Genomic DNA, 57,209 nt, shown 5'->3' on the forward strand with positions numbered 1-57,209 from the left:
GCCAACGATCAGGTATCGCTCTATTCAGACGGCGGTTTGATACTTCTTGAAGGTAAGGCGTCCGAGTTCACCTTTTCCACGACCGGTGAGACGAAACCCCACATGACGGTTGCAAATGGTCTCCTGTCCGGATTGGCTATGAACGGCAACCCGGTACGCACCAGCGGGGACACTGCGCAAATCCGTGGCGGCGCGTTGATGGCCCAGTTTTCAATTCGCGATGAATTGGCGGTTGAGGCGCAGCTGCAGCTTGATACCGTTGCCCGCGATCTTATCGAACGATTTGAAACGCCGGGCTTGGATCCCACGGCACTTGCGACAGATCCCGGTCTGTTCACAGACAACGGAAATCGGTTCGACCCGACAACCTTTGTCGGGCTGTCATCGCGCATTTCGATGAATTCGGTTGCGGACCCCGACAACGGCGGGAACAGCTGGAAGCTCCGCGCCGGGCTGGGTGCCGCAACGCCGGGCGATCCCGGACAAGCGTCGCAACTGCGTGCTTTCGGTGCCATTCTGAATGATGCGCGCACCGTACCTGGCGGGCTGTTTGGCACTGGAAACATGCGCGCCGCCGAGTTGACCGAGGCGCTTATGTCGAAAGCCGGGGCGCAATCCCACGCTGCAGAGCAGCGGAAGGTTTTTGCCAGCAACAGCCAACAACAAATGTCACAGATTGAGGCCGAACAAGGCGTCGATACGGATCAGGAATTACAGCGCCTCATGCAGATCGAACAGACATACGCAGCAAACGCGCGTGTCATTTCGGTCGTCGATGAGCTTATGGAAACGCTTCTGAGGTTATGAGCATGAACTTGACTGCTATCGGCGATCTGGCGCGCGGTATGACCCTTCGCACCCGCGCCACTGAAATCAAAACACAGATTGAAACTCTCTCTTACGAGATGTCCACCGGCAAAGTGCAGGACATATCCGGCCGACTTGGCGGAGATTACTCTCAGATCCTGGACCTGGACCGTTCGCTTGCCAGACTCGACGCCTTTGGCATCGCCACAGCCGAAGCGGCCCTGTTCACGGATGCCATGCAGTTGAGCCTGAAGACATTTGGAGATTCGGTTGGCGAAATAACCGCGTCTCTGTTGGCCTACGGAACGGCCAATCAGCCGGTAAATCATGCGCAGGCGTCAGATCATGCCAGGAATGAGCTCGACACGATGGTATCGGCGCTCAACACGCGAGTTGGTGGGCGCAGTCTGTTTTCGGGTACAGCCACGGATGTCTCTCCACTGCCCTCGACTGACACGCTGTTGGCTGCGTTGAAGACACAACTGACGGGGGCTGTGACCGTCGCCGACATACGCTTGGCTGCCGACACATGGTTCAATAGCCCTGCCGGGTTTGACGCCATGATTTATCAGGGTGCGAGCACCACACTCTCTCCTATGCAGATCTCGGAAAATGAAAGCGTTACGCTGCCACTCACGGCAACCGACCCGGCATTCAAGGCGGCCCTAAGGGATGTTGCAACAGCGGCATTAGCCACCGACAATACGTTGGCTCTTTCTTCCGACCAGCGCACCGCCCTGTTCACCCAGCTGGGCGTCGATCTGGCCAACGCACAGGATGCCACAGTAAACTTGCGGGCCCAGGTCGGCAGCGCCGAGGGCCGCATCGAACAGGCCGCCACGCGAAATTCGATGGCCCGAACCAGTCTGGAATTCAGCCGGAACGAGCTGATCGCAGCAGATCCCTATGAAACAGCGGCGAAATTGCAAACGGTGCAGTTTCAGCTGGAAAGCCTCTATTCGGTGACCGTTCGCAATGCGAACCTTTCACTGGTGAATTTCCTGAGATGAGGGCGCTGATACTTCTCCTGATCCTTCTTCCCGGTATGGCCTGGGCGGGGGCAATCCGCCTCAAGGACCTCGTGGATTTCGATGGTGTCCGAGGTAATGATCTTGTGGGTTATGGCCTGGTTGTCGGTTTGGACGGAACCGGTGACGGATTGCGCAACTCCCCTTTCACCGAAGAGATCATGTCCAACATCTTGGAGCGTTTGGGTGTCAACGTAACGGGCGAGGATTTCCGGCCTAAGAATGTGGCAGCCGTCTTGGTGACAGCCAGTCTGCCGCCTTTTGCCAGAGTCGGCGGCCAAATCGATGTAACGGTTTCGGCGATAGGCGATTCAAACAGCCTATTGGGTGGGACGCTGGTTATGACCCCACTTAACGCAGCAGACGGGCAAATCTATGCGGTTGCACAAGGCACAATCCTTGCGGGTGGCGTTTCCGCTGAAGGAGAGGCCGCGTCGGTCGTGCGCGGGGTGCCAACCTCGGGTGTGATCCCGTCCGGCGCGCGTGTTGAGCGTGAAATTGAGTTCGACTTGTCAACTCTGACCCAAATGCGCCTGGCATTGAGAGAACCCGATTTCACCACGGCCGCGCGTATCGAATTCGCCATAAATACCGAGTTCAACAGAGCTGTGGCAATCATGCGCGATTCAGGCACGGTTGAGCTCAACATTGCTGCAACGCAGGCAGTATCAACGGCCCATGCCATCGGGCGTATCGAGAATATTCTGGTCGAGCCGGAAGCAAAAGCGCGTGTGGTGGTCGATCAGCGGTCCGGCACTATCGTTATGGGGCAGGAAGTCCGGATATCGCGTGTGGCTGTCTCTCAGGGTAATCTGACCCTGACAGTTCAGGAAGCGCCGATTGCCGTGCAACCCAACCCGTTTGCCAAGGGCGAAACAGTAATCGTGCCGCGCACTATTGCGGGGATCGAAGAGGAAGAAGGAACTGGCCTTGCCGAAATCCCCGAAGCTACGACCCTGTCGGAGGTTGTCGCAGGCCTGAACGCGCTGGGGGTGTCGCCCCAGGATATGATCGACATCTTGAAAACCATCAAGGCGGCGGGTGCCTTGCACGCAGAATTTGTCGTCAGGTAGCCGGCATCTCTGGCCCAACGGGCGTGCTGAGAACATGCCCGCGACGTTAAGGCCTATTTCGACTTCCAGCTGTCCAGCCAGCGCTGAAATCTGTTTCGGCGTTCTTCAATCGCGTCGCCGGCAGCATAAAAGCCGTCTTCCACATTCTCAATCATCGGATCAATTCGGGCCTTCCGGAACCTGCGCCAGCGCACCCAAACCGCCCAGACCAGCGCGGCAAAAATTGTCAAGAAAATGATGTTGAACCAGGGAATGACCTGCGCATCCGGCCCTTCCACATGTTTGATGAAAATGGCGTTGGGAAAGATCGACATGAACTCATTGCGCCACCCGTAATGGGTCACGACCACCCATTTCGGGTTTTCCTTGGTCGATTTCGCATCATTAGCTTCGGTGTAAAGGTTCGCCGTGTCGAACTTGAAGTAGGGTGGCCACCCCCACCCGGTGTCTTCGTTTCGGTACACGATCGGCTTGCCATTTTCGCGCACGGCCTGAATGAATTGCACATCCCGGTTAGACAGGCTGGTCGATTGGTCTTCGGGTTCGGACCAGAATATCCGTGTCCAGTCGTTCAGATCCTGCCGCTCTTCGTAGGTGTTTACGATACGCACAACGTCGTGTTGCGGCAGCGAGTATTGCAGGACCGCAGCGATCGTTCCCCAGAAGATGATGATGAACGCCCATTTCACGTAGGCCATGCCTAAACCCTCACATGTAATTCACGATGTAGATCAGCGCGCCAATCGCCACCCATGGCACAATATAGACACCCAGGATCAGTTGGCGCCGGAACGAATTGTCATACACATGCAACCCGCGTTCGACAAAGGCGTCCTTATTGCCCGACTTGCCCTTCTCGTCCCACCAGCTTTCCAGTTTACGACGGCGTATCCCGCGCGAGTAGAAAGACAGCGCGACATAGGCGATCGTTTGGATCACCAACAAGATCAGCAAAAGGCGCAATAACCCGAACATCTCAGCCTTTCCTTACCGAACCCCACGGACCGACCCGCGCGATTATGTCATCGCTGACCCGGTCTTCGCCGCTCATGTCCGGCTCATGGCCGAACAGCGCGGCACGGGCCCCTTGCTTGTCCACCTGATACTCGCGCGCGAGGAAGTCGGCAACATAGGCTTTCTTGCTCTCGGGCCATCTGGAATAGGTGTTATAGAACAGCTCTTTGTGGCAGATGAACATCTGGCGTGGATCCAGCGGGGCCAATTCGGCCAACAGCATATTCACCAGATCACGGTTCGGCGTGTCAGCGGCGCGCAAAGTGTAGAAATAAGCCGGATGATCCGACGTGATACGCGGCCACGGCCCCCCATCGCTTGCCCAGCGCAGCAGTTGCGCAAGGCCGTGATAGGCTTCGGGCAAGCGATCCGAGTGATTGCGCGCCAACCGCCGCATATCGCTTCGGTCCAGCCCGGTCAGGTCGACATCCGCATCCGCCGCCGCGTCGACAGTCAGAAAATCCATCTTCTGCTGCAGGATTGCGGCGGCATCTACGCCGCGCGCTTTGACGATAGGTTCAACCAGATCATTGTAATCCAGAAACTTTGCAATCTGGTTCCGCTGCGACGGGTCAAAAACGTATTTGATCGGCAAATCGTCAGGCTTTTCGCCCATGCAGATCGCCGCCGGGTGGTCCAGATCCGGGAACAGGTACAGCCCGCCGAAATGCGCCGTCCAGAAATTGCGTTGCTCAAAATCCGTGTGGCGCAGATGGACGGGGTTGCGCGTGACGTCGCCGGTTTCCTTGGCCGTTTCTATCATCTTCGCGATCAGCACATCGTCGAACCAGGCGTCCTCGGCGGTTTTGAATTGTTCGACCATGCCCGCCAGCTGCTGCGCCTTGCGCAAGGTGCCGCCTGCGGTGTCGGCCTCAATCTCGATCTTGCGCAGATTAAACAGATCGCGGGGACTGCTAAGTTTGAAGACCGAGTTCACCAGCTCTCCGGCCACCGCGTCGGTGGCGGTCAGGGCAAACAGTTGCGCCTCATTCATCTCGATGAATTCCCGCAGGATATCGCGCGAGGTCGAGAATTTGACGTTCAGCAACGGTGCGCGTTTCTGCTCGGTCGTCAGCAGGATAAACTGCCGGTTGACCCCGTTGGGGTTAAGGTAGAGCTCGTCCTCCAGCTCAATCCCCACCTCCGGCGAATAACCCGAGATATCGACATGGAAATCCGAAAGCTGTGTGGTCTTGCCCGCCAGATGCTGCAGCGCGCGGTTATACCGCTCGACTAAGGCCGGGCTGGAGATGTGGACGAGGTTGCCAAACATCAGGCCTTTTTCGATGAGGCGGATCATGCTCTTTTCTCTCTAAGGAAAATCGGCGCAAATGACTTATTCAAGTCACCGACCACATCACCTTCCGGCCAGTACATCTGATTTCGCTTTATTCGACTTGTCGCACTGTCAGGCAAAACCAAAAACACGAACTCTGCACAGATGTTTTTTAGCCACTTTACGGCAGACAGCGTCCAGTCCATCCAAGTCTCAAAGGGATTGGTGTCATCATTTTCGCCTTTTGGTAGCGTTCCTACGCGGAATCGTTCATCAAAAACCACCCGTTCACCCGCGAGGGCGAAGGAGTTACCTTCCGTCTTATGAATAAAGAACGTGAGATCTAGGTCATCTTCCAAGCTAGAAACACTTTTTCGCGCAGCGGTCAGCGAGTAGTGGTTAGTGCATTCGCTCCGTAGGGTACGAGCGATGCGATAGCCATCATCGCTTTGCAGTTTTTGGAACTGGTCAAGACTATTGGTCGAAAAGTTCTTAATGATTAGATCATCGGTCTTATTCCACTTTTGCTTTCCCTTCAAAAGCTCAACAACTTCAAAGAGTTTCGCGGAAAGAGTCCTAGCTAAAAACATCTTTGTGCTGAGTGAAACCAGATAAGCAGGTTTTGGGTCGGAGATTTCGCGGGCATTCAATGAATACAATCTGAGAAGCGTGTTCACCTCATTGTAAGCGCAAAGAAGAAGAGACATGAATGCTGCCTGATCAGCAGGCACACCTTTAAGGTGCCGCCCCTCGATCAGCATTTCATCGAAACGGAGAAACCCTTTTACTTCCGTCACCCCTTCCCCTCCAGAAACCGCCGCTTGGCCTCTTCCATCCGGCCCATCTCACGCACCGCGTTTTCGATGGCGACCTCGTCGCTCTTGTCGGCATAGCGGAATTCGCTGTCGGCGTAGCGGTTGATCTCCTGCATCACCATTTCCACCGTGATCGGCTGGCGCAGGTCCTCGATCATCGCCTTCTTGGTATCGTAGTCGCGGAACAGGAACAGGTCGGGGTTCTCCATCCATTCGTCGGGCAGTTCGAAATCCATCGCGCGGACCTTGACCGCGTCGGTGATGTTCTTGATCGCGCGGCCGGTGAACCGCTCATCCGCTTGCTGGATCGCCTTGAGGTAGGTGCCCAGCTTGGCGATCGTGTCCATCTGACCGATCTCGCCCGAGACCCGGTCGTAGACCTGCAACAAAGCATCCTCATGCGGGCGGGAATGGCTTTCGAAACTGGCGGCGACGGCTTTCTTGATTTCCTGCGCGGCATAGGCCTCGTGTTCGCCCAGTGGAATGTCGTGATTGCGGCCCATCAACAGGTGCAGGATGTCGATGTAATCCTCGCGCGTTTGCGGCCCGTCCACCAGAAACCGCGCGCCCGCCCGCTGGCGCAGGGCGTCGTCCACATTCTCGGGGTAGTTCGAAAACATACCAAAGGTGCAGTTGCCGCGCACGACGGTGTTGGCACCGGCAAAGCTCTCCATCAGAACGGCGGTGATCTCCAACTGCCCGGCTGACGACTGCCGGTCACCGCGCTTACCCGCCAGCTGGTCGATATCGTCGATGGTGCCAAAGCCGATGACCAAGGGGTCGATGATCGTGTTGATAAACGCCTTGGCGTTCTGGCCGGATTTGCCCTGATAGCTGTCGATATTGTCGGTGCTCAGGTTCTGATAGCGGAACGGATAGCCTGCGTTCTGGCAATACTCGTTGATCAGCCCGGCCATCATCTGGATCAGCGTGGTCTTACCGGTGCCCGGCTTTCCGTCACCCATGAAGGTAAAGATGAACCCGCCAAGTTCCGCAAACGGGTTCAGGCGGCGGTCGAAATCATAGGCCATCACCATCTTGGCAAGCTTCATCGCCTGATATTTGGCGATATGGTTGCCGACCACTTCGTTCGGCTTCTTGAACGTCATGGTCAAGGTGGTGGATTTGGCCTTGGAGGCCGGCTCGAACCCCCGGATCGTCAGATCGTCGGCTTCTACATGCCAGGCTGCGTTCTGGAACGGGGCCAGGTAACCTGCGGACCCTGCGCGCAGGGCTGACTTCTCCATCAGTTGCTCGGCATAGGCACTGGTGGCGGCGATCAGGTGGGCATCGTCCGAGGCGTATTTGGCCAGCGTCTGGTCCAGTTCCCACAACGCGCCGTGCAGGGCAAGTTGGCCGTTGTCTGTCAGGACCTCTTCGATCTCACCAATATCAACCGTGGTCTCACCCAGATGCGAGGACAACAGATAGGCCAGCGCATTGCCGAACGTGTGCATCGTGATCAGCGCTTCGGCTGTCAGAACCTCTGAAAACTCGGTCTTCCGCGCGGTAGGCAGATCCCCGGCAAGGTTCGCGCGTTTCAGATCGGCAAGCGGGGTCTGTTCCGCATAAGTGTCGGCCACGGCCAAAGCGATTGCGATGGCGCGGCGGATCGCCTGTTGTGCAGTTGCCTGCGGCGGCGAAACCAAGGCGTCACCATCGTCCGAGGCTTCGATCCTCTCAACCAGATGCACCCCGTCTGCGCGCACGGTGCGGCGTGTCACCAACCCCGGTGTCGTCGAGCGAAACCGCCGACCGGTTGACACGCCTGGCGAGCGTTCAACAGTGGTTTCCACGGCTTTGGCGATCCGCGGCGCATGTTCGAACCCATTCAGCAAAGCGGTCGCTGCCGGGTAGTGCTTGCGAATATCGTCTTCGCGCAATTCCATCTGATCTGACGTCAAACTCATCTAAAAAACCGCCCTTGCTTCATCTTTTCAAAAATACTCTCGCCGAAGGCGAAAATTAGTACCTCAAAACCTGCCCTGCATTGCTGACGACGAACTTGCGCACATCTGCGAATCCCGGCGGGTTGCGTTCGGCCAGCACCTGAAACGGGCGCTGTGGCAGGATGATTGACCGTTGGGTGCGGGTGGCTCCCGTCTCGGCCCCCTGCCCGCCGAAAGGATCCAGCGCAAAAACCTCGCGCTCGACAGTTGAAAACCAGCCAGCGCGTTCCTCGATGACCTCTTCGCTGTGCAACTCTTCGGTAGTCCAGGCCAGCGCCCAATCCTGACCTTGCGGAGATTGCGCATCCTCCAGCACCTGCCGCAAGGGGCCGGATTGTTCGGTAAAGGCCGAAGAATACATCGGACCCACATGAATGCGGCGCAGGTGTTTGGGGTGCAGGTCGTTGAAATCCTGATCAAAGCCCTTGGCGATCGTCACCAGTTTCAGCCCGCCCAAGGATTGCGCCATCAGATGCGCCTGCACTTCGGGCCAGCGGCGTTGATCCTTGGGCAGGGCGGTTTTGCCTTTGTCCTCCAGCTGCATCAGATAGATGACGGGCAGGTTGATCTGGCTGTCATAGACCGCCCAGTGGATCATGAACTTGCGCCGTTCGCCTACATTCCCGATCCAGTGGCACTCAGGATCGTTCCGGGCCCAGAACAGCTGACCCTTCAGCAACTCTTCGTAATAGAGCCTTTGCGACAGCGCAAATTGCAGCTTGGTTGGAATTTCCCGGTCGCCAATGATCGTGCGGACCATGTCGGTTTTCAGGTCATCTTCCGAGGGCATATTCGCCAGATGCACCTGCGCCTGCTGCGCGTCATTGGCCATGGTCAAAAGCTCGGCCGCCACCGGAAACCCGCTGTCGCGCTTGTCCATCGCGAGGCTGCCAAAGAACCGCCCCGTATCGCGCCCGACCAACAGGTATTTCATGGATAGCGCGCGAAAGGTGTAGAGCAGCCCCGAGAGGTAGCGCGATACGATCCGCACCTCTTGCTTGCTGATTGCGCCCTCCGCCTCCATCGTCGCGGCCACACGCAGAAGATGGACAGTGATCACCTCAAATTTGCGGAAATAGCGACGCGAGGCGAAGGTGTCAGTCAAGCCGACATGGTCTTGGCTGGGGTTAGTCATTTGCGCATACGCGAGCGGAAATTTTTGCCCTGCAGTCTTCAAGTTGAGCCACAAAAATGAAGAGGTAGAGCCCAACAACGCCGCTCACCGGCAACCCCCACCGCAAAAACAGTGGAGCTCCTAGGAACATACCTGCAAAAGGCAATGCCCACTCCTTTCCATACTTTCGCCAGAGAGCTTTTGAGAAGATTGCTTTTCCAAATGTAAACTCGCCCCCCCAACCCTCAGCAGCGTCTGATGAGGATTTCACAAAGTAAGCAATCAGAAGCTGACTGGGTAGCATGGTCCAAATCGCAACCACACTTAAAGTTGGGATATTTGCAATCAGCCCGACGCCAAACGCAATCGTTAGGGCCACCGTTATAACTGCCAATACGGCTAGAGAGATTTCTCGCGCAGAATAACGCACGCACTCATCCCCCATACAAATTCTTGTCATGCTTCTCGACAATCGAGGCAAATCGGCGCGCGAACCGCTCATCCGCTTTGGCCTTTTTCTCCAGCACGTCGCGGGCAAAGACCATGTGGTCCTCATGCGCCTCAAGCATGTCGGCCATTTTCTGGTTGGTCGCGGTACCAATAGCAGCCATTGCCGTCTGAGCCTCCTGGTCGGTTTGCACACCGATCTCGTTAATGCGGTGGGCCACGTCCTGCTGCTGCGCGGTTTTCAGCGATTTGGTCAGGGCGTCATACAGCACCACGCGCTGCTGCGTGTCTGTTTGCAGCTTGTTGATCAGCACCATCTGCGTCGCCGCCTGGTTCTGGAGCGAATCGACCCAGGTCTTACCCTTTTCGATATAACGCTCCAGTGTCTGAGACTTGGCCAACTTGACCTGCTCTTCCTGAACCTTGGCGTTGTATTGCTTGTTCAGATCGGCCAGCTGCGTTTCCAGCTGGGTCCGCGCGGCGGCGTCCTGTTCGACACTGATCTTGTTCTCCAGCGTGATAATCGCCGGGTCCATGTCCTGAATCTCGGCCCGCAGTGCTTCCAGCTCGGCCACGGTTGCCTCGCGATCGTCCAGCGTGCCTGTCAGGTTGTCCTCGACCTTTACACGTTGCTCTTCCAGCACGGTCAGCTGCCCTTGCAGCAGCTTCACGATCACATCGGATTTGGCGATCAGGTCCTGCAATTTGTCGTCGATATTGGCCGTGCGCATCCGCTCTTGCCGCAGCGACTCGGATTTACCCTTGGAAAAGATGCCAACAAACGATTCCCACCCGGTTTTCGAGCGCATCTCGTCGAAATCCTTGGAAAACGCGTTGGTAACATCGTCCAGACCCATGATCAGCTCGGCGATGTTGGCGTTCATCACCTCAGTGTGGGCGTGAACATCCTCGAGCGTGGCATTTTCGATGTCGATATCGGCCTCGGCCGTTCCAATCTTGGCCCGCGCCGCTTCGATGCGCGAGGTCAGCCCCTCAATCTGCGACTGGCTTTCGCGCACTTTCGTTTGCGTTTCTTTGATGAGCGCTTCGAATTGCTGGTTCGACATCTCTGCTGTCCTTTTTTTCTTTAATTACCCAATAAGATAGGAAATGTTACGATCATTTACATCCCCTTGAGTCCAAAAATCACGCAAACTCTGGCAAACTTGGGGTGGAAAGAAAAGCCGCGTGATCGCAACCTGACGTAGAACTCAACGCTGCGACTATGCTGCAACGATTGGGTCCAAAAATAATTTGATCAAAACTGGGCTGATCGGCACGCATCGGTGGACATAGACAAAGTCTTCAACACCTGATTGGGTGCGCCAACTCAATTTCTGCGCGGAGAATGACATGCTGGACGCAACGACTGATCTGAAATCAATTCTGAAGAACCCTGACTTGCTTGTAACCAAAGCCTATATCGGTGGTCAGTGGGTGGATGGTGACAACGGAACGTTCGACGTGACCAACCCGGCCCGGGGCGATGTGGTGGCCAAAGTGGCCGATGTCAGCCGGGCGCAGGTTGCCGGAGCAATTGCACAGGCCGAGGCCGCGCAAAAGGAATGGGCCAAGCTGACCGGCAAGGAACGTGCGGCGATCCTGCGGCGCTGGTTCGACCTGATGATGGAGAACGCCGAAGATCTGGGCAAGATCCTGACCGCAGAACAGGGTAAACCGCTGGCTGAGGCCATCGGCGAAATCGGCTATGGCGCGTCCTTCATCGAGTTTTTCGGTGAAGAAGCCAAGCGAGTGTATGGCGAGACCATCCCGGGACATCAGCGCGACAAGCGGATCATGGTGCTGAAACAGCCCATTGGTGTGGCGGCTTCGATCACACCCTGGAACTTTCCAAACGCCATGATCACGCGCAAGGCAGGGCCAGCGCTGGCGGCGGGGTGTGCCTTTGTTGCCCGCCCGGCGGCAGAAACACCACTGTCCGCGCTGGTTCTGGCGCTTCTTGCGGAACAAGCCGGCGTGCCAGCTGGTGTGTTCAACGTGGTGCCTTCATCCCAGGCCAGCGAGATCGGCAAGGAGTTCTGCGAAAACCCCGGTGTGCGCAAGTTGACCTTTACCGGCTCGACCGAGGTGGGGCGTATCCTGCTGCGGCAAGCTGCTGATCAGGTCATGAAATGCTCGATGGAACTGGGCGGCAATGCACCCTTTATCGTGTTTGATGACGCCGATCTGGATGCAGCCGTCGAAGGCGCGATGCTGTGCAAATTCCGCAATAACGGCCAGACCTGTGTCTGCGCCAACCGCATCTATGTACAGGCCGGTGTTTACGACGCGTTCGCTGCCAAACTGAAAGCGGCAGTTGAAGCCCTGAAAATCGGCGACGGTCTGACCGAGGGCACCACAACCGGCCCGCTGATCAATGCCGATGCGGTCGCCAAGGTGGAAGAGCATATCAAGGATGTCACGGACAAGGGCGGCGCCGTTCTGACCGGCGGATTGCCTCACGATCTGGGCGGTACGTTCTTTCAGCCGACCATTGTGACCGGCGTGACTCAGGACATGATGGTGGCGCAGGATGAAACCTTTGGCCCGCTGGCACCGCTGTTCAAGTTCGAGAATGAAGATGACGTGATCGCCATGGCGAATGACACGATCTTTGGACTGGCCTCGTATTTCTATGCAAAGGACCTGAGCCGCGTCTACAAAGTGGCCGAGGCGCTGGAATATGGCATTGTCGGCGTGAACACCGGCATCATCTCGACTGAGCTGGGCCCGTTCGGCGGCGTCAAGCAATCCGGTCTGGGCCGAGAAGGCAGCCATCACGGCATGGAAGACTATCTTGAGATGAAATACGTCTGCATGTCGGTCTGATCTGGCGGGCCATCGCCTTGGGGCGGTGGCCATTCTGCCCGCAGGCGAGGCGTTGTTCGGGTCAAACGAACCGGTGGCGGCTAGGAAATAAACTTATTTCACCAAGCATGAATTCCCCACGCGCAAGCATCGCAGGAACTTTTCGTATGGGGCTCGATACGATCCCAAACTTACGTCTTTTCGTTTTTCGCTATCACGGTCGTTACGGTGCGCGTCACCCGACTTCTGGTTATTGCAATCGCCCCTAAGACCAAAGCACAGGCTATGGCTTGCGCAGTTGTGATCGCTTCTCCAAACGCAAAGAACCCGACTGCAAACATCGTGGGCAATTCAATGCTTCCGACAACCGCAGTTTGAGAAGCGCCGATCAGCGGCGAACAGATCGTGTAGACAAGCTGCGGCACAAGCGCCGTGACCAATCCAATTCCAATGATCAGAACCCAATCGGACTGACCTTCAGGAAGCAGCGTGGAAACGTCTGCATTCAGCATCAAAGGCAAAAGCCCAAGTACCGATCCCAGAGATACCGAGGCGATACGTGCAAGTGGCGCAATTCGGGACAACCTGTGGACCAGAACAGAAATCCCGAAGCCAAAACCAAATGGCGCCGCCAGCGAGATTAAAAGCGTAGGAATGTGCTCGACGGGAACGGATGCTGGCGAGCCTGCTATGATGGCAGCCAGAATTATGAGACCAGAAGCAAGAATCGCACGCCTTGTGGGAGTATCGGCGAACAAAGCCCACGCAATGATCAACGTGAAAACCGGATATGTCATATAGAGCACGCCCACAGTCGATGCGGGCAATGTCTTTAGGGCTGTGACATATCCGATCCAGCCAAGCCCCATCACCACTCCGACCGCAAGACCCCAACAAATCTCGCGCCAGGCTGTTCGATGTACGACGAGAACTGGCAGTAACAAAACCGCCGGAACGATGTAGCGGTAGAATGCGACCGCGAAAGGTGCGACGCCCTGCTCGGTCAGCCCCCTGCTGAAATAGGGAACAAGCCCGAAACAAATTGAAGCGAAAAGAACGCCAACAACCGCAAGCGGTTGAGGAATAGCCGGTCTAGTCTGCGTGGATGTCGTCGACATCTGCAAGTTCTAGCACAGGTTCGCGATTAGTGTAGCGGAGTTTACCGGGCCCACGCTTTGATATGCAAAGGCGTTTTCATCAAAAAAACAACGCCCCGCGTCTGGAGGAACGCGGGGCGCGGGTGTTGCGGCAGTCCGGGAGGAGGAGACTGCCGCTAGGCTTTCAAAGCCTCAGTTCACGGCCTTGGCGTCAACCACATCTTTTTCGATGGCTTTAGCCGAGGTAATTTCGATCCGGCGCGGTTTCAGTGCCTCGGGCACTTCGCGCTTCAGGTCGATGTTCAGCATTCCGTTCTCATGGCTTGCACCGGTGACACGGACGTGATCGGCCAGCGCAAAGCGACGCTCGAACGCGCGGGTTGCGATGCCGCGATGCAGATAGCTGCGGCTCTTGTCCTCGGATGCCTTCTTACCTGCAACAACCAGCGCGTTTTCTTTCACTTCAACGGACAGGTCGCTTTCTGAAAAACCGGCGACGGCCACCGAGATACGGTAAGTGTCGACATCGGTTTTTTCGATGTTGTAGGGTGGATAGCTTGGCTGTGCCACATCATTGGTCAGAACACGATCCATTATGTCGGCGATCTGGTCAAAGCCAATGGTGGCGCGGTGCAGCGGTGCAAAATCAAATGTACGCATGTGTCATATCCTCATTTTTGAGCGATTCACGATCTGGCCCTCCGGCTGGACGGACCAATGTTGATGACGGACCCCGTTGTGGCGATCCGATATCAGTGACATGGGAAGCGATTTGACCGAGTTCAACCCCCGCCGGAGCTGATGAATTTCGCGCCAGACCCGGACGCGCCGGACCCAGCCTGTAACCGGCGGATCGTAGCTGTTGGTTTTGGCGCATCGCGCCGCATGATGGACTTGAGCTCGGCCACTATTCCGTCAAGCTCCATGCCGAACCCCACCTTTCTTCGACCGTTGGTGCCTACCGCTGAAACCACGGACAAAACCTGCCAGCGCGAACCGTTTTTTACCAGAATGGCGGATCCGGAAGACCCGAAGGTGACGTCGCAATCAAATGTGATCAGGCCCTGCCTGCGATCCAATACGCGGCACGACCTTTCGCGCGTGATCGCCTCGGATCGTCCGCGCCCATACGAGGCTATGCTGATCTCGTTTCCCGAAACTCGCCCGCTGTGCAACACGAAAGGATCGGCAATCGAATACGGAATGGGCTCATTCAGCCGCATCAGGGCGACATCCATCCGAACACCTTCGTGCGAAAGCGGGTTATTTGAAGCGTAGCCGGGCAGAACCGCAATCTGCGTGACCTGACGTTCGGCCAACGCGTTGCCGTTGCTCAGACCCGCACGAAACGTGATGTCTTTGGGCGCGTATGTTTCCCCGGTACGGCGGTCCACAGCACAATGGGCAGCGGTCAGCACCATGTCCTGCGCGATCAGCGTACCTGTGCAATAGGACTCTTCGCGCACATCCAGCCGCCCGATTGCTTCCCAACCATAAAGGTCATCCCGGTCTGTCAGCTTGCGTTTGTTGGCTTGCGCATGGGATGCGGTCGCCAGAACACTCAGGCCCAAAAGCAAAATTAATAAGACCTTGGTCATGGCCTGACAAACCTTGCACCGACGTTCTTGCCGGTACTTGAACCGGAGGTCGACAATCCAAATCCATGCCCGGCAGACAGCTCGTCGCGCAGCAGTTGCAGCGAATGTTCAACCGCAGTGCCGATCGCAACGCTCTGGCCATCCATGCTGGCCTTTGCCGCCACAACCGACACGATTTGAGGGCGCGCGCCTGTAAAGGAAAAAACCGGTGCCCCTGAAGATCCGAAATCGACGTCGCAGGACATGATCATAACGCCTGCCTGCCGGTTCATGACCGAACAAACCTGTTGCAACGAAGGTGCTTCCGACCGGTCATGCGCATATGACACCACACCCACCTCCGCACCCCGGCGGGGCTGATCTCCTGATTCAAACGGAATGACCGATGTGTTGCGGATCGGCTGCCAAAGCTCGATCAGGGCGACATCCGCGCCGACACGGTCCGTCGACGACTCGGCACTGAATTGATAATCCGGGTGAATTACAGCTTGTCTTGCCGTTCGATAAGCCAGAGCGCGGCCCAGCCGCCACCCGGCCAGAAATTCGATATCGGACGGGTTCACCCGCTGCCCGGAAACCTTGTCAAACAGGCAGTGCGCAGCTGTCAGCACAAGGGTCGGCGACACAAGCGTTCCGGTGCAAAACCCTTTTCCGGCAATATCCAGACGCCCGACAGCCATCCATTCGCGCCCGGAATCCGAGGTCTCCAGGCTTTCCAGCCTGGTGTCCTGTGCTGTAGCCGCCATCGGCAAAGCACAAAGCACAATCGCCTTAATCCAGTTGCGCACTCGGGTCTCCGGAGACTCACTCTGAAGCTTTTGTCGTACGTGCCCCGTTGGGCGAAAATAGGGCGATCGGTGTACAGGGGAATTTCCTGAGGAAATGATGTGGGTCGGCATCAGGGCGGCTCATCGCAATATGGGAACAGCGCCCTCTGCCCGTTGCAAGGCGGGTGGCTTTGGCCCCCCTGTCGCCCAATCCAGCAGCTCGACCGTATGAACGACTGGCACTTGGGTGCCGGACCCGATCTGCATCATGCAGCCGATATTGCCTGCGGCGATGATATCGGGTTTCTTGACCTCCAGTGCCTTTATTTTACGCTGCTTCAACTGACCCGAGATTTCCGGCTGCATGAGGTTGTAAGTCCCTGCGCTACCGCAGCACAAATGGCTGTCGGCGGGCTCGACCACTTTGAACCCGGCACGTTTCAGCAGGTCTTTGGGATAGGTCTTGATCTTCTGCCCATGTTGCAGTGAACAGGCTGCGTGATACGCAACAGTAAGGTCCTGATCACGCCCTTCGGGCAAATTCAGCTGCATAACCAGCTCACTGATATCCATCGCAATACCCGAGACCCGCGCAGCATCATCCGAGAGCGTGTCGTTTCGGAACATATGCCCGTAATCCTTGACTGTCGTCCCACAGCCCGAGGTATTGATCACGATGGCGTCCAATCCGTCGCCGTCCATCTCGCGAATCCAGGCCCTGATATTGGCGATTGCGGCTGCATGGCTGTCTTTCACCTTGCCCATGTGATGGGTCAGTGCTCCACAACATCCAGCACCCTCAGCCACCACAACCTCACATCCAAGCCGGGTCAGCAGACGGATCGTGGCGTCATTAATGTCGGTATTCAGCGCTTTCTGCGCGCATCCCGTCATCAGGGCCACCCGCTTTTTCCGCTCGCCTTCGGGCGCAAAGTTTTGTGGATCATCGTTGCGGCTGACCGGTGGAATGTTCATTGGCGCCATGTCCAGCATGGCTCGCAACCGGGCATCTGGCATCAAGAACCGGAACGGGCGACCCAGTTTAGCCCCGATCAGGGCCCAGCGAAAGCGCATCGGATAGGGCAGGATCTGCGCCAGAACCCAACGCAAAATACGATCCGCCAAAGGGCGCTTGTAATTCGCCTCGATATATTCACGCGCGTGATCGACCAGATGCATATAGTGCACACCTGATGGGCAAGTGGTCATGCAAGCCAGACAGGACAGGCACCGGTCAATATGTTTGACTGTCTTTTCATCGGGCTGCCGCTCGTTTTCGAGCATATCCTTGATCAGATAGATGCGCCCGCGCGGGCTGTCCAACTCGTCGCAAAGAACCTGATAGGTCGGACATGTTGCCGTGCAGAATCCACAATGGACGCAATTTCGCAGAATTTCGTTCGCGCGTTTGGTTGCCGGGTCTTGCAACTGCCGTTCTGTGAATGATGTCTGCATAAACCTATCCCATCAGCCCCGGATTGAACAAACCACGTGGGTCAAACTTCGCGCGCAATCCATTTGTCAGGGTCGAGACGGCCGCGTTCTCCGGTTGAAAGCGCCCCAGTCGCGCGACCGTTTCTGCATCCGCTCGCACAAGTGTCGCGTGGCCGGAAAACACTCCAAGCCGCACGCGCAGATCCGTACCTTTCGGGACGCGCAGCCAGACAAGCCCGCCGCCCCAGTCAATAAGCAACTGATCCGCTTCAGCACGCGCTGAAACTTCGGCCGCATCTCCGGGTTTTACGGAAAGCCGCCAGACATCCCCGTCCTGCCCCTGAAACGGATGAGCATCGCGGATACCAACCCAAAGCGTGTCTGCATCTGCTTCTTCTGAAATCTCCCCAAACCGGGACAGTTCAGCCGTCAACCTGCCTGTACGATATGCGACCGCATCCGTGAAGCCTTCGACCCTAAGCAGGGCTTTCCCGGCGTCGGGATCATACGCAGCCCCGGTTACCTCGAACGGCGATCTCAGTGCAGCGGACAACACCCGAACCGCAGTGCCAGCATCCCGAACCGCAACAGACAATGTTGCCGCCCGTTCCGGTTTGGGTAGCACCTTCAGCGAGACCTCGGTCAAAACCCCTAAAGTACCCCAGGACCCGCCCATCAATTTGACCAGATCGTACCCGGTGACGTTCTTCATGACGCGGCCACCGTTCTTGATCACCTGCCCGCGCCCATCGACATAGCGCACCCCCAGCAGAAAATCCCGGCAGGCCCCGGCCTGAATCCGTCGCGGGCCCGAAATATTGGCCGCGACGACACCGCCAATGGTCGGTTCACCCCGTGTCCCCAGCAATCCGCGATGGTCCATCGGCTCAAATGCGAGGTGCTGGCCCTCTGCTTCCAGCGTCGCCGTGATCTCGGCCAAAGGCGTCCCTGCCCGTGCAACAAGGGTCAGCGCCCCGGGTTCATATAGCGTGATACCGCGCAAAGCTCCGGTTTCGATTTCTGCATGCGGACCGAAAATTCCACGCGTCCCGCCTCCGACAATGCGTACAGGGTTTTCCAACCCGGCCACCAGCTTTGCCAGATCGGCCTCAGTCTCAGGTCTCATTGGCTTCATCTTTTCCAAAATACTCCGGGGGCAAGGGGGCAGCGCCCCCTTATTCTGCTGCCATTCGCCGCGGCTTCGACGCGTCGAGCGGAAACACTTTGGCCGCGTTCAACAGCCATTTGGGATCGAAAACGTCCTTAACCGCCATCTGCGCCTCAAGGTCGGCAGGTGAATATTGATGAGACATCAGATCCCGCTTTTCGATCCCCACACCATGTTCCCCAGTCAGACAGCCACCCTCGTCAACACACAGCTTCAGAATCTCTGCCCCGAAAGCTTCGCATTTTTCCAGATCGCCGGGTTTGTTGGCATCGAACAGGATCAGCGGATGCATATTTCCGTCGCCTGCGTGGAACACATTTCCGACCGGCAACCCAAACTCCTCACTCAGTTCTCCGATGCGGCGCAGAACGGTTGGTAAGGCTGACACCGGGATCGTGCCATCCAGACACATATAATCGTTCAATTGTCCCATGGCGCCAAATGCAGATTTCCGACCCAACCAGATCTTGGCGCTTTCCTCGACCGACTGGCTTTCGCGCAATTCAACGGGGTCATGGCGTTTGGCTATCTCGATGATTTTCGAAAGCTGATAATCGATTTCAGCGTCAGACCCCTCCACTTCGACAATCAGCAGCGCATGGCAGTCGGGATACCCGGCATGGGCAAAGTTTTCGCAGGCCCTGATGCACAGGGTATCCATAAACTCGATCGCTACCGGCAATATGCCCGATTTGATGATGTCCGAGACACACTGCCCCGCAACCTCATTGTCATTGAAACCCATCAGAACCGGTCGTGCGCCCTCGGCCTTGCGAAGAATACGCAACGTGGCCTCGGTCACCACTCCCAGTTGACCTTCGGACCCACAGATGACGCCCAACAGGTCCAGACCTGGTGCATCCAGATGCGCACCACCAATTTCGACAACGCTGCCGTCCATCATGACCATGGTCACGCCCAAGAGGTTGTTTGTTGTCACCCCATATTTGAGGCAATGCGCACCGCCTGAGTTCATCGCGATATTGCCAGCAATGGCACAGGCCAGCTGCGAAGACGGATCAGGGGCATAGAAGAAATCCTCTTCCTCGACCGCACCGGTAACGCTCAGATTGGTGCGACCCGTCTGCACTCTGATGAAGCGGTTGTCATAGTCGATTTCCAACACCTCATTCATCCGTGCGACGCCCAGAATGACGCAATCCGCCGTGGGCAAGGCTCCACCGGCCAATGAAGTGCCCGCGCCGCGCGGCACCACAGGCACGTTTTCGTCATGACAAATGCGCAGAACATCCGACACCTGCTGTGTGCTTGACGGCAGCACGGCCAGCATCGGCGGGCATTTATAGGCCGTCAAAGCGTCACACTCGTAAGCGCGGGTTTCGGCGGGGTCATGGATGATCGCATCTTCGGGCAGTACCTGCGACAGCCGCGCAACAAGCGCAGATTTCCGGCTCAGAACATCCGGGCTTGGCTTTGGCATCTCCATGGCATCACTCCTTTTGGTAAAATTATATTACCAATTTCTTACTCTGGCAAGTTCCCATGCCCGGCCTTACTGTCGCGGCCATGACCTGGATCGAACGCGCCGCTCTTTTTGCCCCTTTGGACTATGCATCACTGCTTCTGCTGCTGGGTGCGTGGCTGTGGATCGGGTGGAAAATCGAACATCCGTCGCCGCAGAGGCAATCCGTAGCCCTCATGATGGACGATTACCGGCGCGACTGGATGCGCGAGATGGTGACCCGCCAACCGCGCATGTTCGACGCGCAAGTCGTGGCGGCCATGCGGCAGGGCAGTACATTTTTCGCGTCGACCACGATGATTGCCATCGGGGGCGGGCTGGCCTTGCTGGGCAACACCGAAAGACTGGCAGGCGTCGCAATCGACCTTGCCATCGGCAGTGTCCCGGCAATGGTCTGGGAGATCAAGATCCTTTTCGTCGTATTGCTGCTGGCCAACGCATTTCTGAAATATGTCTGGGCGCACCGCCTTTTCGGGTATTGCGCCGTGTTGATGGCTGCAGTTCCCAATGACCCCGAAGACCCGCAAACCTATCCCCGCGCCGGTCAGGCGGCCGAGATCTGTGTCACCGCAGCGCGCAGCTTCAACCGTGGCCTGCGCGCCACCTATTTTGCATTGGCATCGCTGGCGTGGTTTCTTGGACCAGTCGCGCTCATTTTGGGCACAGCGGTCACGTTTGGCGTCTTGTATCGGCGCGAGTTCACCTCACATTCCCGGGAAATACTGGTGGCCCGAGCGGCCAGCACGGATACGTGATACCGACACACCGCCACACTGGTTACACTGGTGCGATGCGATACTTGATTCTCTGCGCCATGTTGGCGAGCCCCGCCCTTGCCGACCCACCAACAATCGAACAGGTCCGCACCAGTGCGAACGGCGAAACATGGCGGTTCGATGCGACGATCCGGCATCCCGACACGGGTTGGGACCATTACGCCGACGGCTGGCGTGTTCTGGATATGGATGGAAACGAGTTGGGAATGCGCGTCCTACTCCATCCACACGAAACCGAACAACCCTTTACCCGCTCTCTGGGCGGGGTGGTCATTCCCGAAGGCATGACTCAGGTGCAAATTCAGGCACGGTGCATCGTCGATGGATGGAATGAAGGCACCACAGTGGTCAAACTGGATTGATCCTCAGAAAATACCCATGGCCAGACCCGCACCCAAAGCGGCTCCTGTCTCGCGGCATTGATCCAGCTGGTCTTGCGGGATTGTCTTTTCGGCCAAAATGGCCTCGGGCGTTTGCGCATGGGTGCAGATGATCAGCGGAGGCTGAACAGCTTTCAATCGCCAACCGGTGGCTATCCGTGCGATCTGACGGGCGGCGTTTTCGCCATCTGATCCTGCGCAAATCATCTGCGCATAGGGTCGGCCTTCTAGTTTTCCCAGCACCGGGTAGTAGCAGCGGTCGAAGAATTCCTTCATCAGACCCGAAATTGCCGCCAGGTTTTCTGGCGCGCAAAAGATGTAGCCATCGGCAGCCAGCAGATCTTCCGGCCCGGCTTGATCGGCAGGCATAAGCTTTGTGTCAGCCTCACCTCGCGCTGCTTCGGCCGCCGCTTCGGCCATCTGCCGGGCACCGCCTGTGCGGGAGTGATAAACGATCAGAAGCTGCGCCATGTCAGACCCGGTGGTAGGGGCCACCTGACAGAATGGTCGCGGCCCGGTAAAGTTGCTCGGCCAGCATCACACGGACCAGCATATGGGGCCAGACCATTGACCCGAATGAAATGGAAAAATCCGCCTCGGCCCGCAGAACTGGGTCGATTCCATCCGCGCCACCGATAACAAATGCCAGGTCCTGCCGGCCCGCGTCGCGCCAATCACCCAGCTTCTTCGCGAAATCGGGCGAGGACATGACCCGCCCCCGTTCATCCAGCGTGCACAACACTGCCCCTTTGGGTAGGGCCTTGCGCAGCAGCGCGGCCTCGGCTGCCATGCCTGCGTTTTTCTTGTCTTCAACCTCGATCACCTGCGCAGGCCCAAGGCCCAGCGCACGGCCGGTCCGGTCAAAACGGGTCAGGTAATCGTCAAGCAGTGTCTTCTCGGGTCCGGCGCGCAATCGCCCGACCGCAACTATGCTGATACGCATATCTCTCTCGCCTCCGGCCTGTTAATGCAGGCCGGGATGGCGCCTCAGTTCGCCGAGGCGCTGCTGCCCTGAGGCAGCCACATCTTTTCCAGCTGATAGAATTCACGCACTTCGGGGCGGAAGATATGGACGATGACGTCGCCCGTATCGATCAGCACCCAGTCGCCGGTGTCCTTGCCTTCGACCTTCGAGGTGAAACCGAATTCCTGCTTGATGCGATCCGTCAGCTTTTCCGCCATGGCCGAAACCTGACGGGTCGACCGACCCGAGGCAATCACCATGTGATCCGCAACCGATGATTTGCCCTGCAGGTTGATCTGCACGACGTCTTCGGCCTTGTCATCGGAAAGTGAGGAAAGGATTCGTTCAAGCAGCTTGTCGCTGATTGACTGAGAGTGGGCCATTATGTTGACCCCATCATCGGCGGGCAAACCCGCCTGTGTATGTAGAGACAGGACATAGTCCTCCTTTGCTGCGCGCCGTGAAACCCCGGCGCCGGGGTACTAATAAGGTAGCAAGGGGAATGCAACATTTCAATGAATGCACGCTGCGGGGCGTACACAGACGCTTACTCTGTGATGATCTGTTGCGCAGTTGCGCCGTCCGACAACAGCCGGACTTCGCGCTGCGGGAAGGGGATCGAGATACCTTCTTCCTTAAATGCGTCCCAGAGCGCCAGATAGACGTTGCCCCGGATATTGGTCAGCCCCTTTGTCGGGTCGCTGATCCAGAACCTCAGCACATAGTCCACGCTGCTGTCACCAAATCCGGTGATGTGGCAAACCGGTTCATGTTTGCCGCCGCTCAGGACCCGGGCAACCGCCTTCACCGCCCTGATTGCCGTCGCGCGCACTTTATGCGGATCGTCGTCATAGCTGGTACCAAAATCCAGATCCAACCTTACGAACCGGTCGGAATGAGACCAGTTCACCACCTGGTTGGTAATCAGATCTTCGTTTGGGATAAGGTATTCGCGCCCGTCCCGTGTTACGACCGACACGTATCGCGCGCCAAGCGCATTGATCCAACCGAACGTGTCCCCCAACGAGATTACGTCGCCCGGCTTGATCGAGCGGTCCATCAGGATGATGATCCCCGATATCAAGTTCGACACCACTTTTTGCAAACCGAACCCGATACCCACGCCGATGGCGCCAGACAAAAGCGCGATGCCGGTCAGGTCGAACCCCAACGTTCGGATCGCAGCCATAAAGACCGCCCCGTAAAGCAGAACCTGTACGCCTTTTGACAATAGCACCTGCATGGACGGGGTTATGTCGTCATTGCTTTGCAATGCGCGTTCGGCTGCGCGCGTGCCGATACGGGCCAGTGTCAGCAGGATGCCAATCAGCAATGTGGCTTTGAGAATACCAAGGGCCGAAATATGCAGGTCCCCGATGGAAATCGCCACTCCGTCAAGAAAACCCGCGACATCATCTGTCAGATTCAGCGCGACTAGCGTTGCGTAGATCCACATTGCCCACTTGAAAATCCGGCGAAGCGTGCGGTTTTGGACCAGTCTCGCGACCAGTGCTATTGCCAGCCATGCCGCCGCCAGCGTAGCTATCACCCCGATGATATAGCTGCGCGACGGCCAGGTGAGCTGCTGCATGATCAGATACAATGCCCACGAAAGCAGGATGAAGTAGACCAGCGCCAACCGCCGCATCAACTGTACCAGAACCCGGAGCCGCCATTTCGGCCATCCCGTGCGTGAACGGGCCCAGGCATCCCATCTAGACTGGGTCAGGAATTTCAGCAGCAAAGCCAGCGCCCACAGCAACAGGATGATGAGCAGTTGATATTGTCGCCAGCCCGGCGTGACGATCAGATCAAGCAGCTTTGCAAATTGCGCGGAAAAAGCCGCAACCATGTTGTTATAGAGGTCAGTCAGCGTACTTGGGATCAGGTCTTGGTTCATGCACGTCTCCTGCGGGCCAGCTTGAACAGCAATGCGGAGTGATGCAAGCCTGACACCGGTTTTGAACCTTGATTGCCGGAAGGGCGCGGTATATCTGAACCGCATGAGACTCAATGTGGCCCAACTTCAGAATCTGGAAGATCGCGCGCGCTTGCGTGAACGGTTCTTTGGCGCTGCCCGCACGGTTCTGGCGCGCCTATCCGTCGCCTGAGCCAACTCGCCAGCTATTTCTCATTACATACGGGAGAGGACCGATGTCCCCCAAGACACTCTATGACAAGATTTGGGACGCCCATGTCGCGCACGAAGCCGATGATGGAACCTGCCTGCTTTATATCGACCGCCATCTGGTGCACGAAGTTACCAGCCCGCAGGCTTTTGAAGGGCTGCGCATGGCAGGCCGTAAAGTGCGCGCGCCGGAAAAGACCATCGCCGTACCGGACCACAACGTGCCGACCACGCCGGACCGCGTGAACGGGATCGAGAACCCGGAATCGCGCATTCAGGTCGAGGCGCTGGACAAGAACGCCAAGGATTTCGGCATTCACTACTACCCGGTGAATGACGTGCGCCAGGGCATTGTCCACATCGTTGGCCCGGAACAGGGTTGGACCCTGCCGGGTATGACCGTTGTCTGCGGCGACAGCCACACAGCGACCCATGGTGCATTCGGCGCGCTGGCTCACGGTATCGGTACGTCTGAGGTTGAGCATGTTCTGGCAACGCAAACGCTGATCCAGAAGAAGTCCAAGAACATGAAGGTGGAAATCACCGGTAAATTGCAACCGGGCGTGACCGCTAAGGACATCACTCTGGCCGTAATCGGTGAGACCGGCACCGCTGGCGGTACCGGCTATGTCATCGAGTATTGCGGTGAAGCAATCCGTGATCTGTCGATGGAAGGTCGCATGACCGTCTGCAACATGGCAATCGAAGGCGGTGCTCGTGCCGGTCTGATCGCGCCGGATGAAACAACGTTCGACTACGTTAAAGGCCGCCCGCACGCGCCGAAGGGCGCGCAATGGGAAGCGGCTCTGACTTGGTGGAAAACGCTCTTTACTGATGAAGGCGCGCATTTCGACAAGGTCATCACCTTGCGCGGCGAGGACATCGCGCCGGTCGTGACCTGGGGCACCAGCCCCGAGGACGTTCTGCCGATCACCGCAACCGTACCGAACCCCGAAGATTTCGAAGGCGGCAAAGTCGACGCGGCCCGCCGCTCCATTGAATACATGGGGCTGAAGGTCGGTCAGAAGCTGAGCGAAGTTGAGATCGACACTGTCTTTATCGGCTCGTGCACCAACGGCCGGATCGAGGACCTGCGTGCTGCCGCCGAGATTCTGAAGGGCAAAAAGATCAAGGACGGCATACGCGCCATGGTCGTTCCGGGCTCGGGTCTGGTCCGCGCGCAGGCCGAAGAAGAAGGTCTGGCGGATATCTTCAAAGAAGCCGGTTTCGAATGGCGTCTGGCAGGATGTTCGATGTGTCTGGCGATGAATCCCGACCAGTTGCAACCGGGTGAACGCTGCGCCGCGACTTCGAACCGCAACTTCGAAGGCCGTCAAGGCCGGGGCGGGCGTACCCACCTGCTGAGCCCGGCAATGGCCGCCGCAGCGGCAATCACAGGACGGCTGACAGACGTCCGTGAAATGATGTAAGCTGCCCTCATAACTGGATATTTGAGGGATTGAAGACATGAGTGACTGGACAAAATGGCTATTGCTTGGACTTCTGTCCATCATGTTCGGCATCTTTGTGCTGGGCGCACCGGTCGTGGCATCAATTACCGTGACGGTGGTCACAGGTGTATTGCTGCTGATTTCTGGCGCATTGCAGGTTGTTGGCGGCTTCACAGTCGAAGGGACCGGCAACAAGATACTGTCATTTATCATGGGTGTCGTGATGCTGTTTCTGGGCTGGTCCTTTCTGGATCACCCACTGCAAGGAACGCTGACGCTGGCAACCGTCTGCCTGATCCTGTTCATGGCTGGCGGCATTGCCCGAGTGATCCTATCGTTCCAGATGCGCGGAACACAGTATTTCTGGGCGACGCTGGTCTCGGGCATCATGTCAATTGTTCTGGCGATCCTGATCTGGCGCTTTGCCGCGATGGATCCTTCGGTGCTGCTGCAATTGCTGGGCATCCTGCTGGGGATCGAAATGATCTTTAACGGGCTCGGCCTTGTCTTCATGGCGTTCTTCGTCAAGGACGCTCCAAAAGAAACGAAACAAGCTTAACGCGGGGCCTGGGCGCGGCCCTCTCCCGCAGGAGTGTGAACATGGATAAGTTTGAAAAAGTCCACGGGGTGGCCGCCCCAATGCCGCTGATCAATATCGACACCGATATGATCATCCCGAAAGTGCACCTGAAAACCATCAAACGGTCCGGCCTGGGCATCGTTCTGTTCGACGAGATGCGCTATCACGATGACGGTCAGGAGAATGAAGAATTCGTCCTGAACAAGCCCGCCTATCGCGAGGCCGAGATTCTGGTTGCAGGCGACAACTTCGGCTGTGGGTCCTCGCGCGAACACGCGCCCTGGGCGATCAAGGATTTCGGCATCAAGGTCGTGATCTCGACCAGTTTTGCCGACATCTTCTTCAACAACTGTTTCAAGAACGGCATTCTGCCGATCGTTGTCGGGGCAGAACACCACGCGATCCTGATGGATGATGCGCATAAAGGCGAAAACGCCCGCATGACCGTACATCTGGAAGATCAGCAGATCACCACATCGGACGGCATCGTGATCGATTTCGAAATCGATCCTCACCGCAAGCACTGCCTGCTGAATGGTCTAGACGATATCGGGCTGACGATGGAAAAAGATCATCACATCGACAAGTTCGAGGATCACGCCAGTCAGGCCCGTCCCTGGGTGTGATTCTGGGGGCGAATCTGTGGATACTCAACCTGACGGGGTCGCCAAGGCGGCCCCGCTCGCATTCTTGGGGTTGATTTTTTGAAAACCACAACATGTGGGTATCAATTTGAGATACACGTCGGATTTGCGTCGAAAATGATGCAATACCGCACCAGTTGCGCCATCTTTTTGCCCGAAATCACGTGTTTTCTGCACCTCGGCTTGAGCAAAATGCCGCTTATCGTTCATGTTGGCGCTAAAGAGGATCCGTCAACGTCAGACGAAGCGACGGGCGCAAGTTGGAAACAAGTCGACAAAGATCGGCTGATCCGGTTTGAAAAAGGGTTCGGATAGTGATTGCGCGCACAACAGGGGCGGCTATACGCGGTATACTTGTTGCACTTATGGTGCTGACACCTGCGTTGTACCTGCCTGTCTCATCTACGAACGGGACCGAGATACTGGTCTTTCTCGCGATCCTCGCGTTTATCCTGACCTTTGCCGAATACAATTCCGCATTTCCCAGCTTTATCGAATTCCGCGACGCGCCCCCGGTCAATCGCCTTCGGTTTGTCGGCCTGATGTCGATGGTCACCTTTCTGACGCTGATCTGCAAAAACGCCTTTGAACCAACGCAGCTGACCACATTCTCTTATTCGGTTGGCCTGGCTGTCGCAAATGTGGTGGACTTCCCCTATTCTCCGGTGCGCCTCATCGTGCTGATGTTACCCCCGGATGCCAGCCACGCCTTGATCGAACTGGTCCGCATCACGGCCAGCGTGGCTTATGTTGCGGCTTTGGTCACGATTGTCAGCTTTGCCTATGCGGTCAGGGTTCGGGGATGGCCAACCGGCAATGGCGCCTTCAATGTGTGGACTAACTTGCCGCTGTTTGACCCGACCAAAGGGGGTGATGTCGTTACGCGCCTTCAAAGGGATGGCCGCCTGAACATCTGTATCGGCATTCTGCTGCCATTCCTCATTCCGGCGATTATCAAGTTGATGAGCAGTGTGATCGCCCCGATCTCCCTCGGGAATCCACAGACCTTGATCTGGACCATGAGCGCATGGGCCTTCCTGCCCGCCAGCATGATCATGCGCGGCATGGCGACCCTCAGGATCGCGGGCTTGATCATGGAAAAACGCCGCGCCTATTCGACCAGCGAGTCAACACAGACCGCATGATCCGCATCTTGTGTCTGCTATGGCTGCCCTTTGCGGCACAGGCAGAAGTCGTGCGCATTGCCACCTATAATACCGAGCTTAGCAGAAATGGTCCCGGTTTGTTGCTTCGCGACATTCAACGCGATGACGCGCAGGTTCTGGCCGTTGTCGACGTTATTGCGTCGGCGCGCCCTGACATAATCGCCCTTCAGGGTATCGACTGGGATCTGAACAATACCGCTGTAATCGCCCTGATTGGGAAACTGCGCAACGCGGGGCTTGATTATGGATATTACCTTGCCACACAACCCAATGCCGGCCTGGAAACCTCGCTTGATCTGGACGGTGATGACAAGACCCAAGGCCCCGGCGACGCGCAAGGCTGGGGGCAGTTCACCGGTCAGGGTGGGTTGGCGTTGTTGTCGCGATACGAAATTATCACCGCCGAGGTTCAGGATTATTCCGAACTGTTGTGGCGCAGTTTACCGGGCGCCACCCTGCCTGGCGTAAACGGGCACCCCTTCCCGTCTGACGCGGCACATCAGATACAACGCCTGTCTTCGACCGCACACTGGGTTGTACCGATCGAAACCCCTTATGGGCGGCTCAACTTGATGACCTTTCATGCGACGCCACCCGTTTTCGATGGGCCCGAGGATCGAAATGGCTTGCGCAATCAGGATGAGATCCGGCTCTGGTCCGTTTTACTGAACGGTGAACTGGGGCCAGTCCCCGAAAGTCCCTTTTTGATCGCCGGCGATGCCAACCTTGACCCAACGCGTGGGGAGGGCCGTAAACAGGCCATTCAGTCCCTTCTGGCCCATCCCCGTCTGCAAGACCCGCTGCCGAAAGACCCGTCAGGCTCGACCTCAACGGTCGCTTTGAAGGCCACGGGTGAAATGCGCGTGGATTATGTGTTGCCGTCCGCCGACCTGCGCATTTCGGACGCCGGTGTTACGTGGCCGAAAGAAGGCAGTAAGCTATACGAATCTGCCCTGCGCGCCAGCAGGCACCGATTGGTCTGGGTTGACGTCACCCTGCCCTAAGGCGTGACCGTCTCTCCGTTCGCATAGGGCAAAGCCACTTGGCTGGGTGAGATCGCAGAACGCAATGCATCATCCAGATCTGTCTGATACACAGAACCCAGCAACTCGGTCAGGTACGATCCGTCCAACTGGTGCGACACCTGCCACAGATACCGCATTTCAATCAGGTGTGAGGACATGCGCCAGAATGGTCGCGCCAGCTGCAATGGCCACCATTGCATAGGCTTCACGAATATGTCCCTTCCAGTCACTCTCGACAAAGACTGCGCGATCTCAGTTCCGGTCAGAGTATAGCCAGCGAAAGGAACATCGCAGAACCGCGGCAGATCCTTTCGGATTTCACACAGCGCGACGGCAGCTTGGGCCAGATCAGGCAGATAGGCCCAGGCGTGCAAAGCTTCTGGATCTCCGGGATACACGAATTGATTGCGCGACAGATGCTTGATCATGACCTGATCGAACCAGTTTCCAGATGCCTCGGTGTCAATGAAATCACCCGCACGCAGAAGGATCGTTCTGACGGTTGAAGCGCGATACGCCTCCTCCATCTCGATCCGGATACGGCCAAGCGGATTGGTGGCCAAGTGCGGTGTAAGGCCGGACCATGGGCCTTGCGTGCCCGGTCCAAAAACGTAGACGTTTCCGGGAACCAGTACGGTGGCTCCGGTCTCGGACGCGGCGTCTCTCACACGTCTGGTCAGGTCGGGCATTTCACGCGACCAATCAGGATAGAGCGGGTTCCACCCGTTTACGATGACATCCACCCCTTTTGCCGCCTGGGAAAGAGAACCGGACCCGCGACGGAATGTCTGCACGGCCCAGCCTGCATTCCGAAACGCCTTTGCAGCATTGCGCCCAAACCGGCCCGATGCGCCGAGTATCAGTGCAGTTTGTGTCATTGATGCCTCCTGTTTCAGACCAATCTATCCATTCAATGCACGTATTGAATTGCCGAGAAATGCAGAATGTGTATTCAATTTTGAATGGACAAAGCACTGACACATGCGGATTGGTCTCTGATCCAGAGCTTTCTGGCCGTGGCCGAAACGGGGTCCCTGTCCGCCGCTGCACGGCACCTTGATCGCAGCCAGCCCACATTGGGACGACAAGTACAAAGCCTTGAGACCGAACTGGGCGTATCCTTGTTCGACCGGCACGCGCGCGGCCTGAAACTGAGCGTGGCAGGGTCCCAGCTTTTGCCGATGGCGCAGCAAATGCACAGCGCCATGACTGCATTCAGCCTTGCCGCCGCAGGGCAGTCGCAGCAACTTGAAGGCTCGGTCCGCATCACCGCCTCGGTCTTCGCGTCGCATCACCTGCTGCCACCGATTCTGGCGTATATCCGAAGGCAGGAACCCGCCATTCAACTTGAGCTGGTCGCCACAGACACCACGGAAAACCTGTTATACCGCGAGGCGGATATTGCCGTTCGCATGTATCGCCCGGCGCAGATGGATATCATTTCGCGATATCTGGGGGAGGTGCCGCTATGCTTTTGCGCGGCCAAGTCCTATCTCGACCGTAGGGGACGCCCCAATACACCCGAAGAACTTTTTTCCCACGACCTAGTGGGGTTTGACGCCAATCAGGAAATCATCAAGGCCATGCGCGAAAAAGGGTGGCCCGCAAGCCGCAACAGTTTTGCGACCCGCTGCGATCTGCAAAGCGCCTATTGGGAACTGATCCGCGCGGGATGCGGCATTGGCTTCAGCCAGGTCCAGATGGCCGAAGCCGACCCGGATGTCGAAATCTTGCCGCTGGATGTTGAAATCCCGGTTCTGCCCGTGTGGTTGGCTGCGCCGCAGGCCATGCGCCAGACCCCGCGTATCCGCAGGGTCTGGGATTTGTTGGCAGAAGGGCTCAAAGCCTCTCTTTGAGCGTCAAAGTGGGCCGGTATAAGTTCCACGCGCGGGATAGTTGTTGCCCAAAGTGAACTTCAGACCACCCGCGATATCCGACATCGACGGACGTCCAAAAGGCGTGGTCTGTTGCCACGCAAAATAAAGCGTCTGGTCAGGTGCGATGTAAAAATGTCCGGGTTCCGCAAACAGGTCTGGTTCGGCACTGCCTTCGCGCTTGGTCGAGATGTTCAGCCCCCAACCCTCCCGCGCCTCAGACAGGGGCAGGCTGTGGCCTACGCGCAAGCGGGAAACATTGGCTTTTGCGGCGGTTTCAGCGGCACGTTCGGCGGTATCGGTGGTGATCATGATAATCTCGACACCCAGCGCCGCGAAATCGTCCAGCGCCGCCTCGGCCTCGGTCATCTGTCTGATGCAGATCGGACAATGCAATCCGCGATATTGAATCACCAGCGTTCCGTTTTCGCCCTTGTTGGTCTCAAGGTCGAAACTGCCATGGGCGACGGTTTCAATTTTCAGTGCAGGAACCGGATTTCCAGGTGTCAGCATGTATTTTCCTTGTGTTTTGACAGGTCTGTCTCATTGACCCGATGCTGCGCAGACGCTAGGGCCTGTGCAACAAAACGCAAGGAGACCCTTCATGCCCAACCCCTCGCTCCTCATCCTGCCCGGAGACGGAATTGGCCCAGAAGTTATGGCCGAAGTGCGCAGAATCATCGATTGGTTCGGTGCCAATCGTGGTCTTCAATTTGACGTGAGCGAGGATCTGGTGGGCGGTGCCGCTTATGACGCCCACGGCAAGCCTCTCTCCGATGAGACCATGGCAAAGGCGCAAGAGGTTGACGCGGTTTTGCTGGGCGCTGTCGGCGGTCCGAAATACGACGATCTGGATTTCAGCCTGAAGCCCGAGCGTGGCCTGCTGCGCCTGCGCAAGGAAATGGACCTGTATTCGAACCTGCGCCCCGCGCAGTGTTTTGACGCGCTTGCCGATTTCTCGTCGCTAAAGAAAGACATCGTTGCCGGTCTCGACATCATGATCGTCCGCGAACTGACGTCGGGCGTCTATTTCGGTGAGCCGCGCGGCATCTTCGAGGAAGGCAACGAACGCGTCGGCATCAACACCCAGCGTTACACCGAATCCGAGATCGAACGTGCCGCGCGCTCGGCTTTTGAACTGGCAATGCGCCGCAACAAAAAGCTGTGCTCGATGGAAAAAGCCAACGTGATGGAATCGGGCATCCTGTGGCGCGAAGTCGTCACCCGCGTCGCAGCGGACTACCCCGAAGTTGAGCTGAGCCATATGTACGCCGACAACGGCGCGATGCAGCTTGTGCGCGCTCCGAAACAGTTTGATGTGATCCTGACCGACAACCTGTTCGGTGACATCCTGTCCGACTGCGCCGCGATGCTGACCGGGTCGCTGGGCATGTTGCCTTCGGCCTCTCTTGGCGCGCCGATGGCCAATGGTCGACCCAAGGCAATGTATGAACCCGTCCACGGCTCGGCCCCGGACATCGCGGGTCAGGGCAAAGCCAACCCGATCGCCTGTATCCTGAGCTTTGCCATGGCCCTGCGCTACAGCTTTGATCAGGGCGAAGAAGCGGATCGTCTGGAGGCCGCGATCGAGAAAGTACTGGCCGATGGTGTACGCACCGGCGACCTGCTCGCAGATGAGGGCGTTCAGCCCGTATCAACCACTGAAATGGGCGACGCGATCCTTGCGGCCTTGGATGCCAGCGTCTGAAACACGCAATCAGCGAAATGGCAAAAAGGCGGTGCCCAGTGCACCGCCTTTTTTTCCATCAAAGAAGGCTCTAGTTTCCGCCAAAAATATTCTTCAGCAGATTGTTGATGTCCTCGGCAAAACCTCCGCGCTTTCGACGCGGCTGTGGCTGTGCGACCTGAACCGGCGGTGCTGGTGCCATCATCGGCAAGGGTGTCGGTGTCATCCCTTCGGTGACACGCAGCATGGTTTCTCTCCAGATTTCCGCGGGCAAACCGCCGCCGGTCACACCAGACAGGGGCGTGTTGTCGTCATAGCCCATCCAAACACCGGTTACATAGTCCGCAGTAAACCCGATGAACCACGCATCCCGCGCCGCTTGGGTCGTGCCTGTTTTGCCCGCGACCTGCCAGCCAGGTAACTTTGCCCGTCCACCTGTGCCTTCGGACACTACACGTTCCATCATCCATGTCAGCTGCTTGGCGGCCGCGTCGTTGATCACCCGTTCACCGATACCGGTTGTCGTGACCATGACAGGTGCTTCATCACCCAGCAGCTTCAGCTCGGTCAGGCCATAAGGTTCGACGGCAGAGCCACCGTTCAGAATACCTGCATAAGCCCCCGTCATCTCAATCAGCGTGCTTTCCGACGCGCCCAGCGCCAGGGCAGGCCCTTGCGCCAGATCGCTGGCAATCCCAAAACCACTGGCCACCGTGCGGACGTTATCCAAGCCCGATATCTCAGCAACTTTCACCGCCGGAATGTTCAGCGAGTTCTTCAACGCATCCGCCAGTGACACCCGCCCGTAGTACTTGTTGGTGTAGTTCTTGGGGCACCATTGTCTGGACCCGGGAATGTCCACGCAGTAAGGTTCATCCATCACCGTATCCAGCGGGGAATAGCCGAGTTCCAGCGCGGTGGCATAGACAAAAGGTTTGAAGGACGAACCGGTTTGGCGCTTGGCGATGGTGGCCCTGTTGAACACCCCGGCAACCCGTGTTTCTCGGCCGCCGACCATGGCTCTTACCGCTCCGTCCGCGGACATGACCACGATGGCCGCCTGCGCCTTGGAACCTTCCCGCACCTTTTCCTGAAAGATGAATTGCAAAGCCTCTTCCGCCGATCGCTGAATCCGCTGATCCAAAGTCGTCTGGATTACAACATCTTCGGTTGTGTTGTCGCCAAAATAACTGGGAAGTTCCGAAACAACCCAATCTGCGAAGTAACCGCCCGCTCGGGCAGCTGCCGCTTCAGACAGTTGCGCCGGTCGCGTACGCGCTTCGCTGGCCTGTGCGGCGGTCAGATATCCCTGATCCTCCATCAGACCGATCACCAGCCGCGCCCGATCCTGAGACCGTTGCAGGTTGTTGGTCGGTGCATAGCGTGTAGGCGCAACCAGCAGACCAGCCAGCATCGCGGCCTCTGCGGGCGAAACCTCGGCGGCGGATTTTCCAAAGTAGCGCTGGCTTGCGGCTTCGAACCCACGCGCGCCTGCGCCAAGAAAGGCACGGTTCAGGTAGATCGTCAGAACCTCGTCCTTGGAGTATTTCACCTCCATTGCCAGCGCATAGACGGCTTCCTTGGCCTTGCGCCACAAGGAGCCCTGACGGCAGTCGGCCTCATACGCGGCCTCAGAGTCCCAGTCACTGGGATCATAGGGAACGCCCAGACACAGGAGTTTCGCGGTCTGTTGCGTGATTGTCGACCCGCCATGCCCCGACAAAGGCCCGCGGCCTTCGCTCAGGTTGATGCTGACCGCGCTGGCGACGCCACGCGGGCTGACCCCGAAATGCCGGTAAAATCGCTTGTCTTCGGTTGCGACAACCGCGTTTTTCAGATGCGGAGACACGGTATCGGCCGTGATCACCCCACCAAACTGATCACCACGCCAGGCAAAGACCTTGCCATCACGATCCAGCAAGGTCACGGAACCCCGCGCGCGCCCATCCAGCAAGGCATCGACATCCGGCAACGTGGCGTAAACGATACCCACCGCCAGCGCGAGCAGCATGGCAGAAATCGCACCTACACGCCAGGTCAAGCTCCAGATCAACCGCCAGATCCATCGGAACAAACGGCGAAGGATACCACCGCCTTTACCCCCTGATGACTTGCGGGTTTTCCTGCGCGTGGTTTTGCGCGTGGTCGGTTTTCGCACCGTCGATTTCTTGCCCGCCGTGCTTTTGGTCGCCGCCGGTTTTCGGCCCTTCGAAGGGTACCGTTTATCCGCGACCAATGTCGGCTTGCGGCGCTTGGACTCAGTCATGCTCAAACTCTGCCCGGTTATACTTTTTGGTCACCATACCTCGACAACCGCAGTATGTAGAGGTCCGAATTTCCGGAATTTCCCCTCTCTATAGCGCCCATTTATTGGGCACAATGCCAAAGTTGTGCAAAAAATGTGCAACTTTGCATTACTTCCCGGCAGGTTTTGACCCCGAAAGCGTTTCTTACTGCGTCGCGGCGCGCTTTTTTTCTGCAGGTGCAAACAAGCCGGTCCCACCGGACAACCAGAGGGGAAAGACGTGAAACTGATCATTGCGACAATCAAGCCGTTCAAGCTGGAGGAGGTGCGCGAAGCTCTCACCGAGGCTGGCGTGCGCGGCATGATGGTAACCGAGATCAAGGGCTTCGGCTCGCAGTCCGGTCACACCGAAATCTATCGTGGGGCCGAATATGCGGTGAACTTCGTGCCCAAGATCAAGCTTGAGATCGTGGTGCCTGCGACAATGGCCGACCAGATCGTCGAGACGATCACCAAAACCGCCAAGACCGGCAAGATCGGTGACGGCAAGATTTTTGTCCTCGATGTCGAACAGGCGCTGCGTGTGCGTACCGGGGAAACCAACGAGGACGCGCTGTAAGCGCGCCCACTCACAATCATTCGAGGACTGACAATGAACCTGATGAAATCTCTCATCCCTGCCGCCGCCATTGTTGCGCTGCCGCAGATGGGTCTTGCGCAAGAGGCCGCTGCAACCGGCGAAGCGGCACAGCACACCCAGTACATCTTTACCACGCTGCTGTTTCTGATGGCGGGCTTTCTTGTTTTCTTCATGGCCGCAGGTTTTGCCATGCTGGAAGGCGGTCTGGTACGATCCAAGAACGTTGCCATGCAGATGATCAAGAACGTAGCATTGTTTTCATTTGCCGCAATCATGTACTGGCTGATCGGGTTCAATCTGATGTATCCCGGCGACGGCTGGTCCATCACGGGCTGGCTTGGCCCGTTCTTCTCGACCACAACGCTTGATGCGGTTGGTGTTGCGCCGGCGGATGCGGCACTGGACTATGCTTCGGTCGGTTCGGACTTCTTCTTCCAGCTTGTGTTCGTGGCCGCGACTGCGTCCATCGTGTCGGGCGCCGTGGCGGAACGGATCAAGCTTTGGCCCTTTCTGATCTTCGTCATCGTGCTGACAGGCATCATGTACCCGATTTCCGGTTCGTGGAAATGGGGTGGCGGCTGGTTGGATGCCAAGGGCTTCTCGGACTTTGCCGGTTCGACCATCGTACACTCGGTCGGTGGCTGGGCTGCGCTGGCAGGGGCCCTTATCTTAGGCCCGCGGATCGGCAAGTACAAAGATGGCAAAGTTCACCCAATGCCCGGCTCTAACCTGGCGCTGGCAACACTGGGGACGTTCATCCTGTGGCTGGGCTGGTTCGGGTTCAACGGCGGCTCGCAACTGGCGATGGGAACAGTGGGCGATGTATCGGACGTGTCACGCATCTTCGCCAACACCAACATGGCGGCTGCTTCGGGCTCGGTTGCAGCGCTGGTCCTGACCCAGGTTCTGTACAAGAAGCCCGACCTGACGATGGTGCTGAACGGCGCACTGGCGGGTCTGGTCTCGATCACGGCCGAACCGCTGGCCCCGACCCTGTTCGGTGCCCTGTGGATCGGTGCCGTGGGTGGTATCATCGTGGTCTTCGCGGTCCCGATGCTGGACAAGTTCAAGATCGATGATGTTGTCGGTGCCATCCCGGTTCACCTGTTCTGTGGCATCTGGGGTACCATCGCCGTCGTCTTCTACGGTGACGCGAGTCTGGGCGCGCAGCTACTGGGCATCGCCGCATACGGCGTTTTCACCTTTGTCGGCGCACTGTTCCTGTGGACGATACTGAAATCCACCGTCGGCATCCGTGTCAGCGAAGAGGATGAGATCAACGGCCTCGACATGGCTGAACTGGGAATGGAAGCATATCCCGAATTCTCGAAAGGCTAAGCCTTGCCTTCACCTGACAAAAAAACCCGGGCGTTCGCGCCCGGGTTTTCGTTTCGAATGTCGCGTCGGCATCTAAACCCCGACATCCACAATTGCTTTGGCCAAAATCGGCACAGTCACTGCGTTCAGCCCAGCAATGTTCAGTCGACTGTCACCGACCATGTAGATACCGTGTTCAACGCGCAGTTTCTCGACCAGTTCCGGTGCCGCCCCAAGGCGTGAGAACATGCCGCGGTGCTGGGCGATGAACCCAAACCGGTCGGATCCGGCCAGACGCTGCAACCCGTCAGCCAGTTGCTGGCGCAGGCCCAGCATGGAGAGGCGAACCTCTTCCAGCTCAGTTGCCCAGTCTGCCCGCAACGCCTCATCCATAAGAATGGTCGTCACCACGCGCGCGCCGTGGTCCGGCGGGAAGGAGTAGTTCTGGCGATTCAAAAACGCCAGTGTGGCCTGATTCAATGCGGTTTCAGCCGCGTTGTCACTGACGGCCATCAGCAACCCGGTGCGCTCACGATAGACGCCGAAATTCTTCGAACATGACGCCGCAATCAGGCATTCCTTGACCGATGAGGCCACCAGCCGCACGCCTTGCGCATCCTCTTCCAGACCGTCACCGAAACCCTGATAGGCAATGTCGATCATCGCAACGAGGCCCAGCGCATTGATCAGGTTCACGACCTCCTGCCATTGCACCATGTTCAGATTGGCACCGGTCGGATTATGGCAGCAGCCATGCAGCAAAACCACGTCACCCGCTTTGGCGGTTTTCAGGTCTGCGATCAGCCCGTCGAAATCGACGCCCCGGGTCTCTTCATCGAAGTAACGATACTGAACCGTTTCCATCCCCAGATAATTCAGGATCGACAGGTGGTTGGGCCAGGTCGGGTTCGACACAAACACGCGTGCCGAAGAGTTCGCCATCCGGATCAACTCGAACGCCTGACGGCAGGCACCGGTGCCTCCGGGTGTCGCCACTGCGGCGATGTTGCCGCGTGGCACAGAAGTACCCAAGATCAATCCGATCATCGCATCCGCATAGGCCGGATCACCGGCCAGACCGGTATAGGCCTTGGTTTCCTGCTCTTCCCAGATACGCTGTTCGGCGGCTTTCACCGCGCGCATCACCGGCGTCACGCCTTCGGCATTCTTGTAGACACCAACACCCAGATCGATTTTCTGATCGCGCGGGTCTTCGCGGTACATCTGCATCAGCGCCAGAATCTTGTCGGCAGGCTGCGGTTTCAGGTTCTCGAACATCAGTTCTCTCCGGTTGCGACGGGCAGGGTCGGGAAGGCACCCCATTCAGCCCAGGAGCCGTCATAAAGCGAGTGGTCTTTCTTGCCCATGCGTTCCAACGCAAGGCTGAGAATCGCGGCCGTGACGCCCGAACCGCAAGAGGTGATCGCCGGCTTCGACAGATCGACGCCCGCAGCCTCGAATATGGCGCGGCAGTCCTCGGGCGACTTCATTGTTCCGCTGGCGTTCAACAACTGCCCAAAGGGCACATTGCGCGAGCCCGGAATATGGCCCGAACGCAGCCCTTCGCGCGGCTCGGGTGCGGTTCCGGCAAATCGGTCGGCCGAGCGGGCATCGATGATTTCGTGATCCGCCAGCTTGGCGGCGGCGGAAACTTGCGTGACGTCCCGGACAAGCTGGTTTTGCACGCGAACGGTCATGTGGCGGTCGCGAATGACCGGAGGCAGATCCTCGATCTCGCGCCCCTCGGCCTGCCATTTTGGCAAACCCCCATCCAGAACCGCGATGTTTTCCTGACCCATCAGACGGAACAGCCACCAAACGCGCGCTGCGGACATCAGCCCGGCACCATCATAAACCACAACCTGATGACCATCACCGACACCCATGGCCCGCAGGCGTGACATGAATTTTTCGACCGGTGGCGCCATATGAGGCAAGTCGGAACGGTGATCTGATATCTCATCAATATCAAAGAACCGTGCTCCGGGGATATGCCCGGCATCATATTCGGCCTTGGCATCACGGTTTTGCGCGGGCAAATACCACGACCCGTCCAGAATCCGCAGATCCGGGTCTTTCATATGCGCGGCCAGCCATTCGGTGGATACGAGGGTTTTTGGATCGTCCTGCATCAAAGCCTCCCCTAAGCGAGCTTGGGGTTTCCCTATACCCCGTGGCATGGGCGTTCAAGGCTGGATAGCGCTAGCGCTTGTTAACCGCTGGATTTATCGCGCCTTGCGCAGGCGGAAATGCTGGATGATGCCGATGACACTGATCACAATCCAGAACCCTTCGATCAGCATCGAGGCCAGATTGAAATTCTCAAGCAGCGAAAAGACGATCAAGACAGACCCCAGCAGGTTGAACATCGGAAAGGCCAGATCATCGGAATTCATCATCCGCATCTGCGTCGCGAAATACGCGGCCACCACGATCAGCGCCCCGAATGAGCCGATGGCATCCACGATGGTAAGCGTGTCAAAAATAGCCGTCATGTCTGGGCCGTGCCGTTTTCAGGAGATTCAGTGTGTTGCGCATAGTGATGCATATTCAGAAACGCGGCCCCCTGCGAACCGGCGCGATACCCGTGCGGCAGGTCCGCAGCAAAGCGCAACCCCTGCCCGGCCTGCAAGGGCGCCCAATCCTCGCCACGCAGAATTTCCAAAGTGCCGCTGAGGACAAATACTTCCTCGGTCACCCCGGCGGCATGAGCCGGGGACTCGTGGCTTTGGTTCGCGGCAAGGTTCACATGAAAGGTCTCGGCACCCAGCGCGGGATCGAAGGGAAAGACAATCTTGACCTCGATACTGCCGGGAAAGGTTACAGTCTGAAAGACCGATGGATCGCCCAGAGTCGTGTCGATCAACCCGCTGAGCGGTATCTGAAAGCCCTTGGCGATTTTCCAAAGCGTGGCGATCGTTGGGCTTGATTCGCCGCGTTCAATCTGGCCCAGCATGGCTTTGCTGACACCGGTCATTTCGGCGACTCTGGACAGGCTCAACCCCGAGGCTGCCCGCACATCCCGTAATTTCAGCGTAATGTCGTCCATAGCCATACCCGCGCTCTGCGATTTACCTTGTACGTTATAACGCACATGTGCTACGTGCGCTATAACGTACGAACCCCGAATTATGCAACCCGAGGCAACAGGGAAAACAGCATCATGCCATTGTACCGATCCAGAACCTCTACCCATGGCCGCAATATGGCTGGCGCACGCGGCCTTTGGCGGGCCACAGGTATGGGTGATGACGATTTCGGCAAACCTATCATCGCCATCGTCAACTCATTCACCCAGTTTGTGCCGGGTCACGTTCATCTGAAGGACCTGGGCCAGATGGTCGCGCGCGAGGTCGAAGCCGCAGGTGGTGTGGCGAAAGAGTTCAACACGATCGCCGTGGATGACGGTATCGCCATGGGCCATGACGGAATGCTGTATTCGCTGCCCTCACGCGAAGTGATCGCAGATTCGGTCGAATATATGGTCAACGCCCATTGTGCGGACGCTATGGTCTGCATTTCGAACTGCGACAAGATTACCCCGGGTATGCTGATGGCCGCCATGCGTCTGAACATCCCGGCCATTTTCGTTTCGGGCGGTCCGATGGAAGCGGGCAAGATCGACATCGCCGATCTGGAAGCCAAGAAGATTGACCTTGTGGACGCTATGGTCGCCGCCGCAGATGACAAGTTCACTGACGAACAGGTTCAGCACATCGAAGAAAACGCCTGCCCCACGTGTGGCTCATGCTCGGGCATGTTCACCGCGAACTCGATGAATTGTCTGGCCGAAGCGCTGGGCCTAGCCCTGCCGGGCAATGGGTCGACTCTGGCGACACACGCAGACCGCAAAGAGCTGTTCCTTGAGGCTGGCCGCCGCATCGTCGAGATCACCAAGCGCCATTACGATCTGGACGAAAAAGGCTTTCTGCCCCGTGAGATTGCCACCTTTGAAGCGTTCGAAAACGCCATGAGCCTTGATATCGCCATGGGTGGATCGACCAACACGGTGCTGCACCTGCTGGCCATCGCGCATGAGGGTGAAGTTGACTTCACCATGGCCGATATGGACCGCCTCAGCCGTCGTGTTCCCTGCCTCTGCAAAGTCGCTCCCAATACCGAGAACGTGCATATGGAAGACGTCCACCGTGCCGGTGGTATCTTCTCGATCCTGGGTGAGCTCAGCCGCGCGGGCCTGCTGCACAACGAATGCAGTACAGTGCATTCGGCCACGATGGGCGAGGCGATTGCCAACTGGGACATCACCATCGCCAACAATCCCAAAGCACAGGAGCTGTTCAAGGCCGCCCCCGGCGGAGTTCGCACCACACAGGCGTTCAGCCAGTCGAACCGGTTCAAGGAACTAGACACCGATCGCCAAGGCGGCGTGATCCGGTCCAAGGAACACGCATTCAGTCAGGATGGCGGTCTGGCGGTTCTGTTCGGCAACATTGCCCGCGACGGCTGTATCGTGAAAACCGCTGGTGTGGATGCCAATATCCTGCAATTCACCGGCTCGGCCTATGTATGCGAAAGCCAGGATCAGGCTGTTAGCGACATTCTCACCGGCAAGGTGAAAGAGGGCGATGTTGTGGTGATCCGCTATGAAGGCCCGCGTGGCGGTCCGGGGATGCAGGAAATGCTGTACCCAACGTCTTACCTGAAGTCGAAGGGTCTTGGCAAAGCCTGCGCCCTGCTGACCGACGGGCGGTTTTCGGGCGGCACTTCCGGTCTGTCGATCGGCCATGTCTCGCCCGAGGCGGCCGAAGGCGGAGAGATTGGTCTGGTACAGAATGGCGACACGATTGAAATCGACATCCCCAACCGCTCGATCCATCTGGCCGTCTCAGATGAAGAGCTTGCGGCCCGGCGCGAAGCACAGGACGCAAAGGGCTGGGTGCCTGCTGCGCCGCGCAAACGCAAGGTGTCTACTGCGCTGAAGGCCTATGCGAAACTGACCACCAGCGCGGCGAAAGGAGCCGTGCGTCAGGTCTAAACTGATAGATTACCGGTCTGCTGACGCGGCAGACCGGTAAGTCGATCATGCACAGGCGCACCCGGGCGCAACCAGATTAAATGTTTCGCAAGAAACGTTGACGATGGACGGGTCATCCTGCCTAAGGATCAATCGCCCAGTTTGGCGTGAATTTCATCCAGATCGATTTCGCCAATCGGCATCTTGTTGGCCGGGTTTTCGAAATCGTATTTGAACAGCTCAAAATCCTGCTTGTAGATCTCATAGACCAGATGCATCGACAGGTCGTCGAAATAGTCTTCAACCGGATGCGCGCGCTTGGGTCCGTGGCCTTCGGATTCGTTGAACCGGGGTATTTCGGACAGCGAAACAGAATGCTTCAGCTTTGTATTGTCCAAGACACCCTGCATCCCGTCGTTGAACGCTTCGGTCCAGAAGATCCGATCATAACGACCACCGTTCACGATGAAGGTCGACACGTGACCAGACATGGCTGACCAGTGAATGTCCGGGTCCATCGGACGCCGCCAGCGGATGGTATCACGCGCAAACAGCAGGAACCGGCGAAAGCTGGCGATTTGGTCAAACTCTCCCTTGCCATCGTCACCGCCCACCTCGATCCCGTAATTGTAGATCAGCGTCGGCACCAGATTGCCACGATACCGTTTGCCGTTGCGCTGGATCCCGCAGATCTTGTCGAAAAACGAGCTCAGAATACGCGTGTACGGGTTGCGCACACAGGTAAAGGAATACGAGGCGTGATCGCGCACATTTTTGGAAATCAGGTCCTGGCTCTGATCAAAGGCCCATTTGTGCATGCCATCCTTGGCGTCATGGATGTCACCGTCAAAGAACTGACCGTGATCCGAATAATACATGATCTGCCCAATGGTCGAGCAGGCGCATTTTGGCACAACGCGGTACACCATGCTTTCGCTCTCGGTCATCCAGGTACCGGGAAAACCCATCTGCTGTGCCTCCTACGCTGGTCTGGTCTCAAACCGATATGCCAGCTTTTGATAACAAGGAACCAAAATTATTCTGTTTATTCAATCGCTCATCCTCAGTATCACGGTTGAAACCGGGCAGAAACGGAAATTACCTAACCTCGATGGCGAAGATTGCCTATATATTGCTATGCCATAAAGACCCTGATGCAATCATTGCACAGGCCGAACAGCTGACCGCTGCGGGCGATTGCATGGCCATCCACTTTGACGCCCGTGCCAGCGCCGAAGGCTACGGGCGCATTCGTTCCGCGCTGGATCAAAATCCGAACGTGACCTTTGCTAAAAGGCGCATCAAATGCGGCTGGGGAGAATGGTCGCTGGTGCAGGCCACGCTGAACGCCTTGCAGGCCGCCGTCGAAACCTTCCCCCGCGCCACGCATTTTTACATGCTGTCCGGTGATTGCATGGCGATCAAAACCGCAGAATACACCCACCGGTTTCTGGATGATCACGACAAGGATTTCATTGAAAGCCACGACTTTTTCGAAAGCGACTGGATCAAGACCGGCATGAAAGAAGACCGGTTGATCTATCGCCATTATTTCAATGAACGCACCCAGCCGAAACTGTTCTACGCCGCCTATGAAACACAGAGGCGTTTTGGGCTGATGCGGCAAATTCCCGAAGACCTTCAGGTTATGATCGGCAGCCAATGGTGGTGTCTTCGCCGCCGAACGATTGAGATGATCCTGGATTTCCTAAGGCAGCGCAGGGACGTGATCCGGTTTTTTGCAACCACCTGGATACCCGATGAAACCTTCTTTCAAACGCTGGTACGCCACCTGATCCCGAAAGGTGAAATCGAAAACCGTACACCGACATTTCTGATGTTTTCGGATTATGGAATGCCCGTCACGTTCTACAACGATCACTATGACATGCTTCTGGGTCAGGACTATTTGTTTGCCCGCAAGATCAGCCCAGAGGCGCATGAGCTGAAAGAGCGTCTCGGCTCACTTTATGCGAGTGAGGGCATCGACTTTCCCATCTCGAACGAGGGGCGTGGCCTTTATGCGTTTCTGGCTGGCCGGGGGCGCATCGGGCGCCGGTTCGGGCAACGCTTCTGGGAGGCTGGAAGTGTTCTGGGCCCCGACCGAGAGCTGTTTGTGATTGTGTGCAAAAAGTGGCATGTCGCCAAAAGGCTGGTCGATCAAATCGCGTCTGAAACAGATATCCCCTGCGTCGAATACCTGTTTAACGAAGAGGATACCCAACTGCCTGATCTGGGCGGTATTGAAACGACGCTGACCAAGCGCTCGCGCCATCGGCGGGCCGTTGTACGAATGCTTTTCGAAAGTTTCGGATCAGACCAGTTGGTTCTGTGCCTCGACCCGGCCAATCTGGACGTTGTTCAGGATTTCAGCGGTGATCAGGCCAAAACCCATGTGCTTGAGATCGAATGCGAATACTCGGACGAATACCTGATTGGCCACGCGCGGCGCGTCGGATTGGCGGGTGACAACAGCCCGGTTGAGACTGTTTCCCATCTGCTGCCGACACTTCGCAACGACCTGAGTTACGAGTCCCAACAAATCCGCGCCGCCGGTTTGGACAATTACCTGCGACTGCGGGAAACCGCCCAGCGCGCCGAAAACATAGCTGTCATATCCGAATTTCTTGGGGTGGACAAAGAAAAGGCCGACGCGGTGATGCGGCTGGACTACCTGTTCGCCGACTAAACGGAAAGTCAGCCTGACATCCGACAGCTTTTCGGCCCCCTTTGCTGCATTGGGTGCACCGCATATTTGCCTGTCGGAAAGGACAGCCTAAAACCCAACATCACTGCCATCGTGATTTTTATTCAAAAATCGGATACTGTGCAGCCAATTGGGCCAATTTGCTTATACTTTTTCTCTTTGGCAGGCCGGCCCTGGCCAGTGAAAGGCAAAAACAGACGCGTCCTTAATTCTGAATGACGGGTATCTGCGCATCGAAAACCCGAAAGCCCCTGCTGGCCGCAATTAGACATTTGAAACGCAACTCCGGGGGGAACAGTTGTGCTTATAGATCAAATTGAAACATCCAGATCATATATCCCAAATGACGCAGACTGGAACCTGATATACAAGGTTCTGCCGGGCGAGGCCAAGATTGCCGACCCGTCAGTCATCAACCGTCATTTCGAATGTATCGAGGTGACCGACAACACGGTTCTGCCAGCAAGCGGCATGTATGTTGTTCTGCGCGGTGTGGTTCAGCTGCGGCAGAATGGTAATCCTTTGGCCAGCGCGGATGTCGGTGACTATTTCTATGAAGAGCACCTTCAGATATCAGACATTCCCGTCAGCCTCGAAGCGCTCGCGCTGGACGGATCGCGGGTGGCTTTTCTGTCCAGCGAGAACTGGCGTCAGATACCAGAGGAAATCCGGCAACCCTGCTTCGCCACGATGTTCGGCGATCTGGTCAGTGTTCAATTGCAGAACTTCCAGCAGCCGATCAATTGTTGCAGCGTGACGGCTGCCGCCCTCAGCATGTCCGCGTTGGGCTTCAGTTGCGAAGTGAACGACATTTTCCGTGAATGCGCGCTGCCTTCGTCTTTCGTCGTCAATGACGGTATCTCACTGGGTGAGCTGTTTGACGTCGCCTGTACCTACATTCATTCGCAGGGCTTGCGGGACAGTGTTCAGGTTCAGGCCTATTTCATGGACGAGGACACGACAAACGTGCAGCTGTTGCTGGATGCGATTGACGAATCCAACCGGCTGGGTGGTGACAATGATATTCTGGTGGCGAATTTTCAGGTCGGCGTCGCCCATGGCAAAGCGAATATGCCGGGCGGGCATTTTGCCGTAATCGCCAAGTGCAACCCAAGCACTGGGCTGGTGCACATGATGGACGTACATCCTGAGAAATACGGCAAGCTTTGGGTTACAACCGCAGACCGGCTTTGGAAGGCGATGTCGGACCGTGACGGAACCTCGATGCGGTCGCGTGGCATTTTGCGCTTCTCGGCGCGTGCCGCGGTCAAGACGCATCTGAAGACATTCAAGCAACGATGCAACTATGTCGACAGCACGCTCTATCTGGCAAAAGACCCCAAGAAACGGCGCAACCTGTTCCGCCGCGCCACTCCGAACATGAACTCCTTAGGTGTGTTGGTGGAAAGCCTGGCCATTCACGGCGATGACAAGGTGGACGAAGACGAGCTGCTGCGGGCCACCGAAGCCTCTTTCACGGATGTTGTCTCACGGGTGGCCACGGCCGCGGACATGCACAACATGGCCCAGAAATATCTGAACGCGGCTGAAAACATACACCTGAGCAGTTCACTTCGCAGTTTCGGAACGCGCGAGGACACATCGATCCTTACCCCCGAAGACTGGTTCAAGATGCAACTACAGGGCCTGGACGCCAACACGGACCGTCACCTGATGATCAATATCGACTTTAATCGGGTAACCGGGATCGAAGCCATCCGCCCGCCGGTAAACGTTTACCGGGAAACCGCGTTGCTCGAAGAATTCTGGTGCCTGTGTATCGCATATGATGAAGCAACCGACCTTGTGACGATCGTCGACATGAGCCCCGCAACGTCACAGGTCTGGCAAGCCCCTCGTGGCAACATCTTCCGCGGCCTGCGCGATCTGGAGGACCCGGCTTTGCTGGTGATCGAAACAGTTGAGCCGCCCGAAGATCCCGGGGATGTCGCCAGCATTATCCGGAACAACCCCATGGTTCTGTTTTATGAAGATGAAGACCCGTGGTCCTACATGCTCAGAAGTGTTCTTTCGAACATCGGTGCGACCAGCGTAAAGCAGGTGGATGTGGGCGGTCGCGACCCCAACGCGATAAAGATGCGACGTCAGCTGATATCTTTAGGTGAAAAACCCAAAGTTCCCTACCTGTTTTTCCAAGGCCAGTGCATCAGCAAAGGCGAAAAGCTGGAAGACATTGTGGACATGATCAAGGCAGGTCACCTTCAGGACCGCATGATCGAAGCAGGTCTTCCCGTTTCCAAGCTTGAAGAGACACCCAGCCTGAATAAGAACATGTTCGGCTATCCCAAAGGTGTGATGAACGAGGTAAGCAGCGGCAAACGCAACGTGCTGCTTTGTGCCTGCGGGTCATCGGCGGCAGACAAGATACCAGAACTTGTTGAGCGCATCGTCGACGCCGGACACAATGTCAAACTGATCCCTTCCACTTCGGCTGAAAAGTTCTTTCGGGACTTCGGCGCTGAACGGATCGACGCCAAGATCACCCATAACGACTATTACCGCGACGATGATGAATGGAATTTCCGTTACATGGAATTCGACATGCCAGTGCGTGCGTCGCATCTGGCGCTTTGTGACTGGGCCGATTGCGTGATCGTCGCTCCCATCACCTGCAACACCATGGGAAAGGTGGCAAACGGGATCGCCGATAACCTTCTGACCTCTGTCTTTGTGGCGTGGCAGTACCAGAAGAAGCCCGTGATCCTGTGCCCGGCCTGCAACACGAATATGTGGAACAACATCACCACCCAGAACAATGTCGCAAGGCTGAAGACGCTGGGCATCGATTTCATAGGCCCTCGGGAGGGCCGCCTGTCCAACGGCCGGATGGGGATTGGTATGATGGCCACGCCTGACCAGATCATGGAAGCACTGGGCGACGCATTCGAAGAACTGGACGACCAGAAATACCGCGTGTGCAAATGGGCCCGAGAGGCTGCCGCCGCCGATGATATCAATGAATGGAAACGTGTGTTCCGCGCCATCGATGAAGGTGTCGTGGGAGTCAATATCGTGGACGAAGCCCACGGCGATTCATTGCTGCATTATGCGGCTGGCGGCGAAGGCGAATTGAACGAAGGCGGTCACGATCTGGGCAAGCCAGATTATGAAGCGGCACAGGATTTGATCGACCGCGATATCGACGTCAATATCGTCAACGATCACGGTTTCACGGCATTGCATGTGGCTGTGATGAACAAAGCCCCAAGGATGGTCGACATCCTGTTGCGCGCCAAAGGCATGGATGCAACCTCGTGCATTAAATTTGTTCAGGGCATGGATATCGCCCCCGAGATACGGACCATGCTGGATGCTTGGGCGCGAGACCACAACCTTAAGATAAAAAACGCGGAACAGGGCCGTGACGAAACCTTTATTGCCGTTCAGGAACCCACCTATCTGTATTTCACATACGGCTCCCTGAAACAGGGGTTCCCGAACCATGAGGCACACAGCCGGGTCTTGAATGACTTCGTCGGGCCTGCCCGCACGCGGCAACCAATGCCCCTGATCGTTCCAAATGAACCGTACTGCGACAATCCGAACTGTGGCTTCCTGCACCGAATGGCGACCCTTGTCGATCAGCAGGGCATGGGCAAACAAGTAAGCGGAGAGGTTTACCGGGTGACGGAATCGGGCCTGCACGAGCTGGACAAGCTGGAAGGTTATCATGGTCCGGGCTCGTCCAAGAACGTCTATATCCGCAAAAAGATCAACGTGATCTTGGATGGCGTGATGAAACCCGCCTACGCCTATGTGATCGCCGATCCTGAAAAGTACATGCAAAACTGGCGTGACGGCAAATCAGATGTCATCAGCGACTACACGCTGGATATGGCGCAGGGTGAACCCAAGCCCGGATTCGAGCCGGCTATCTAGTTTTCCACTGTGCTGACTGGTGGCGGTTTCGGGCTTTCCTTGGAACTGAGATTATAGGCCGTGATCACCACCATACAAAGCAGGACGAACGGCCAGAACCCGGCCTTGGGAATAAGGTTGTCCCGATAGTGGATGATCCGCAACGACGTCTCAACGTCGGACGCAAACAGGTATGTATTGACCGAAACTGCCAGCAGCATGAAGTACATCAGGAAAAAGAACGACTCCATATAGATCACAGGAGAACCTGCGAACCCTTCACGCAGCTGCACATGGGCCAACAGGATCACGAAAAACAGAACCGAGCAGGTTCCGATTACACTGGACGTGCTGAAGTCATGCCGATCGGCCAGCCCCTCGCGGCGCGTGACGGTCATCAGCGCCCCAAACAGCAGCATTGTCACGACAAGCAGCGGGACCATGTGCACGATGAACGCGTTTGCGAAATTGCGTTTGATGACAAAGTTATAATGCAGCTCGGGCATGTTGGTTTGATAGGCGTTCTGAGCGATGCCCAACGTCGTATCCAGGCTTGACAACTTATAGTCGAAATAGGTGTTCTCACGTTCCCACGTACCCATCACGATCTGACTGTCAATGCCGAAAATATCATCCGGACCGGTCGCGGAATAAGCCTCAAAGTCAGGAACCAGCGCAACATTGATGTCAAAAGATGCGGGCCAGAAGCGCACCCAGACCGTTTTGTGATCAAAGGGGTAGCGGGTGTAGTCAAAACTCTGCCGAAGGGTTTGTTCAAAATACCACCCGATCAGCAACCCATCTTGTTGCGGCAGCCGATAGGCCTCTTCGATCAGGCCGTTTGCTGTATCGACCGCTTCCGGCAGAAGAAAACCGATCTCACCCTCGGCCGGACGGATCTCATCATGAACACCTGTGATGTAGCGCTGCCAGACGTAACCGGTGACCTGCACGTCGCTGGCACCAAGAAAGCTGAATGATTTTAAGAAGATCCCCGTTTTAACGCGGTAATCCGGCACGGCATCCAGTTTTTCCAGATATGCGTCCACTGATGCCTGATCCGGAAGTTGAGTGGGATCACCCTCAAAATGATTCAGTTCGATCCAAAGTTTGAGCAAGAGACCCCCAAGCCCAAGGGTCAACAAGCCAGAAATCAGCCACACCTTTCTTTCAACGCTCATTCAGCCTCCTGCCGTGTCACCTAATCAGCCAGAAACCCCACTGAACCCAGAAGGGATTGCGTGATACCCATAGCGGCAAACTGCGTTGTCAGATCGGCATACCCCCCGTGTTGTATTGGCGGAGTGTTCTGCTGTCCGCTTTCAGCCAAAAGTCGTGTTTGACAAATGGATAAATCGACCATTGGCAAAGGCTCGGTAGTCGTGAAGGCTGCAAGCCCATCCGCATATTCAATTGCTGCGTCCCAATCGCCGCGCGCCAGCATGACGGCGCAGGCGTCCGAGTAAAAGTGAAGGTGACTGTGACCCACACATCCCTCGGAAATGATCTCAGACCCCAGGTTCAACAAGCGCGTTTGCTCATCAGGGTTGGCCTCGGCCATTGCCAGGGCCGACAAGGCCTTGGGCCCTACAAAGTTCCGCCCATGTTCAAGCGCGATTTCAACCGCGCGACGACCTGTTTCCCGACCGTGGTCCAACTTTCCGGCATAAACCTGCGTTCGCGCCAGATGTTCAAGGGCCTGCGCCTCTAGGCGTTTTGCACCGACGCGTTCCGCAATTTCAGCTGAAACACTGAACGCTTCCAGTGCCTGATCAAGGTTGCCCAAAAAGGTCTCGGCCACGCCAAGGCAGGTCTGTGCAACGCATTCCGGAACAAAGGCAAAATACGTTTGCGAGACTTCGATGGCCTCAATGGCGTCCGCCTTGCCCTGTGCTACGTCCCCGGTGTAACTGCGCGCGACGCTGAGATTGTGCAGATTGGCGGCCAGATCGCGGACCAGCCCTTTTTCGCGCGCTCGTTCAACAGCTTGCGTATAAAAGCCTGTCGCTGTCTTCATGGTGGCTTTCATGAAGTTTGCATCACCAAATCCGCTTAGCGCCCCAACCTCGAGGCGGGCAGATCCAAGTTTGCGGGCAAGCGTCAGGGCGCGTTCATTGGCGCTTAGCGCTTCCTTGTCCCGACCCAGAGGGAAAAAGACATTACCGCGCACATAATTGATCTGCGCCACATCCCGCTCTGACCCGCAACGCTCGGCGGCGGTTTCAGCCATATCGAGTGCCTCCAGCGCGTCCTGATACAGGCTGGATTGCCGCGCAGCCTGCGCGAGCCCGATATACGCGCGGCTTATTTGCTCATCGGTTTCGGCAACGCGTGCAGCTTCCCGAAACTCACGCAGTGCGTCGCCGGACAGACCCTGAAGCCTGTGCGTCTCAGCCCGAGCGCAAAGCAGATCGAACCGGACACCTGCGGGGGACGGCAGTTCCAGGGCGCGTTCGATCAATGGGCTGGCATCGTCAAATCTGAAGGCCTGGATCAGTTTCTCCGCCGCGTCCAGATACGCCTGTGCGGCGTTATTCGCCCCAGCCCGGTCCAGATGCTGTGCGCATAGGGTCGCATCGCGATCCTCGAACCACTTGGCGGCCTGTCTGTGCAGGCGCGCACGCTCGGATTTGACCAACGTTGCATAGGATCCATCCCGGATCAGCGCATGGGCAAACATGAGGTCAGGCCCTGCCTCTCGGACCAGCGCGGATCGGATCAGGCTGGTCGTATCCAGATGCCCTTCACCCAGAATGAAGTTCAGCACTTCTGCCGAGAACCGTTGCCCCAGTACCGATGCTGCCTGAATGGCGGCGCGGCTGGTTCGATCCAGTGCATCCAGTCGGGACTGAACGATCCCCTGAATACTGCCGGGCACGCTTTGTTGGGTAAGTACATCTGTATTGCGCAACAACTGTTCAAGAAACAGCGGATTGCCCCCGGCGCGTTTGACACAGGTTTCCAGCAACTCGGGGTCGATGGCCGTGAATTCTTCGACCAACAGTCTGGCCTGTTCCTCGCCCATCGGCGCCAGTTCCATCTTGGACACCGGCGCGCCATCGGTTGCCATTTGCCAGTCCCGGTCAATCGGGTCGCCTTCAACCCGGCTGGTCATCATCAACACGCAAGGGATATTCCGCGTCGCCGCCGCAATATGAGAGCAGGTCACCAGGATCTCGGGCGAGGCCCAGTGGATGTCCTCGATCTGGATCAGCAGGGGGGCTTCCCGGCTGCTGGCCGACAGCAACTCTTCAATGACCTGCCGCCTTCCGCGCAAGCGGGTCTTGTTGTCCATCACCGCAAACACCTCGGCCAGACCGGCGTCCTGCTCCAGCTCAAGCAGCGCGTTGAGGTGCGCGGCGTTCGCGGGGCTGACCCAGCCCCTGGCGATTGCGTCCCTGGCCGCTGCGGCACCCGTTTTCGCGCCATCCGACGGGTCAAGACCCAGAATGCTGCGGGCGACCATCTGAATGGCCGAATGCCCTTCGCGCGCGCCGAAATCCATCACGACACCGTTGTGGATCGTGTAGGACTGGCCGGATGCCAGTTCAGCGACTTGCTCGGACAAATGGGTTTTTCCGATCCCGGGCTCACCCAGAATCACATGGACTTCGCCCTTGCCGTGGCGTTTGCATCGGTCAAATGTGGCCGAGAACACCGACAACTCCCGCTCGCGCCCGATGAACTTATGACGCCGTGTGCGAATGTTCCGGGCCAATCGATCCAGACGCCAAATTTCAACGGGATCATTCAGCCCTTTGATGGCCTTCACACCAAGGGATTCGCCCACGAATAGCGGTCCCAACGCGCGCTGAATGTCATGTGAAACCAGAGTCTCGCCGCCTGCGGAAATATCCGTCAGACGGGACGCCAGATTTACCCCATCCCCTGTGACAGTGTATTCTGTATGCGACTGACTTCCGGTCGTACTGGCAATGACCTGACCTGACGCAATACCGATGTGGCAGGAAAGCGGTGGTGACAAAGTCGGTAGAACTGCATGTATCTCGGCAGCAGCACGCGCCGCCCTTTCGGTGTCATTGGTATGTGAAATCGGCGCTCCGAAAACGGCCATGACCGCATCGCCGATATGCTTGTCTATACGACCACCATACTTTTCGACGACATTGTCCACTTTGCTGAAGAATTGATTCAGCAGCGCATGCAGATCTTCTGCATCCAGCTCACTGGATAGTTTCGTGAATGCGGTAAGATCGGCAAACATCACTGTAACCTGTCGGCGCGCGGGCTCGAGCTGTGCAGCAGGTTCAGGCTCTGCTGATGTTTGGCTGGTATCAATCTGTTCGATGGCGCGCAGCAGCCGCCGCCGATCACCGACGGCCGTCACCCCAATTTCGATCAAATCCTCGGCCGTCAAATCAGGCAGGATGGAGAAATCGATTTTGTTGTCTGCGAAGGCCTGCGCGTACTCGTTTAATCCAATTGCGCTCAGCCAGCCCCTAAGGTCCTGAGACATGTTTCCCATCTGAAGTCCCCCGCTTCAACCTGGAACCTAGCATGTGAGCCGCTTCGAGTCTGCTAGAACCTAATTAATTTGTGTTTTTGAGCAGGGTTAATCCAAAACTGGCTCCTGCACCAAGCCAGTGTTTCCGAAACCGCTGGACAGGATATACGAACAGCAGGCCTGGGTGATCTCGCGGAAGCGGGCTCTTTCTCGACGGTAAAGGTATACCTCTCGCTTGTCCGGCAAATCTGAAATCGGGCGAAAGGCGACCGCGTCCGGGATGAATTGCGCGACGGTCTGCGGCAGGACCGTGATCCACTGGCCTGCCCTGACCGTTGTGATCAGCGAGTGCGTGTTGTGAATAGTAACCTCGGCCCGGTCCAGAATCTTTTTGAACGAAGATGATTCAATGATGTCGCACAAGGCGTTTCGCACGAAGGGTGCCGCCATCAGGTCACGGATTTCGGGCGGTTTGGCCTGTGTCATAAGCGGATGATCAGAAGCTGCAACGAGTCCGAACTGATCCTGAAACAGAGGCTCGGTATTGACCCCGTTCAGGGGATGATGGCCGGATGCAATGCCGATATCCGCCTTATCCCCGGCAACGGCGTCCAGAACCTGTTGCGAATCCCCGTCTCGCAACTCGATCTTCAATCCGGGAAAGCGTGATGCCATATGTCCCAGCAAGGCGGGAAAGACCAAAGCCCCCACAGACGGCACGGATACGATACGGATCAACCCATGTTCCGCCTGCGCCGCCATTTCTATATTCTGAACAGTCTGATCAAAATCGCGCACCTGTTTGAGCGCAAGGTCCAGAACCTGCTGACCCAGCGGCGACAGGTGATTTTTCCGTTCACCTTCAAACAGTTTCTTGCCCAGATGATCTTCAAACTGTTTCAGCATCATTGAGACGGCGGATTGTGTCCGACCCAGACGGCTGGCAGCCTCGGCAAGGTTTCCGGTTTGGGCCACGGTACAAAAACACCGCAGCATCTCGACTTTCATCGCCATACTTCAAACTTTCTGAAGTTTACTAAAGTTATTTGAGTTTGACTGATGTTAGTCGAAAGTTCCATCCTTACCCAAATCGAAATTTGCGAATTTGGGGCCTGACGTGACCAAACTGAACCTGATTGCCGGCGAATGGCTGGCGGGCGAAAGCGAAATTGAAAACCGCAATCCTTCGGATTTAAGCGATCTGGTTGGCATGTTCACACAGGCCAGCGCCGATCAGCTTGAGGCGACTCTGGATCAGGCGCGCGTCGCGCAGACCGAATGGGCTGCCTACGGGTTGGAGCGGAAACAGGCCGTCCTGAACGCCATCGGCAACGAGTTGATGGCCCGCGCCGAAGAACTGGGTACATTGCTGAGCCGCGAGGAAGGCAAGCCGCTGGCCGAAGGCAAGGGTGAGGTTTACCGGGCCGGTCAGTTCTTCACTTATTACGCCGCCGAGTGTCTGCGCCAGATCGGTGAAAACGCCGATTCCGTACGCCCCGATATCGAAGTGGATGTGCGCCGCGAAGCCGTTGGCGTTGTCGCAATCATCAGCCCGTGGAACTTCCCCACTGCAACGGCCTCGTGGAAGATTGCCCCGGCGCTGTGCTATGGCAACGCGATTGTGTGGAAACCCGCCAACATCACCCCCGCCTCGGCTGTGGCCCTGACTGAAATCATCGAACGGCAGGATGTCCCGAAAGGTCTGTTCAGCCTTGTGATGGGCTCGGGCCGTTCGGTTGGGCAACGTCTGGTGGAAAGCCCCAAGGTCAATGCGATTTCCTTCACCGGATCGGTGCCCGTAGGCAAAGGTATCGCCGCCGCAGCAATCCAGAACCTGACCAAAGTGCAAATGGAGATGGGGTCTAAAAACGCGCTGGCCGTGATGGACGACGCCGATCTGGATCTGGCGGTGACGCTGGCTCTGGGCGGGGCCTTTGGTGGCACCGGTCAGAAATGCACCGCCTCGTCGCGTCTTGTGGTTCACGCGGGCATCCATGATGCCTTTGTCGAGAAACTGGTTGCCGGTGCGCAGGCCATGAAAGTGGGTCACGCGCTGGAAGCGGGCGTGCAGATGGGCCCCGTCGTCAGCCAGCAGCAATTGAATGAAAACCTCACCTATGTCGACCTGGGCAAATCCGAAGGGGCCGAGCTGGCCTGTGGCGGTCAGCGCCTGGAGATGCCCCATGACGGGTTCTACATGTCGCCGGGCGTGTTCCTGAACACCACCAACGACATGCGCATCAACCGCGAAGAAATGTTCGCACCGCTTACATCCGTCATCAAGGTCGGCAGCTATGACGAGGCGCTGAGCGTGGTCAACGACACCAATTTCGGCCTGACCTCAGGCATCGTGACCAAATCATTGGCCCGCGCCACCCATTTCCGCCGCAACGCGCGCACCGGTGTTGTGACGGTTAACCTGCCCACCGCTGGCACCGATTACCACGTACCATTCGGTGGCCGGGGCGACAGCTCGTACGGGCCGCGCGAACAAGGCAAGGCGGCAGCCGAATTCTATACAACCGTCAAAACCGCCTATATCAGCGCAGGCCCGGTCTGATGCGGATCGACGGCCTGCAATATGCCAACTGGTCGGAGAAGATCTTCCGCCAGCTGCACGAAGGGGGCGTGGACGCGATCCATGTCACCATCTCCTATCATGAGAACTTCCGCGAAACGGTTCTGAATTTTGAGAAATGGAACCGTTGGTTCGAGCAGTACCCGGATCTGATCATGAAGGGCCGGTGGGCCAGCGATATTGACTCAGCCCGTGAAACAGGCCGGACCGCCGTGTTTTTCGGGTTTCAGAACCCGTCGCCCATTGAAGACGATATCGGGCTGGTTGAAATCCTGCACGATTTGGGCGCGCGGTTCATGCAACTGACCTATAACAACCAATCCCTGCTGGCGACCGGTTGTTATGAGGCCGAAGACACAGGCATCACCCGAATGGGCAAGCAGGTGATCAAAGAGATGAACCGCGTGGGCCTTGTGGTGGATATGAGCCATTCGGCAGACCGGTCCACAATCGAAGCGGCTGAGATTTCGGACCGGCCCATCGCAATCACACATGCCAATCCGCACGAATGGTCCCCGGCCCTGCGCAACAAGCGAGATGATGTCATCCGCGCCGTGGCTGAAAACGGTGGGATGCTGGGTTTTTCGGTCTACCCTCACCACCTGAAGGACAAGTCCGACTGCACGCTGGAGAGCTTTTGCGAGATGATTGCCCGCACTGCGGACAAATATGGGGCCAGTCATCTGGGGATCGGCACTGACCTGTGTCAGGATCAGCCCGACAGCGTCGTTGAATGGATGCGTGTGGGGCGGTGGACAAAAGAAATCGACTATGGCGAAGGCTCGGCCTCGGCCCCGGGGTTTCCACCAATGCCGGGCTGGTTTCAGGACAACCGAGACTTTGGAAACATCGAACAAGGGTTACGCGCGACCGGCCTGAACGATGACGAAGTGGCCGGGATCATGGGCAGGAACTGGTATCGGTTCTTTGCCGAGAACTTCGTCCCACAAAGGTAACCAAATGGAACCACACGCGCAGACAGAGATCGCCAGACGTGACCCCGCTATGGTCATGCGACTGTCACGACTGGGATCACTACACCAATGTCGGCTCAGCTTTATGCGGCAACTGACACGCCGCATGGCCGATGAAAAATGGAGATTTTCGCGCCCTGCATTTGAAATTGACGACAAAGGTGTCGGCCATGCGGTCTATACCGCGCAAGGCCCCGATCGCGCCTATTCGCTGGTCGCCTTTGCCCATGACCTGCCTGCCGATCAACGGTCAGACCGGGTTATTGCCGAAGCGTGGGACGCCACCTTTGCGCTGTTTGATGGCATCCCGACGCCAGAAGACATTGATCGCCTGTCCCTGAACGTACCGCTGCAAGAGGCAGGGCGTGTCAGCGAAACCGAATTGTCACTGTCACGCGCCAACCGTTCCGTGCGACTCTGGGCTCATGTGGTGGATCGTCTGGCTGCGGGCCAGCAACCGGACCTGGAACAGATTTATCAGGTCGGCTATCTGATGAGGACCACGGCTGTTTACGGGTCGGGCAAATTCGGCGCTGCGGATCGTGAGAAAACGGCGGACCGGAATGAGGTCAGTGGTCCCTTCCAGATCGAAATGCTGTCAGTCTATCTGACCCGAGTTTTTGTACGCGATCTGGTGCAATTTATGGCACAGGTCAAAGGCGGGGGTCAGACCGCCGCGCTTGATCCTGAAATCGCACGCTGGCTGGGCATCGGAAATTCCACAGGACTGGGAATGGCGCCGTTCATCGTGAACCATCCCGTTCTGTTCAACAACTGGATCATGGCGCGGGAAGAGGCCATCTCGCGCGTGCGGTCAATTGAGACAGCAACCGAAAAAGACGCGCGTGTCTTTCGCGACGTTTTCGCGCGCAGCAA

At 57.1% G+C, this 57,209-nt stretch carries 53 protein-coding genes (2 of these 53 cut by a window edge); 22 read left to right on the plus strand and 31 right to left on the minus strand.

The annotated features are described in order from the left end of the window. The 3 genes in view from flgK to ACR0NZ_RS15305 are tightly spaced (at most 2 nt apart) and all read left to right on the plus strand, a layout consistent with a single transcriptional unit that may run on beyond the window. Positions 1–807, plus strand: the 3' portion of a protein-coding gene (gene flgK, locus ACR0NZ_RS15295) for a flagellar hook-associated protein FlgK (RefSeq protein WP_480520041.1). The gene continues 645 nt to the left of window position 1, outside the view; only the last 807 of its 1,452 coding nucleotides appear in the window; its start codon lies beyond the left edge, outside the window; it ends in the stop codon at positions 805–807. Between the two features lie 2 nt (positions 808–809). Beyond that, a complete protein-coding gene (locus tag ACR0NZ_RS15300; protein ID WP_480483906.1) occupies positions 810–1,817 on the plus strand; it encodes a flagellin in 1,008 nt (335 codons plus the stop codon). After that, positions 1,814–2,908, plus strand: a complete 1,095-nt coding sequence (locus ACR0NZ_RS15305) for a flagellar basal body P-ring protein FlgI (protein WP_480520043.1) — start codon at positions 1,814–1,816, stop codon at positions 2,906–2,908. Before ACR0NZ_RS15300 ends, ACR0NZ_RS15305 begins: the two co-directional genes overlap by 4 nt. 53 nt (positions 2,909–2,961) lie before the next feature. Here the strand turns inward: ACR0NZ_RS15305 and ACR0NZ_RS15310 are convergent, their stop codons facing one another. The 8 genes from ACR0NZ_RS15310 to ACR0NZ_RS15345 are packed head-to-tail and all read right to left on the minus strand — an operon-like array spanning position 2,962 to position 10,590. Then, positions 2,962–3,606 carry a DUF1523 family protein gene (locus ACR0NZ_RS15310; RefSeq protein ID WP_480520045.1) on the minus strand — a complete coding sequence of 215 codons (645 nt, stop codon included), beginning with the start codon at positions 3,604–3,606 and terminating at the stop codon, positions 2,962–2,964. Between the two features lie 10 nt (positions 3,607–3,616). Next, entirely contained in the window at positions 3,617–3,883 is a 267-nt protein-coding gene (locus ACR0NZ_RS15315) for a hypothetical protein (RefSeq protein ID WP_480520047.1), read from the minus strand. Between the two features lies 1 nt (position 3,884). Further along, entirely contained in the window at positions 3,885–5,222 is a 1,338-nt protein-coding gene (locus ACR0NZ_RS15320; protein WP_480494527.1) for a DUF6638 family protein, read from the minus strand. Next, the gene (locus ACR0NZ_RS15325; RefSeq protein ID WP_480520049.1) at positions 5,219–5,995 is read right to left on the minus strand and encodes a hypothetical protein; all 777 of its coding nucleotides are present in this window, start codon (positions 5,993–5,995) and stop codon (positions 5,219–5,221) included. The genes ACR0NZ_RS15320 and ACR0NZ_RS15325 overlap by 4 nt, the downstream gene beginning before the upstream one ends. Next, entirely contained in the window at positions 5,992–7,923 is a 1,932-nt protein-coding gene (locus ACR0NZ_RS15330) for an AAA family ATPase (RefSeq protein WP_480520051.1), read from the minus strand. Before ACR0NZ_RS15330 ends, ACR0NZ_RS15325 begins: the two co-directional genes overlap by 4 nt. Before the next feature lie 55 nt (positions 7,924–7,978). Continuing rightward, complete coding sequence (locus tag ACR0NZ_RS15335; protein WP_480520053.1) at positions 7,979–9,097, minus strand: hypothetical protein; 1,119 nt, start codon at positions 9,095–9,097, stop codon at positions 7,979–7,981. Continuing rightward, the gene (locus ACR0NZ_RS15340) at positions 9,090–9,506 is read right to left on the minus strand and encodes a hypothetical protein (RefSeq protein WP_480520055.1); all 417 of its coding nucleotides are present in this window, start codon (positions 9,504–9,506) and stop codon (positions 9,090–9,092) included. Before ACR0NZ_RS15340 ends, ACR0NZ_RS15335 begins: the two co-directional genes overlap by 8 nt. A 4-nt stretch (positions 9,507–9,510) precedes the next feature. Next, entirely contained in the window at positions 9,511–10,590 is a 1,080-nt protein-coding gene (locus ACR0NZ_RS15345) for a hypothetical protein (RefSeq protein WP_480520057.1), read from the minus strand. A gap of 286 nt (positions 10,591–10,876) precedes the next feature. Here ACR0NZ_RS15345 and ACR0NZ_RS15350 point away from each other — a divergent pair, with 286 nt between their 5' ends. Then, positions 10,877–12,352, plus strand: coding sequence for an NAD-dependent succinate-semialdehyde dehydrogenase (locus tag ACR0NZ_RS15350; RefSeq protein WP_480520060.1), 1,476 nt, complete (start codon positions 10,877–10,879; stop codon positions 12,350–12,352). 170 nt (positions 12,353–12,522) lie between these two features. On the opposite strand, the gene ACR0NZ_RS15355 is transcribed toward ACR0NZ_RS15350, so the two are convergent. From ACR0NZ_RS15355 to ACR0NZ_RS15385, 7 genes are all read right to left on the minus strand, one after another. Continuing rightward, complete coding sequence (locus ACR0NZ_RS15355) at positions 12,523–13,449, minus strand: DMT family transporter (RefSeq protein WP_480520062.1); 927 nt, start codon at positions 13,447–13,449, stop codon at positions 12,523–12,525. A gap of 171 nt (positions 13,450–13,620) precedes the next feature. Continuing rightward, positions 13,621–14,088, minus strand: a complete 468-nt coding sequence (locus ACR0NZ_RS15360; RefSeq protein ID WP_480520064.1) for an Hsp20 family protein — start codon at positions 14,086–14,088, stop codon at positions 13,621–13,623. A gap of 122 nt (positions 14,089–14,210) precedes the next feature. Next, positions 14,211–15,026 carry a trypsin-like serine peptidase gene (locus ACR0NZ_RS15365; protein WP_480474709.1) on the minus strand — a complete coding sequence of 272 codons (816 nt, stop codon included), beginning with the start codon at positions 15,024–15,026 and terminating at the stop codon, positions 14,211–14,213. Continuing rightward, positions 15,023–15,814 (minus strand): trypsin-like serine peptidase, encoded by a 792-nt coding sequence (locus ACR0NZ_RS15370; RefSeq protein WP_480520066.1) that lies wholly within the window; start codon positions 15,812–15,814, stop codon positions 15,023–15,025. The genes ACR0NZ_RS15365 and ACR0NZ_RS15370 overlap by 4 nt, the downstream gene beginning before the upstream one ends. A gap of 120 nt (positions 15,815–15,934) precedes the next feature. After that, entirely contained in the window at positions 15,935–17,248 is a 1,314-nt protein-coding gene (glcF, locus tag ACR0NZ_RS15375) for a glycolate oxidase subunit GlcF (RefSeq protein ID WP_480520068.1), read from the minus strand. 4 nt (positions 17,249–17,252) lie between these two features. Beyond that, a complete protein-coding gene (glcE, locus tag ACR0NZ_RS15380) occupies positions 17,253–18,353 on the minus strand; it encodes a glycolate oxidase subunit GlcE (RefSeq protein ID WP_480520070.1) in 1,101 nt (366 codons plus the stop codon). A gap of 49 nt (positions 18,354–18,402) precedes the next feature. Further along, positions 18,403–19,842: an FAD-linked oxidase C-terminal domain-containing protein gene (locus tag ACR0NZ_RS15385; protein ID WP_480520072.1), complete on the minus strand. Its 1,440-nt coding sequence runs from the start codon at positions 19,840–19,842 to the stop codon at positions 18,403–18,405. 80 nt (positions 19,843–19,922) lie between these two features. On the opposite strand from ACR0NZ_RS15385, the gene ACR0NZ_RS15390 reads away from it, so the two are divergent. Both ACR0NZ_RS15390 and ACR0NZ_RS15395 read left to right on the plus strand, forming a co-directional pair. Next, positions 19,923–20,633 carry a DUF599 domain-containing protein gene (locus ACR0NZ_RS15390; protein WP_480520150.1) on the plus strand — a complete coding sequence of 237 codons (711 nt, stop codon included), beginning with the start codon at positions 19,923–19,925 and terminating at the stop codon, positions 20,631–20,633. Positions 20,634–20,668: 35 nt separating this feature from the next. Next, entirely contained in the window at positions 20,669–21,016 is a 348-nt protein-coding gene (locus tag ACR0NZ_RS15395) for a hypothetical protein (protein WP_480520074.1), read from the plus strand. 3 nt (positions 21,017–21,019) lie between these two features. Here ACR0NZ_RS15395 and ACR0NZ_RS15400 read toward each other — a convergent pair whose 3' ends face one another. The 4 genes from ACR0NZ_RS15400 to ACR0NZ_RS15415 form a co-directional block, all read right to left on the minus strand. After that, complete coding sequence (locus ACR0NZ_RS15400; protein ID WP_480520076.1) at positions 21,020–21,505, minus strand: flavodoxin family protein; 486 nt, start codon at positions 21,503–21,505, stop codon at positions 21,020–21,022. A 1-nt stretch (position 21,506) separates the two neighbouring features. After that, positions 21,507–21,977 carry a 23S rRNA (pseudouridine(1915)-N(3))-methyltransferase RlmH gene (rlmH, locus tag ACR0NZ_RS15405; RefSeq protein WP_480520078.1) on the minus strand — a complete coding sequence of 157 codons (471 nt, stop codon included), beginning with the start codon at positions 21,975–21,977 and terminating at the stop codon, positions 21,507–21,509. 44 nt (positions 21,978–22,021) lie between these two features. Continuing rightward, positions 22,022–22,381, minus strand: coding sequence for a ribosome silencing factor (gene rsfS / locus ACR0NZ_RS15410; protein ID WP_480520080.1), 360 nt, complete (start codon positions 22,379–22,381; stop codon positions 22,022–22,024). A gap of 164 nt (positions 22,382–22,545) precedes the next feature. Continuing rightward, complete coding sequence (locus tag ACR0NZ_RS15415; RefSeq protein WP_480520082.1) at positions 22,546–23,898, minus strand: mechanosensitive ion channel family protein; 1,353 nt, start codon at positions 23,896–23,898, stop codon at positions 22,546–22,548. A 115-nt stretch (positions 23,899–24,013) separates the two neighbouring features. On the opposite strand from ACR0NZ_RS15415, the gene ACR0NZ_RS15420 reads away from it, so the two are divergent. The 4 genes from ACR0NZ_RS15420 to leuD are packed head-to-tail and all read left to right on the plus strand — an operon-like array spanning position 24,014 to position 26,783. Continuing rightward, positions 24,014–24,109 (plus strand): isopropylmalate isomerase, encoded by a 96-nt coding sequence (locus ACR0NZ_RS15420; RefSeq protein WP_245220657.1) that lies wholly within the window; start codon positions 24,014–24,016, stop codon positions 24,107–24,109. Positions 24,110–24,152: 43 nt separating this feature from the next. Further along, positions 24,153–25,556, plus strand: coding sequence for a 3-isopropylmalate dehydratase large subunit (leuC, locus tag ACR0NZ_RS15425; protein WP_480494511.1), 1,404 nt, complete (start codon positions 24,153–24,155; stop codon positions 25,554–25,556). A 37-nt stretch (positions 25,557–25,593) separates the two neighbouring features. After that, the gene (locus ACR0NZ_RS15430) at positions 25,594–26,136 is read left to right on the plus strand and encodes an HdeD family acid-resistance protein (protein ID WP_480520084.1); all 543 of its coding nucleotides are present in this window, start codon (positions 25,594–25,596) and stop codon (positions 26,134–26,136) included. A 41-nt stretch (positions 26,137–26,177) separates the two neighbouring features. Next, positions 26,178–26,783 carry a 3-isopropylmalate dehydratase small subunit gene (gene leuD / locus ACR0NZ_RS15435; RefSeq protein WP_480520086.1) on the plus strand — a complete coding sequence of 202 codons (606 nt, stop codon included), beginning with the start codon at positions 26,178–26,180 and terminating at the stop codon, positions 26,781–26,783. Between the two features lie 24 nt (positions 26,784–26,807). Here leuD and ACR0NZ_RS15440 read toward each other — a convergent pair whose 3' ends face one another. Then, positions 26,808–27,011: a hypothetical protein gene (locus tag ACR0NZ_RS15440; RefSeq protein ID WP_480474697.1), complete on the minus strand. Its 204-nt coding sequence runs from the start codon at positions 27,009–27,011 to the stop codon at positions 26,808–26,810. Between the two features lie 104 nt (positions 27,012–27,115). Between ACR0NZ_RS15440 and ACR0NZ_RS15445 the strand changes: the two genes are divergently transcribed. Beyond that, positions 27,116–27,946, plus strand: coding sequence for a hypothetical protein (locus ACR0NZ_RS15445; RefSeq protein ID WP_480474695.1), 831 nt, complete (start codon positions 27,116–27,118; stop codon positions 27,944–27,946). After that, positions 27,943–28,971: an endonuclease/exonuclease/phosphatase family protein gene (locus ACR0NZ_RS15450; RefSeq protein ID WP_480520088.1), complete on the plus strand. Its 1,029-nt coding sequence runs from the start codon at positions 27,943–27,945 to the stop codon at positions 28,969–28,971. Before ACR0NZ_RS15445 ends, ACR0NZ_RS15450 begins: the two co-directional genes overlap by 4 nt. On the opposite strand, the gene ACR0NZ_RS15455 is transcribed toward ACR0NZ_RS15450, so the two are convergent. Further along, entirely contained in the window at positions 28,968–29,870 is a 903-nt protein-coding gene (locus ACR0NZ_RS15455) for a Rossmann-fold NAD(P)-binding domain-containing protein (RefSeq protein ID WP_480520090.1), read from the minus strand. The genes ACR0NZ_RS15450 and ACR0NZ_RS15455 overlap by 4 nt on opposite strands. 84 nt (positions 29,871–29,954) lie before the next feature. Between ACR0NZ_RS15455 and ACR0NZ_RS15460 the strand changes: the two genes are divergently transcribed. Beyond that, the gene (locus tag ACR0NZ_RS15460) at positions 29,955–30,848 is read left to right on the plus strand and encodes a LysR family transcriptional regulator (protein WP_480474690.1); all 894 of its coding nucleotides are present in this window, start codon (positions 29,955–29,957) and stop codon (positions 30,846–30,848) included. A 3-nt stretch (positions 30,849–30,851) separates the two neighbouring features. Here the strand turns inward: ACR0NZ_RS15460 and ACR0NZ_RS15465 are convergent, their stop codons facing one another. Next, a complete protein-coding gene (locus ACR0NZ_RS15465) occupies positions 30,852–31,379 on the minus strand; it encodes a redoxin domain-containing protein (protein WP_480520092.1) in 528 nt (175 codons plus the stop codon). Positions 31,380–31,470: 91 nt separating this feature from the next. Here ACR0NZ_RS15465 and leuB point away from each other — a divergent pair, with 91 nt between their 5' ends. Then, entirely contained in the window at positions 31,471–32,574 is a 1,104-nt protein-coding gene (leuB, locus tag ACR0NZ_RS15470) for a 3-isopropylmalate dehydrogenase (protein ID WP_209507247.1), read from the plus strand. Positions 32,575–32,644: 70 nt separating this feature from the next. Here leuB and ACR0NZ_RS15475 read toward each other — a convergent pair whose 3' ends face one another. Beyond that, positions 32,645–34,819 (minus strand): transglycosylase domain-containing protein, encoded by a 2,175-nt coding sequence (locus ACR0NZ_RS15475; RefSeq protein WP_480520094.1) that lies wholly within the window; start codon positions 34,817–34,819, stop codon positions 32,645–32,647. Between the two features lie 259 nt (positions 34,820–35,078). Between ACR0NZ_RS15475 and ACR0NZ_RS15480 the strand changes: the two genes are divergently transcribed. Continuing rightward, the gene (locus tag ACR0NZ_RS15480) at positions 35,079–35,417 is read left to right on the plus strand and encodes a P-II family nitrogen regulator (protein ID WP_117871083.1); all 339 of its coding nucleotides are present in this window, start codon (positions 35,079–35,081) and stop codon (positions 35,415–35,417) included. Between the two features lie 33 nt (positions 35,418–35,450). Further along, positions 35,451–36,776 (plus strand): ammonium transporter, encoded by a 1,326-nt coding sequence (locus ACR0NZ_RS15485; protein WP_480474686.1) that lies wholly within the window; start codon positions 35,451–35,453, stop codon positions 36,774–36,776. A 72-nt stretch (positions 36,777–36,848) separates the two neighbouring features. On the opposite strand, the gene ACR0NZ_RS15490 is transcribed toward ACR0NZ_RS15485, so the two are convergent. From ACR0NZ_RS15490 to ACR0NZ_RS15505, 4 genes are all read right to left on the minus strand, one after another. Beyond that, a complete protein-coding gene (locus ACR0NZ_RS15490; RefSeq protein WP_480520096.1) occupies positions 36,849–38,033 on the minus strand; it encodes an amino acid aminotransferase in 1,185 nt (394 codons plus the stop codon). Beyond that, complete coding sequence (gene sseA, locus ACR0NZ_RS15495) at positions 38,033–38,887, minus strand: 3-mercaptopyruvate sulfurtransferase (RefSeq protein ID WP_480520098.1); 855 nt, start codon at positions 38,885–38,887, stop codon at positions 38,033–38,035. The genes ACR0NZ_RS15490 and sseA overlap by 1 nt, the downstream gene beginning before the upstream one ends. A 93-nt stretch (positions 38,888–38,980) precedes the next feature. Further along, a complete protein-coding gene (locus ACR0NZ_RS15500; RefSeq protein ID WP_480520100.1) occupies positions 38,981–39,250 on the minus strand; it encodes a CBU_0592 family membrane protein in 270 nt (89 codons plus the stop codon). After that, the gene (locus ACR0NZ_RS15505; RefSeq protein ID WP_480520102.1) at positions 39,247–39,810 is read right to left on the minus strand and encodes a helix-turn-helix domain-containing protein; all 564 of its coding nucleotides are present in this window, start codon (positions 39,808–39,810) and stop codon (positions 39,247–39,249) included. Before ACR0NZ_RS15505 ends, ACR0NZ_RS15500 begins: the two co-directional genes overlap by 4 nt. 108 nt (positions 39,811–39,918) lie before the next feature. On the opposite strand from ACR0NZ_RS15505, the gene ilvD reads away from it, so the two are divergent. Further along, on the plus strand, positions 39,919–41,751 hold the full coding sequence (ilvD, locus tag ACR0NZ_RS15510; protein ID WP_480520104.1) for a dihydroxy-acid dehydratase: 1,833 nt from the start codon (positions 39,919–39,921) through the stop codon (positions 41,749–41,751). A gap of 128 nt (positions 41,752–41,879) precedes the next feature. On the opposite strand, the gene ACR0NZ_RS15515 is transcribed toward ilvD, so the two are convergent. Next, positions 41,880–42,698 carry a sulfotransferase family protein gene (locus tag ACR0NZ_RS15515; protein ID WP_209599235.1) on the minus strand — a complete coding sequence of 273 codons (819 nt, stop codon included), beginning with the start codon at positions 42,696–42,698 and terminating at the stop codon, positions 41,880–41,882. Positions 42,699–42,841: 143 nt separating this feature from the next. Here ACR0NZ_RS15515 and ACR0NZ_RS15520 point away from each other — a divergent pair, with 143 nt between their 5' ends. Continuing rightward, positions 42,842–44,419 (plus strand): DUF5928 domain-containing protein, encoded by a 1,578-nt coding sequence (locus tag ACR0NZ_RS15520; protein WP_480520106.1) that lies wholly within the window; start codon positions 42,842–42,844, stop codon positions 44,417–44,419. Positions 44,420–44,737: 318 nt separating this feature from the next. Next, on the plus strand, positions 44,738–48,337 hold the full coding sequence (locus tag ACR0NZ_RS15525; RefSeq protein ID WP_480488177.1) for a flavoprotein: 3,600 nt from the start codon (positions 44,738–44,740) through the stop codon (positions 48,335–48,337). Here ACR0NZ_RS15525 and ACR0NZ_RS15530 read toward each other — a convergent pair. From ACR0NZ_RS15530 to ACR0NZ_RS15540, 3 genes are all read right to left on the minus strand, one after another. Continuing rightward, positions 48,334–49,497: a hypothetical protein gene (locus ACR0NZ_RS15530; protein ID WP_480520108.1), complete on the minus strand. Its 1,164-nt coding sequence runs from the start codon at positions 49,495–49,497 to the stop codon at positions 48,334–48,336. The genes ACR0NZ_RS15525 and ACR0NZ_RS15530 overlap by 4 nt on opposite strands. Positions 49,498–49,517: 20 nt before the next feature. Continuing rightward, positions 49,518–52,802, minus strand: coding sequence for an ATP-binding protein (locus tag ACR0NZ_RS15535; protein WP_480520110.1), 3,285 nt, complete (start codon positions 52,800–52,802; stop codon positions 49,518–49,520). An 87-nt stretch (positions 52,803–52,889) separates the two neighbouring features. Beyond that, complete coding sequence (locus ACR0NZ_RS15540; RefSeq protein WP_480520112.1) at positions 52,890–53,795, minus strand: LysR family transcriptional regulator; 906 nt, start codon at positions 53,793–53,795, stop codon at positions 52,890–52,892. A gap of 103 nt (positions 53,796–53,898) precedes the next feature. Between ACR0NZ_RS15540 and ACR0NZ_RS15545 the strand changes: the two genes are divergently transcribed. The 3 genes in view from ACR0NZ_RS15545 to ACR0NZ_RS15555 are tightly spaced (at most 4 nt apart) and all read left to right on the plus strand, a layout consistent with a single transcriptional unit that may run on beyond the window. Then, positions 53,899–55,341, plus strand: coding sequence for an aldehyde dehydrogenase family protein (locus ACR0NZ_RS15545; RefSeq protein WP_480520114.1), 1,443 nt, complete (start codon positions 53,899–53,901; stop codon positions 55,339–55,341). Next, the gene (locus tag ACR0NZ_RS15550) at positions 55,341–56,315 is read left to right on the plus strand and encodes a membrane dipeptidase (RefSeq protein WP_480520116.1); all 975 of its coding nucleotides are present in this window, start codon (positions 55,341–55,343) and stop codon (positions 56,313–56,315) included. Before ACR0NZ_RS15545 ends, ACR0NZ_RS15550 begins: the two co-directional genes overlap by 1 nt. A gap of 4 nt (positions 56,316–56,319) precedes the next feature. Then, positions 56,320–57,209, plus strand: the 5' portion of a protein-coding gene (locus ACR0NZ_RS15555; protein WP_480520118.1) for a hypothetical protein. 799 nt of this gene lie beyond the right edge of the window; only the first 890 of its 1,689 coding nucleotides appear in the window; the start codon lies at positions 56,320–56,322; its stop codon lies off the right edge, out of view.

The sequence above is a fragment of the Ruegeria sp. AE3 genome (assembly GCF_056542225.1).

Coding starts and splice junctions, on each gene's coding strand:
- ACR0NZ_RS15300 (WP_480483906.1), top strand. CDS start 810: ATGAACTTGACTGCTATCGGCGATCTGGCGCGCGGTATGACCCTTCGC.
- ACR0NZ_RS15305 (WP_480520043.1), top strand. CDS start 1,814: ATGAGGGCGCTGATACTTCTCCTGATCCTTCTTCCCGGTATGGCCTGG.
- ACR0NZ_RS15310 (WP_480520045.1), bottom strand. CDS start 3,606: ATGGCCTACGTGAAATGGGCGTTCATCATCATCTTCTGGGGAACGATC.
- ACR0NZ_RS15315 (WP_480520047.1), bottom strand. CDS start 3,883: ATGTTCGGGTTATTGCGCCTTTTGCTGATCTTGTTGGTGATCCAAACG.
- ACR0NZ_RS15320 (WP_480494527.1), bottom strand. CDS start 5,222: ATGATCCGCCTCATCGAAAAAGGCCTGATGTTTGGCAACCTCGTCCAC.
- ACR0NZ_RS15330 (WP_480520051.1), bottom strand. CDS start 7,923: ATGAGTTTGACGTCAGATCAGATGGAATTGCGCGAAGACGATATTCGC.
- ACR0NZ_RS15335 (WP_480520053.1), bottom strand. CDS start 9,097: ATGACTAACCCCAGCCAAGACCATGTCGGCTTGACTGACACCTTCGCC.
- ACR0NZ_RS15345 (WP_480520057.1), bottom strand. CDS start 10,590: ATGTCGAACCAGCAATTCGAAGCGCTCATCAAAGAAACGCAAACGAAA.
- ACR0NZ_RS15350 (WP_480520060.1), top strand. CDS start 10,877: ATGCTGGACGCAACGACTGATCTGAAATCAATTCTGAAGAACCCTGAC.
- ACR0NZ_RS15355 (WP_480520062.1), bottom strand. CDS start 13,449: ATGTCGACGACATCCACGCAGACTAGACCGGCTATTCCTCAACCGCTT.
- ACR0NZ_RS15360 (WP_480520064.1), bottom strand. CDS start 14,088: ATGCGTACATTTGATTTTGCACCGCTGCACCGCGCCACCATTGGCTTT.
- ACR0NZ_RS15365 (WP_480474709.1), bottom strand. CDS start 15,026: ATGACCAAGGTCTTATTAATTTTGCTTTTGGGCCTGAGTGTTCTGGCG.
- glcF (WP_480520068.1), bottom strand. CDS start 17,248: ATGCAGACATCATTCACAGAACGGCAGTTGCAAGACCCGGCAACCAAA.
- glcE (WP_480520070.1), bottom strand. CDS start 18,353: ATGAGACCTGAGACTGAGGCCGATCTGGCAAAGCTGGTGGCCGGGTTG.
- ACR0NZ_RS15385 (WP_480520072.1), bottom strand. CDS start 19,842: ATGGAGATGCCAAAGCCAAGCCCGGATGTTCTGAGCCGGAAATCTGCG.
- ACR0NZ_RS15390 (WP_480520150.1), top strand. CDS start 19,923: ATGACCTGGATCGAACGCGCCGCTCTTTTTGCCCCTTTGGACTATGCA.
- ACR0NZ_RS15395 (WP_480520074.1), top strand. CDS start 20,669: ATGCGATACTTGATTCTCTGCGCCATGTTGGCGAGCCCCGCCCTTGCC.
- ACR0NZ_RS15400 (WP_480520076.1), bottom strand. CDS start 21,505: ATGGCGCAGCTTCTGATCGTTTATCACTCCCGCACAGGCGGTGCCCGG.
- rlmH (WP_480520078.1), bottom strand. CDS start 21,977: ATGCGTATCAGCATAGTTGCGGTCGGGCGATTGCGCGCCGGACCCGAG.
- rsfS (WP_480520080.1), bottom strand. CDS start 22,381: ATGGCCCACTCTCAGTCAATCAGCGACAAGCTGCTTGAACGAATCCTT.
- ACR0NZ_RS15415 (WP_480520082.1), bottom strand. CDS start 23,898: ATGAACCAAGACCTGATCCCAAGTACGCTGACTGACCTCTATAACAAC.
- leuC (WP_480494511.1), top strand. CDS start 24,153: ATGTCCCCCAAGACACTCTATGACAAGATTTGGGACGCCCATGTCGCG.
- ACR0NZ_RS15430 (WP_480520084.1), top strand. CDS start 25,594: ATGAGTGACTGGACAAAATGGCTATTGCTTGGACTTCTGTCCATCATG.
- leuD (WP_480520086.1), top strand. CDS start 26,178: ATGGATAAGTTTGAAAAAGTCCACGGGGTGGCCGCCCCAATGCCGCTG.
- ACR0NZ_RS15440 (WP_480474697.1), bottom strand. CDS start 27,011: ATGAACGATAAGCGGCATTTTGCTCAAGCCGAGGTGCAGAAAACACGT.
- ACR0NZ_RS15450 (WP_480520088.1), top strand. CDS start 27,943: ATGATCCGCATCTTGTGTCTGCTATGGCTGCCCTTTGCGGCACAGGCA.
- ACR0NZ_RS15455 (WP_480520090.1), bottom strand. CDS start 29,870: ATGACACAAACTGCACTGATACTCGGCGCATCGGGCCGGTTTGGGCGC.
- ACR0NZ_RS15460 (WP_480474690.1), top strand. CDS start 29,955: ATGGACAAAGCACTGACACATGCGGATTGGTCTCTGATCCAGAGCTTT.
- ACR0NZ_RS15465 (WP_480520092.1), bottom strand. CDS start 31,379: ATGCTGACACCTGGAAATCCGGTTCCTGCACTGAAAATTGAAACCGTC.
- leuB (WP_209507247.1), top strand. CDS start 31,471: ATGCCCAACCCCTCGCTCCTCATCCTGCCCGGAGACGGAATTGGCCCA.
- ACR0NZ_RS15475 (WP_480520094.1), bottom strand. CDS start 34,819: ATGACTGAGTCCAAGCGCCGCAAGCCGACATTGGTCGCGGATAAACGG.
- ACR0NZ_RS15485 (WP_480474686.1), top strand. CDS start 35,451: ATGAACCTGATGAAATCTCTCATCCCTGCCGCCGCCATTGTTGCGCTG.
- ACR0NZ_RS15490 (WP_480520096.1), bottom strand. CDS start 38,033: ATGTTCGAGAACCTGAAACCGCAGCCTGCCGACAAGATTCTGGCGCTG.
- sseA (WP_480520098.1), bottom strand. CDS start 38,887: ATGCAGGACGATCCAAAAACCCTCGTATCCACCGAATGGCTGGCCGCG.
- ACR0NZ_RS15500 (WP_480520100.1), bottom strand. CDS start 39,250: ATGACGGCTATTTTTGACACGCTTACCATCGTGGATGCCATCGGCTCA.
- ACR0NZ_RS15505 (WP_480520102.1), bottom strand. CDS start 39,810: ATGGCTATGGACGACATTACGCTGAAATTACGGGATGTGCGGGCAGCC.
- ilvD (WP_480520104.1), top strand. CDS start 39,919: ATGCCATTGTACCGATCCAGAACCTCTACCCATGGCCGCAATATGGCT.
- ACR0NZ_RS15515 (WP_209599235.1), bottom strand. CDS start 42,698: ATGGGTTTTCCCGGTACCTGGATGACCGAGAGCGAAAGCATGGTGTAC.
- ACR0NZ_RS15520 (WP_480520106.1), top strand. CDS start 42,842: ATGGCGAAGATTGCCTATATATTGCTATGCCATAAAGACCCTGATGCA.
- ACR0NZ_RS15530 (WP_480520108.1), bottom strand. CDS start 49,497: ATGAGCGTTGAAAGAAAGGTGTGGCTGATTTCTGGCTTGTTGACCCTT.
- ACR0NZ_RS15535 (WP_480520110.1), bottom strand. CDS start 52,802: ATGGGAAACATGTCTCAGGACCTTAGGGGCTGGCTGAGCGCAATTGGA.
- ACR0NZ_RS15540 (WP_480520112.1), bottom strand. CDS start 53,795: ATGGCGATGAAAGTCGAGATGCTGCGGTGTTTTTGTACCGTGGCCCAA.
- ACR0NZ_RS15550 (WP_480520116.1), top strand. CDS start 55,341: ATGCGGATCGACGGCCTGCAATATGCCAACTGGTCGGAGAAGATCTTC.